Origin of the sequence: Thalassotalea sp. HSM 43 (assembly GCF_004752005.1) — a bacterium.
Classification (GTDB): Bacteria; Pseudomonadota; Gammaproteobacteria; order Enterobacterales; family Alteromonadaceae; genus Thalassotalea_A.
Genome location: NZ_CP038493.1, coordinates 115343 through 173013, shown reverse-complemented (window position 1 = coordinate 173013; position 57671 = coordinate 115343). Strand labels below are relative to the sequence as shown.

At 43.0% G+C, this 57671-nt stretch carries 52 protein-coding genes, 1 tRNA gene and 1 riboswitch (1 of these 54 cut by a window edge); of the genes, 31 read left to right on the top strand and 22 right to left on the bottom strand.

Annotation, left to right across the window (positions count from 1 at the left end):
• A protein-coding gene (locus E2K93_RS00800) for a tetratricopeptide repeat protein (RefSeq protein ID WP_135437260.1) crosses the window boundary here: on the top strand, nucleotides 1-1263 show its 3' portion. It extends 87 nt beyond the left edge of the window; 1263 of the gene's 1350 nt are visible here — the last part of the coding sequence; its start codon lies off the left edge, out of view; it ends in the stop codon at nucleotides 1261-1263.
• A 194-nt stretch (nucleotides 1264-1457) separates the two neighbouring features.
• On the opposite strand, the gene E2K93_RS00795 is transcribed toward E2K93_RS00800, so the two are convergent.
• From E2K93_RS00795 to E2K93_RS00765, 7 genes are all read right to left on the bottom strand, one after another.
• Nucleotides 1458-1730 (bottom strand): hypothetical protein, encoded by a 273-nt coding sequence (locus E2K93_RS00795; RefSeq protein WP_135437259.1) that lies wholly within the window; start codon nucleotides 1728-1730, stop codon nucleotides 1458-1460.
• A gap of 164 nt (nucleotides 1731-1894) precedes the next feature.
• Nucleotides 1895-3994 (bottom strand): winged helix-turn-helix domain-containing protein, encoded by a 2100-nt coding sequence (locus E2K93_RS00790; protein ID WP_135437258.1) that lies wholly within the window; start codon nucleotides 3992-3994, stop codon nucleotides 1895-1897.
• 608 nt (nucleotides 3995-4602) lie between these two features.
• Nucleotides 4603-5589, bottom strand: a complete 987-nt coding sequence (locus E2K93_RS00785) for a HupE/UreJ family protein (protein ID WP_135437257.1) — start codon at nucleotides 5587-5589, stop codon at nucleotides 4603-4605.
• On the bottom strand, nucleotides 5589-6359 hold the full coding sequence (locus E2K93_RS00780; protein ID WP_189637822.1) for a peptidyl-prolyl cis-trans isomerase: 771 nt from the start codon (nucleotides 6357-6359) through the stop codon (nucleotides 5589-5591). The genes E2K93_RS00785 and E2K93_RS00780 overlap by 1 nt, the downstream gene beginning before the upstream one ends.
• A gap of 118 nt (nucleotides 6360-6477) precedes the next feature.
• The gene (locus tag E2K93_RS00775) at nucleotides 6478-8379 is read right to left on the bottom strand and encodes a DUF3604 domain-containing protein (protein ID WP_135437255.1); all 1902 of its coding nucleotides are present in this window, start codon (nucleotides 8377-8379) and stop codon (nucleotides 6478-6480) included.
• A 141-nt stretch (nucleotides 8380-8520) separates the two neighbouring features.
• A complete protein-coding gene (locus E2K93_RS00770) occupies nucleotides 8521-9654 on the bottom strand; it encodes an NAD(P)/FAD-dependent oxidoreductase (protein WP_135440363.1) in 1134 nt (377 codons plus the stop codon).
• 271 nt (nucleotides 9655-9925) lie between these two features.
• On the bottom strand, nucleotides 9926-11176 hold the full coding sequence (locus E2K93_RS00765; protein ID WP_189637821.1) for a dipeptidase: 1251 nt from the start codon (nucleotides 11174-11176) through the stop codon (nucleotides 9926-9928).
• A 157-nt stretch (nucleotides 11177-11333) separates the two neighbouring features.
• On the opposite strand from E2K93_RS00765, the gene E2K93_RS00760 reads away from it, so the two are divergent.
• Entirely contained in the window at nucleotides 11334-12335 is a 1002-nt protein-coding gene (locus E2K93_RS00760) for a helix-turn-helix domain-containing protein (RefSeq protein ID WP_135437253.1), read from the top strand.
• Nucleotides 12336-12657: 322 nt separating this feature from the next.
• Here E2K93_RS00760 and E2K93_RS00755 read toward each other — a convergent pair.
• Both E2K93_RS00755 and E2K93_RS00750 read right to left on the bottom strand, forming a co-directional pair.
• A tRNA-Val gene (locus tag E2K93_RS00755) sits at nucleotides 12658-12734 on the bottom strand.
• A 139-nt stretch (nucleotides 12735-12873) separates the two neighbouring features.
• Nucleotides 12874-14250: an MATE family efflux transporter gene (locus tag E2K93_RS00750; RefSeq protein WP_135437252.1), complete on the bottom strand. Its 1377-nt coding sequence runs from the start codon at nucleotides 14248-14250 to the stop codon at nucleotides 12874-12876.
• Nucleotides 14251-14300: 50 nt separating this feature from the next.
• Here E2K93_RS00750 and E2K93_RS00745 point away from each other — a divergent pair, with 50 nt between their 5' ends.
• Nucleotides 14301-14939 carry a riboflavin synthase subunit alpha gene (locus E2K93_RS00745; RefSeq protein ID WP_135437251.1) on the top strand — a complete coding sequence of 213 codons (639 nt, stop codon included), beginning with the start codon at nucleotides 14301-14303 and terminating at the stop codon, nucleotides 14937-14939.
• A gap of 9 nt (nucleotides 14940-14948) precedes the next feature.
• Here E2K93_RS00745 and E2K93_RS00740 read toward each other — a convergent pair whose 3' ends face one another.
• From E2K93_RS00740 to E2K93_RS00730, 3 genes are all read right to left on the bottom strand, one after another.
• Nucleotides 14949-15155, bottom strand: coding sequence for a CPXCG motif-containing cysteine-rich protein (locus E2K93_RS00740; RefSeq protein WP_135437250.1), 207 nt, complete (start codon nucleotides 15153-15155; stop codon nucleotides 14949-14951).
• A gap of 112 nt (nucleotides 15156-15267) precedes the next feature.
• Complete coding sequence (locus E2K93_RS00735; protein WP_135437249.1) at nucleotides 15268-16143, bottom strand: fructosamine kinase family protein; 876 nt, start codon at nucleotides 16141-16143, stop codon at nucleotides 15268-15270.
• A gap of 150 nt (nucleotides 16144-16293) precedes the next feature.
• Nucleotides 16294-16920, bottom strand: coding sequence for a hypothetical protein (locus E2K93_RS00730; RefSeq protein WP_135437248.1), 627 nt, complete (start codon nucleotides 16918-16920; stop codon nucleotides 16294-16296).
• A gap of 363 nt (nucleotides 16921-17283) precedes the next feature.
• Here E2K93_RS00730 and thrS point away from each other — a divergent pair, with 363 nt between their 5' ends.
• The 10 genes from thrS (at nucleotide 17284) to E2K93_RS00680 (ending at nucleotide 26210) form a co-directional block, all read left to right on the top strand.
• Complete coding sequence (thrS, locus tag E2K93_RS00725) at nucleotides 17284-19194, top strand: threonine--tRNA ligase (protein WP_135437247.1); 1911 nt, start codon at nucleotides 17284-17286, stop codon at nucleotides 19192-19194.
• A 34-nt stretch (nucleotides 19195-19228) separates the two neighbouring features.
• Nucleotides 19229-19786 (top strand): translation initiation factor IF-3, encoded by a 558-nt coding sequence (gene infC / locus E2K93_RS00720; protein WP_135437246.1) that lies wholly within the window; start codon nucleotides 19229-19231, stop codon nucleotides 19784-19786.
• 183 nt (nucleotides 19787-19969) lie between these two features.
• A complete protein-coding gene (gene rpmI / locus E2K93_RS00715) occupies nucleotides 19970-20167 on the top strand; it encodes a 50S ribosomal protein L35 (RefSeq protein ID WP_135437245.1) in 198 nt (65 codons plus the stop codon).
• A 16-nt stretch (nucleotides 20168-20183) separates the two neighbouring features.
• Complete coding sequence (gene rplT, locus E2K93_RS00710; protein ID WP_135437244.1) at nucleotides 20184-20537, top strand: 50S ribosomal protein L20; 354 nt, start codon at nucleotides 20184-20186, stop codon at nucleotides 20535-20537.
• Nucleotides 20538-20671: 134 nt separating this feature from the next.
• Nucleotides 20672-21775, top strand: a complete 1104-nt coding sequence (locus E2K93_RS00705) for a phosphoribosylaminoimidazolesuccinocarboxamide synthase (protein WP_135437243.1) — start codon at nucleotides 20672-20674, stop codon at nucleotides 21773-21775.
• Between the two features lie 168 nt (nucleotides 21776-21943).
• Nucleotides 21944-22309: a hypothetical protein gene (locus tag E2K93_RS00700; protein WP_135437242.1), complete on the top strand. Its 366-nt coding sequence runs from the start codon at nucleotides 21944-21946 to the stop codon at nucleotides 22307-22309.
• A gap of 101 nt (nucleotides 22310-22410) precedes the next feature.
• Nucleotides 22411-23562, top strand: a complete 1152-nt coding sequence (locus tag E2K93_RS00695) for a tetratricopeptide repeat protein (protein ID WP_135437241.1) — start codon at nucleotides 22411-22413, stop codon at nucleotides 23560-23562.
• A 112-nt stretch (nucleotides 23563-23674) separates the two neighbouring features.
• The gene (locus E2K93_RS00690) at nucleotides 23675-25462 is read left to right on the top strand and encodes a DUF1538 domain-containing protein (RefSeq protein ID WP_135437240.1); all 1788 of its coding nucleotides are present in this window, start codon (nucleotides 23675-23677) and stop codon (nucleotides 25460-25462) included.
• The gene (locus E2K93_RS00685; protein ID WP_135437239.1) at nucleotides 25459-25821 is read left to right on the top strand and encodes a P-II family nitrogen regulator; all 363 of its coding nucleotides are present in this window, start codon (nucleotides 25459-25461) and stop codon (nucleotides 25819-25821) included. Before E2K93_RS00690 ends, E2K93_RS00685 begins: the two co-directional genes overlap by 4 nt.
• 26 nt (nucleotides 25822-25847) lie before the next feature.
• Nucleotides 25848-26210 (top strand): hypothetical protein, encoded by a 363-nt coding sequence (locus tag E2K93_RS00680; RefSeq protein ID WP_135437238.1) that lies wholly within the window; start codon nucleotides 25848-25850, stop codon nucleotides 26208-26210.
• A 146-nt stretch (nucleotides 26211-26356) separates the two neighbouring features.
• On the opposite strand, the gene E2K93_RS00675 is transcribed toward E2K93_RS00680, so the two are convergent.
• From E2K93_RS00675 to gloB, 3 genes are all read right to left on the bottom strand, one after another.
• Nucleotides 26357-27931 carry a Na+/H+ antiporter NhaC family protein gene (locus E2K93_RS00675; protein WP_135437237.1) on the bottom strand — a complete coding sequence of 525 codons (1575 nt, stop codon included), beginning with the start codon at nucleotides 27929-27931 and terminating at the stop codon, nucleotides 26357-26359.
• Between the two features lie 64 nt (nucleotides 27932-27995).
• A riboswitch (Lysine riboswitch) is annotated at nucleotides 27996-28190 on the bottom strand.
• A 305-nt stretch (nucleotides 28191-28495) separates the two neighbouring features.
• Complete coding sequence (locus E2K93_RS00670; protein WP_189637820.1) at nucleotides 28496-30097, bottom strand: LysM peptidoglycan-binding domain-containing protein; 1602 nt, start codon at nucleotides 30095-30097, stop codon at nucleotides 28496-28498.
• 64 nt (nucleotides 30098-30161) lie between these two features.
• Nucleotides 30162-30947: a hydroxyacylglutathione hydrolase gene (gene gloB / locus E2K93_RS00665; protein ID WP_135437236.1), complete on the bottom strand. Its 786-nt coding sequence runs from the start codon at nucleotides 30945-30947 to the stop codon at nucleotides 30162-30164.
• A 178-nt stretch (nucleotides 30948-31125) separates the two neighbouring features.
• Between gloB and E2K93_RS00660 the strand changes: the two genes are divergently transcribed.
• The 5 genes from E2K93_RS00660 to E2K93_RS00640 all read left to right on the top strand — a co-directional run bounded on the left by E2K93_RS00660 (nucleotide 31126) and on the right by E2K93_RS00640 (nucleotide 35635).
• Nucleotides 31126-31869 (top strand): class I SAM-dependent methyltransferase, encoded by a 744-nt coding sequence (locus tag E2K93_RS00660; protein ID WP_135440361.1) that lies wholly within the window; start codon nucleotides 31126-31128, stop codon nucleotides 31867-31869.
• On the top strand, nucleotides 31866-33455 hold the full coding sequence (locus tag E2K93_RS00655) for an FGGY family carbohydrate kinase (protein WP_135437235.1): 1590 nt from the start codon (nucleotides 31866-31868) through the stop codon (nucleotides 33453-33455). Before E2K93_RS00660 ends, E2K93_RS00655 begins: the two co-directional genes overlap by 4 nt.
• Nucleotides 33456-33559: 104 nt before the next feature.
• Nucleotides 33560-34318: a Nif3-like dinuclear metal center hexameric protein gene (locus E2K93_RS00650; RefSeq protein ID WP_135437234.1), complete on the top strand. Its 759-nt coding sequence runs from the start codon at nucleotides 33560-33562 to the stop codon at nucleotides 34316-34318.
• A gap of 172 nt (nucleotides 34319-34490) precedes the next feature.
• Nucleotides 34491-35030, top strand: a complete 540-nt coding sequence (locus E2K93_RS00645; protein ID WP_135437233.1) for a cytochrome b — start codon at nucleotides 34491-34493, stop codon at nucleotides 35028-35030.
• A gap of 44 nt (nucleotides 35031-35074) precedes the next feature.
• Nucleotides 35075-35635 (top strand): YceI family protein, encoded by a 561-nt coding sequence (locus E2K93_RS00640; RefSeq protein WP_135437232.1) that lies wholly within the window; start codon nucleotides 35075-35077, stop codon nucleotides 35633-35635.
• A gap of 215 nt (nucleotides 35636-35850) precedes the next feature.
• On the opposite strand, the gene E2K93_RS00635 is transcribed toward E2K93_RS00640, so the two are convergent.
• On the bottom strand, nucleotides 35851-37758 hold the full coding sequence (locus E2K93_RS00635) for a DUF885 domain-containing protein (RefSeq protein WP_135437231.1): 1908 nt from the start codon (nucleotides 37756-37758) through the stop codon (nucleotides 35851-35853).
• Between the two features lie 75 nt (nucleotides 37759-37833).
• On the opposite strand from E2K93_RS00635, the gene E2K93_RS00630 reads away from it, so the two are divergent.
• The 6 genes from E2K93_RS00630 to greA all read left to right on the top strand — a co-directional run bounded on the left by E2K93_RS00630 (nucleotide 37834) and on the right by greA (nucleotide 45565).
• Nucleotides 37834-38679, top strand: coding sequence for a M48 family metallopeptidase (locus E2K93_RS00630; RefSeq protein WP_135437230.1), 846 nt, complete (start codon nucleotides 37834-37836; stop codon nucleotides 38677-38679).
• 204 nt (nucleotides 38680-38883) lie between these two features.
• On the top strand, nucleotides 38884-39498 hold the full coding sequence (locus tag E2K93_RS00625; protein ID WP_135437229.1) for an FKBP-type peptidyl-prolyl cis-trans isomerase: 615 nt from the start codon (nucleotides 38884-38886) through the stop codon (nucleotides 39496-39498).
• 151 nt (nucleotides 39499-39649) lie between these two features.
• Nucleotides 39650-40450: a 4-hydroxy-tetrahydrodipicolinate reductase gene (gene dapB, locus E2K93_RS00620; RefSeq protein ID WP_135437228.1), complete on the top strand. Its 801-nt coding sequence runs from the start codon at nucleotides 39650-39652 to the stop codon at nucleotides 40448-40450.
• Nucleotides 40451-40709: 259 nt separating this feature from the next.
• Nucleotides 40710-41837: a glutamine-hydrolyzing carbamoyl-phosphate synthase small subunit gene (gene carA, locus E2K93_RS00615; protein WP_135437227.1), complete on the top strand. Its 1128-nt coding sequence runs from the start codon at nucleotides 40710-40712 to the stop codon at nucleotides 41835-41837.
• Between the two features lie 30 nt (nucleotides 41838-41867).
• Nucleotides 41868-45086, top strand: coding sequence for a carbamoyl-phosphate synthase large subunit (gene carB / locus E2K93_RS00610; RefSeq protein ID WP_135437226.1), 3219 nt, complete (start codon nucleotides 41868-41870; stop codon nucleotides 45084-45086).
• Between the two features lie 2 nt (nucleotides 45087-45088).
• Complete coding sequence (gene greA, locus E2K93_RS00605) at nucleotides 45089-45565, top strand: transcription elongation factor GreA (RefSeq protein ID WP_135437225.1); 477 nt, start codon at nucleotides 45089-45091, stop codon at nucleotides 45563-45565.
• A gap of 144 nt (nucleotides 45566-45709) precedes the next feature.
• Here greA and E2K93_RS00600 read toward each other — a convergent pair whose 3' ends face one another.
• Nucleotides 45710-46135 (bottom strand): GNAT family N-acetyltransferase, encoded by a 426-nt coding sequence (locus E2K93_RS00600; RefSeq protein ID WP_135437224.1) that lies wholly within the window; start codon nucleotides 46133-46135, stop codon nucleotides 45710-45712.
• 486 nt (nucleotides 46136-46621) lie between these two features.
• Between E2K93_RS00600 and E2K93_RS00595 the strand changes: the two genes are divergently transcribed.
• A complete protein-coding gene (locus E2K93_RS00595; protein WP_135437223.1) occupies nucleotides 46622-46831 on the top strand; it encodes a hypothetical protein in 210 nt (69 codons plus the stop codon).
• Here the strand turns inward: E2K93_RS00595 and E2K93_RS00590 are convergent.
• From E2K93_RS00590 to E2K93_RS00580, 3 genes are all read right to left on the bottom strand, one after another.
• Nucleotides 46818-47309: an ATP-binding protein gene (locus E2K93_RS00590; protein ID WP_135437222.1), complete on the bottom strand. Its 492-nt coding sequence runs from the start codon at nucleotides 47307-47309 to the stop codon at nucleotides 46818-46820. The genes E2K93_RS00595 and E2K93_RS00590 overlap by 14 nt on opposite strands.
• 84 nt (nucleotides 47310-47393) lie before the next feature.
• Nucleotides 47394-48389, bottom strand: coding sequence for a tetratricopeptide repeat protein (locus tag E2K93_RS00585; RefSeq protein ID WP_135437221.1), 996 nt, complete (start codon nucleotides 48387-48389; stop codon nucleotides 47394-47396).
• Nucleotides 48390-48475: 86 nt separating this feature from the next.
• Nucleotides 48476-49315, bottom strand: a complete 840-nt coding sequence (locus E2K93_RS00580) for a hypothetical protein (RefSeq protein ID WP_135437220.1) — start codon at nucleotides 49313-49315, stop codon at nucleotides 48476-48478.
• 228 nt (nucleotides 49316-49543) lie between these two features.
• Here E2K93_RS00580 and E2K93_RS00575 point away from each other — a divergent pair, with 228 nt between their 5' ends.
• Together E2K93_RS00575 and E2K93_RS00570 are read left to right on the top strand one after the other, a co-directional pair.
• Nucleotides 49544-50695 (top strand): sensor histidine kinase, encoded by a 1152-nt coding sequence (locus E2K93_RS00575; RefSeq protein ID WP_135437219.1) that lies wholly within the window; start codon nucleotides 49544-49546, stop codon nucleotides 50693-50695.
• A gap of 37 nt (nucleotides 50696-50732) precedes the next feature.
• Complete coding sequence (locus tag E2K93_RS00570; RefSeq protein ID WP_135437218.1) at nucleotides 50733-51377, top strand: response regulator; 645 nt, start codon at nucleotides 50733-50735, stop codon at nucleotides 51375-51377.
• Between the two features lie 93 nt (nucleotides 51378-51470).
• Here E2K93_RS00570 and E2K93_RS00565 read toward each other — a convergent pair whose 3' ends face one another.
• The gene (locus E2K93_RS00565; RefSeq protein WP_135437217.1) at nucleotides 51471-52781 is read right to left on the bottom strand and encodes a phthalyl amidase; all 1311 of its coding nucleotides are present in this window, start codon (nucleotides 52779-52781) and stop codon (nucleotides 51471-51473) included.
• Between the two features lie 501 nt (nucleotides 52782-53282).
• On the opposite strand from E2K93_RS00565, the gene E2K93_RS00560 reads away from it, so the two are divergent.
• From E2K93_RS00560 to E2K93_RS00545, 4 genes are all read left to right on the top strand, one after another.
• Nucleotides 53283-55022, top strand: a complete 1740-nt coding sequence (locus tag E2K93_RS00560; protein WP_135437216.1) for an AMP-dependent synthetase/ligase — start codon at nucleotides 53283-53285, stop codon at nucleotides 55020-55022.
• A gap of 101 nt (nucleotides 55023-55123) precedes the next feature.
• Nucleotides 55124-56263: an SDR family oxidoreductase gene (locus tag E2K93_RS00555; RefSeq protein WP_135437215.1), complete on the top strand. Its 1140-nt coding sequence runs from the start codon at nucleotides 55124-55126 to the stop codon at nucleotides 56261-56263.
• 1 nt (nucleotide 56264) lies between these two features.
• Nucleotides 56265-56882, top strand: coding sequence for a 4'-phosphopantetheinyl transferase family protein (locus tag E2K93_RS00550; protein WP_135437214.1), 618 nt, complete (start codon nucleotides 56265-56267; stop codon nucleotides 56880-56882).
• A gap of 100 nt (nucleotides 56883-56982) precedes the next feature.
• On the top strand, nucleotides 56983-57207 hold the full coding sequence (locus E2K93_RS00545; RefSeq protein ID WP_228445407.1) for an acyl carrier protein: 225 nt from the start codon (nucleotides 56983-56985) through the stop codon (nucleotides 57205-57207).
• A gap of 128 nt (nucleotides 57208-57335) precedes the next feature.
• On the opposite strand, the gene yhbY is transcribed toward E2K93_RS00545, so the two are convergent.
• Entirely contained in the window at nucleotides 57336-57632 is a 297-nt protein-coding gene (gene yhbY / locus E2K93_RS00540) for a ribosome assembly RNA-binding protein YhbY (protein WP_135437213.1), read from the bottom strand.
• Nucleotides 57633-57671: the final 39 nt, after the last annotated feature.

Genomic DNA, 57671 nt, shown 5'->3' with positions numbered 1-57671 from the left:
CAAGGTCATCTGTTTAGCACGGCTCATGCCGCACAAAGTGATCAGGCTAATAAAAAGACCAAACGCGTACCGGCGATGCGTGAGCGGGTATATAGCCAGTTGGCACGAGCACAAAATACAGCAGATGCTGGGGATGTGAAAGGGGGCTTTGCCATCCTTGATGAGGTTAAAGAGCGTCTGTCGAGCTTAAACAGTTATGAGCGTGCCATGCTGTTTAATTTCTATGGCTTTATGCATTATGGTGCCGATGAGGTTGAACTAGCGATAAATAACTTTGCAAAAGTTGTTGCCGAAAAAGACGGTATTTCTGATGCGTTGTATTTGTCGACTCAATTTTCATTAGCCCAGCTTTACATGCAACAACAGGATTACAGCAAATCCGAGCAGGCATTAATGGCATGGCAGCAAGCGAATACCAAACCGTTATCAGCTAATCAGCATATCTTGTTTGCTCAAATTTATTATCAACAAAAGAAATTTTCTAAGGCGTTAACGGCTATTGATAGTGCCATTGATGTGCAAACAGCAAAGGCAGAGCCGATAAAAGAGAACTGGTTGGTATTAAAGCGCGCCGCCCATTATGAACTTAAGCAACCTAAAATGGTTACCGAAGTTTTAGAAGATATGGTTCGCCTGTTTAACAAGCCACAATATTGGTTACAGCTTAGCGGTATGTACGGTGAAATAGGCGAAGAGAAAAAACAATTGGCGGTAATGGAAGCGGCATATCACGCAGGCTATATTGAAAAGCAAGATGATCTGATGACCCTTGCGCAATTGTACATTTATCATCAATTGCCATTTAAAGCTGCTGTACTGATGCAAAACAACATCGATGACGGCACATTGTTGGTCAATGTGCGTCGTTTAGAATTGCTATCACAAGCCTATATGTTGGCCAAAGAGGATGAAAAAGCATTACCTGTATTGGTAAAGGCCTCAGAAATATCAGACAACGGTCAATTTGATGCACAACTCGCGCAAGTATACGTTAACCTTGAAAAATGGCCTGAGGCTATAAAGGCAGCAGAAAAAGCACTAGAACGTGGCGGTTTTGATAATATCGGTGATATGCATTTAGCACTTGGTATAAGTTACTTTAACTTAAAACAGTTTGACTCATCATTACTTGCTTTTAAAAACGCACAACGTATTGAGTCATCAGCAAAAATGGCTAAACAATGGTCTAATTATGTTGAGCGAGAGAAAGGCTATCAAATGCAATTAGCAAAGATAGAAAACCATAAGGAAGTGATTAATTAGTTGGCGCTTTTTTGCTATTTAGCTGTTCTGCTCTAACCCTAGCTTGGGGCAGACAAATACCAAGTAGTCACACTATCGATTTAAGCACCGTTTGCAAAATTAATATTGCCGGCGGTGCTTATTTTTTGCGGTACAAATCAACACCAATTTAGCTTGTCGTCGTTTGTGTAGTGAACGCTATTATGTATTGTTTACTACTTATTATTTTCTTGTGATTTGGTCATAATACCTTGATAAGACTCCAAAACTTTTTTCGCTAACGAGCCGTATTCAGGGTGACGTTTGACCAACGCCATGACTTGATGGCTGTCGTGAAGAATTTGTTCTAAATATTCCAGATCACGCTCATCAAGCACACCACCGTCATCTACTTTCTTTTGCAGAGCCTGCATTTTAGGGTAGCGCTCGGTTTCAAAACGTTTTAGAAGTACCGCAATGACGCCATGATCTTTTTGATTTAGGTCCATATTTCACCCTATTAATTTTGATTTAATATTTTGAGTATAGAGTATGGACGGCAAAAAGGGCTATTTCCAATGAAGCAGCAAGGGTTATCGTCAAAATGTTACATTATGGGCGTTATCAACAGCTTATATATACTGACCGGAAATAACTGAGCGGCTATAGATTGTTAGCCGCTAAATTGGATCATATTAATATCCGCATCAGGAATATTACTTAAGGTTAATAAGTAACTGTGCTCATCTGCTGGCGATAAGCCAAAGTATTTGCGCACGCTGCCTCTTGGGAAGCGATTAATAATCGACTCCGTCGCATCTTGATTTTGTCTTATCACGTAGTCGTATTCGTTATCTCGCTTTAGATAATACAAATTGTCATCCAAGATGAAATAGCTGCCATAATCAGCTTGCGCCAAGGTATCATTTACTTGGCTTTCTGTTTGGCTTATTAGATCAATTTTCCAAACACCAACAGCAGTTTCTTTACTGACGTACAAGGATTGATTTTCAAAAAACAGGCTCTTAACTTGTTGGTCACTGACTTTGGTTAACGTGCCTGTACTAAGTTGCAAATGATAAATTCCAGGGCTATTGCCAGTAACATTGGCAAAGTAAACGTCATTATCTGTTTGTCCCCAGGTAAGGGCTGTTGGCTCCATACCAGGTAGCACAATAGGGTTGAGGGTCTTACCTTCAACATCGCCTATATATAGCGAATAGATACTTTCATGCTTTGGCTTTATCGTCGCGATAAATCGGTCACCAGATGGTGATATCTTAGGCTGTAATGTGGTGCCGAGACCTTTGGTCAAGTTCATCGACTTATTACCTGATCTTCGCCAAACGTCCCAGTTCTTATCGCGATTTGACATAAAAATGATGTCGGAACTGGCTACCGAGTATGAACCGTACATGTCTCGATAAGACGACGAAACACGGTTAATTTCTTGACCGTCGCTGATTGTACGCTGACTGATGTGTTCTTTAGTATTGTACTGGGCATAGAACAGACGGTTATTATTACTATCAAAGCTCAAATTAGCAGGCGACAGTATCTGCTTTAACACCGTATGTTCTAGACTATCGACGTTCAGTTTATATAAGTGATAACTGCCTTTCTCAAGAATGTTGGTATAAATACGTTCGCCTTTTGCGTCCCATGCTAGACCAATAATAGAATCTTTATTATCAACAACGATTCGCTCAGGCGTATTCATGGCAACATGAATAATTTGTGCCTGCTGGTAGCCTTGTCGGATAAATACAATTTCGTCACTATTTTTTGAGAAACGCGCAAGTACATCTTTTTCTGAGTTTTCTGGGAAACTCATTTGTTGCATGTGTTTGCTTTGCAGATCGAAACGAAACAGTGCTTGTGCTTCAGCCACCGCTTTGCCAAATAGCAGATAACGACCGTCTTTACTCCAGTCAAGGTTACTGCGATTGCCAGAATAAACACAGTCATCTGTGATGATGTCGCGGCGCACCGACGCTAAGTCTTGAATGACAATTTGACAGCCGTTAGTCGCGGTTTTCTCAATAAACGCGATACGCTCATTATCAGGTGACCATGCCGGTGCTATCTGATCGTTGTTTGAGTTCGACAGCAAGCGGATAGGGGTATCTCGATCGGCGAGATTTTTAATATAAATTTGGCCTGGGCGATTAAATTGGCGCCAGCTAAATGCCAGTTTTTCGCCTTTACTGTCTATCGCAGGGTGATTTTCGATACCTTGAAAGATGGTGATTTCTTTCGGTTTTTCTAATTGCGATAACTGCGTTTTTGAGTCACCTTTAGTGAGGTAGTGAATGATCAGTGTTATTGGCAGTAATAGTGCAATACAAATACCTATCAACATATACTTAGGAGTGTTAACTCCTTGATTATCATTGACTTCTTGAATAGGTTCGGCTTGTTCTCGAACCGGGTTTGCACAATCTGACTCTGGCTCTATCAGTAATACGTAACCTACTTTGCGTATGGTACGAAATACTTCTAATTTGCCATTATCTAGATCTGAAAAAGACTTTCTTAGGTGCCACATCGCATTGGTAAAGCCTCGCTTACCAACACCGATATTACCTTGCCATATGCGTTCAATCGCTTTATCGACATCAACTTGATGTGACGGCTCAGATATAAATAACTTCAGTAACTGAAATACCTTGACCGGTAGGACAACGGTTTCACCGTCGTAGGAGATCGCATTAGACTGGCAATCCACGGTAAAATGACCAAGTTTGTATTGCTTACTCTCAAGCTCAATCATGTTTGTAAACCCTTACGCAGAATAATTAGACCTATGTTCAAAAATTAAGGACATGTATAGTGCCCAATATGACAAATTTATTCAATTATTTTCGCCTAAGTTAACAACTTTATTCAAATTTTTCACAAATATATCTTATCAATTGAGCAACAATGTTCGATTAAGTCATTGTTGTTACAAACCTATGCCTTTTTTACATAATGCATATGTATGTAATTCATTAGCGAAAACTTAACAAAATCCTTACTATTCGCCGCATAATTTGAATTGAACGTCTTGTTGGCACCGCGGCATGTATTAAAAGCTGCTGATATGGATAGCAGTATTGATTGCGGGGTTGATCGAAAACGCCCTACATTGATAGAGCTGGGTTAGGTATGTCAGTTGACGGTTATAGATCGTAAATCACAGCATACGAACACTGAACACAGCGCGCTGCATTATCTAAACCAGTGTAAGCCTGTGCACAGCTCTATTAACTATATCGTTGCCACAAGCTGTAATTGCCATTTATCGGCAATTAGCAAAGAACTCTTAGGGGAGAGTAAACTCTGAGTGCCGGCCTTCGGGCTGGCCTTTTTTTTGTGTCCAATCTAATTAAGCCCGAGTTAAAACAGCATTAACCGTTCAATTAACCAAAAACTCGCCAGAGTACCAATGCCATACGCAGGTACTTGCTGACTCCATTTGGGCAATGACGACAACCACTTTTTAGCTGCCGTAATGACCACCAGCATCGCACATACGAAAGTCAATTGACCAAGCTCTACGCCAATATTAAAGGACAATAGCGCCAGTAAGACTTCATTTTGCGGTAATCCGATATCCCCCAGAGCACCCGCAAAGCCCATGCCGTGTAATAAACCAAAGGTGAATGCAACGATCCATGGATAGCGCGCGGTAATGCTGTCATTGCCGCGATAAACATAAATTAATTCTCTGGCAAGAAAGACGATAGACAGGGCGATGATCGCCTCAACTGGCGGACCAGGTAAAGTAAACCAATTAAGAGTCACCGCTGCGAGGGTAATACTGTGAGCTAGGGTGAAGAAGGTAATGGTCCAAATGAGTTTCTTCCAACCAACAACCAACAAAATCAGAGCCAATACAAACAGCAAATGATCCAAACCAATTAATATGTGTTCAAAGCCAAGTATGGTGTAACTGCTAAACACATCGAATTTGGCCATGGTCAAGGTTGTAGGCACGGCATACTGATCATTTTCGGTGTTCAATACCGTCGACAATAAGTTACCGTCAGGGGTGATGATGCGCAAGATAGCCTCGTAGTTAGAGCCTTTTAATCCTTCAATGGTTAGGGTTAATCCGCCAATGCCATGCGCTCTGCTGATTTTCCATGACTGGATATACGCAGAGCCGAGACTGCGAGTACGAATCGGTGACTGTTGTATTGTTTGATCATCGAAGATTATTGCAAACGCTGGCGCCTTGTTATTTTTAATAGGCACTTTCCAAAGCACTTCATATTGAGATTGGTCAATGGCTTGTATGGTCAACGATGCAGGGCGAAAATCATCAGCAACACTGACAAAGCTTGCCAATAAACACCAACTTGCTAGTAGATAACGCAGCATTATGAATCGCCCTGTGGTTTCTCAATATTGATTTGATATCGCTCGAGCAATTCACTTTCGTAGGCTTGTTTGAAGCTTTGTGCCATATCATATTGCCAATCGTACAAGACAGTTTCTTTCACTGCTTCATAGTCGCGCGGCGCCGCCGGTGTGTGTTCACGAACCATAACAAAGTGCTTACCGTAGCCAGAATCTATCGCCTCACTCCACGTGTTGAGTGGCAGCTGTTTTAGCTTATCGCTAAATTGTGCACCAAATTGGCGTTGTATTTGAGCACTAGAGCGTTGTTCAAATTTCTTGGTTAGCATACTTGCATCACCTTGCGGCAACAGTCCTTGGGCAATTCGTTGTTGCTGTTGTTTTAATGCGTTATTAAGCTCTTGCTCGCTGCGATCTATGGAGATATAGACTTGGCTAAAACTGTAGGTTTCTTCTGCAAGATATCGGTCACTATGCTCCTGATAATATGCTTTTAATTCTTGCTCTGATGGTGATTGCACTAACGCCATTTCTTCGAGCAAGTACTCCATCTTTTGTCTTAATCGACGGTCAATGACTCTATCGCCTTTATTCAAACCAAGTTCTCGCGCCTCTTTAAGGTATATTTCGTTCAGCGCATAGCTTTGAATGGCGATATCGAGTTCTTGTGCGACAGGTTGGCGTTGCTTGCGATCAACAATGTCATTTTTAAGTTGTTGTACACGGCCTTCGCTTACCACAATCATGTAATCATCGTTTTGTTGCTGATTACGCCACTGATAAGCCAGCAATATTGTTGCTGAAAGAAGGAGGAAATGGAGTAGGGGATCGCGAATTATTCTTTTTAACATATAGCTACCACGTATCACCATGACCAGAGTTTAAGCTGGTCATGGTGTTATTTTGTTATTATTTTGGTGAATACCAAATAGGTGATGTGTACGCACGCTCTTGGGTAAATACTTCTGACTCATCAGGGATTTCAGCGCCCAGTCGAACTTTGTCATATAGCACCCAACGCGGTGTTGGGATTTCCAGAACACGGACATAATAAAACGCCGATTCTGAGGCATCAAAATCAGGATCTGTCCACACTGTTGCCAATTGGGTATCACCAATGCTGTTGCTGTACGTCGCGGTGTCGGCATCAACGGTATTACCGACCGGCGTTTTACAACGACCATTGCTGTCAATCTTGCGACCATCTGATACGGCAACATCAAAGATGCGTTCATGTGCTTTACCGTCTTTGTCTACCCAACCTTTTATGACCTGTATACGGTCAAGGTTGCCGCTCATCGGATCTTTTAATGCGGAGATGATGAAGTTTGGTGCTTTACCATCTGCACCGAGTAAATCACCGCCCATAGGCACACCTTTGGCATAGCCTATTTCAGCAACATTGCTGGCATTGGCATCGTCTTGTGCATATTGCCAGCCACCGAAAAATCTTACTGTCATACGAGGACCGGTTGTGGCGTAGGTTTCTTTACGCTCAATGGCATCGTATATGGCTTCTCGGGTGTTATCTGAGGCCCATACTCCGGTATAACCGGACGCGGTAATCATGTAGCCTTCAATGGCACCTAATTTTGATTCAATAAATGGGTGGTTAATACGCTCTTTGCTTGGCTCTACGCTAACCGATTTGCTGAAAAAGTTATCTTCATCAGCGGTTGCTAATGATGTGTGGCTGTCTGTTGCACCACCAATACCAAACTTGTATGGATTAACACCAAATTTCTTCTCTAACAACAAGCCTTGTTTTAGGGCTTCTCGGCCATATTCGCCTTTTAACATTTCTGGTTTTTTCAACTCGGTAATATCTAAATTACCGACATCCCAGGTTTCATAATCTGCAAACTCGTCATCTGGTGACAAATAAGGGTGAGTCTCCCCATCACCTTTAATTTGGGTGATTTCATAATGCGGTTCCCATTTAGCTCGAGCGCTGACGTATTCCATGTCAACTTCGCCGCCATGATAGGTTTTCTCTGTAGGAAACATCCAACCATTTGATAGGTTACCGTTGTGGGCGAAAGCGAATGCTTTACCGCCTGTGGTGTTTTGGTAGTCTTCAAGCCACTTGTACAATGATTTTGGGTCGGTGCTACCTTTGGGTTTTTGCGTCACCGCAGGAACCACTTGCAATGCTTTGTCGGCATTGTCTCTAATAATGACATTGCGGTGCAAATTGAAACCTTTAGGCACTGATGTCCACTCAAAACCTATAAACGCTGTGAATAGACCCGGTTCGTTGTGTCTGTCGGCGGCTTCAACGATATCTTTCCATACACCGTCAAATACTTCAGAGCCAGGGCTGTAATCTTCAAGGATTTGTTCAGGTAAGGTCATTTGCGCAAAGTTAGTGATCAAATCGAACGCCGCTTTACCTGCTTCGCGGCCGCCTTTTTTAAAGCCTTCGTGCCACTCTTTGCCTTTTGGATCCGCAAGGATGTTATCGGTACCGGATTTTATATCGGTGGCTATACCCATCAAATCGGTGTGGTCAGTAACAATCAACCAATCTAAAGGTCGCGCGAGTTTTACCGGTAAGCCCGTAGATGATGTAATTTCCTCGCCTTTGGCTAAGCGGTATGCTTCGTCCAATCCCACGGTATTACCGAATAAACCGGCATCGAGCGATAAACCCGTATGCAAATGGGAATCACCCCAGTACACATTGCGTGGCATATCTGAATTGGCAGGAGGAGAGAACGACTTGGCATTTTCATCTTTGTTAGCGGCCTGCACACTTTGCGATAGACATAAAACCAGCGACGCAGCCAATAACGAGTAGTTAAAGGTCATGTTTGACTCCCTTGTTATCGATTATTTTTGTTCGACAATTGAGTAGTTAAATTTGATGTAAACACGGCTTTAGATTACAACGCTTGTTGAATAAATTAATAATAGAACGAGTTTGCTAACTTTGCTAACTGCCAAATGCATTTAATTAGCTGATAATAGTAGATTTTTACAATATTCAGCGATGGCTAAAGATGAGGTGAGCCCTGGGCTTTCTATGCCAAATAAATTAACCAGTCCAGCAAAGCCATGCTCAGTCTCGGATTGGATCATAAAATCGGTGGTGCCGGTATCGGGGCCAACAATTTTCGGGCGAATACCAGCAAAGTCAGCGTGTAATTTACTGGGGTCAAGGGCTGGATAGTAGCGCTGAATCTGTTCGATAAACATCGCTTTCCTATCCTCACTGACGTCGTAGTTTATATGGTCTACCCATTCAACATCAGGGCCAAACCTTACTCGTCCTTGAAAGTCGACTAATGAGTGAGCGCCTAACCCGGCGCTATTTGGCAGTGGATAGATCAGGTGATTGAAAGGAGATTTACCTTCCAAGGCAAAATAGTTGCCTTTGGCTAAAAATTGATTGGGGATCAAGGATTGTGGGAAATCGGTTATTGTTCGAGCTAACGATTGCGCCCCTAAACCTGCTGCATTGACCAGTTGTTGGCATTCTAATGGGTAATCCTCATAGGTATCAGATAACTCATCTTTCACTGAAATGTGCATGAGAAAACCTTGCTTGGTTTTTTCTACGCTCTCGACGCGACTATGGTAGGCAATAATGCCATCGTGACGTTCAACATCAGACAACAAATTGACCAATAAATCATGCACGTCGATAATGCCGGTCGACGGAGAGTGCAAAGCGGCGATGGCGGTGATGTTAGGTTCGAGCTCTTTGATCTGCTCAGAGCGAATGATGTTTAGATCGGTCACGCCATTGACCATACCTTGACTGGTTAATCTATCGAGTTTAACCATGTCTTGTTGATTGGTAGCAACCACTAATTTGCCAATACGTTTATGCTGGATATGGCGTTGTTGGCAATAGTCATATAATAACTGCTTACCTCTAACGCACAGTTGTGCTTTTAGACTGTTGGTCGAATAATAAAGGCCGGCGTGAATTACACCTGAATTGCGACTGGATACTTGAGTGCCAAAACTTTCCGTTTGCTCTAAAATAATCACCTGTTTGCCTGCCATGGCCAACTCGCGGGCTATGGCAATGCCTATAACACCGGCACCAACTACAACAGTGGGAAGTTCATCACTCATACGGGCTTCTTTTTTTTGTTCCTCTACTTTCACTTTAGACGCTTTTTTGCGGTTTAAAAAGGTAATAGCAGACGAAAATAGAACAGTATTAACTAGTACGAATTAAAAATATGTTTGGATTGCTGAGATATAAAACGATGGCTTTATTAAGGGGAGTGTTGTTCGAGCGGTTGCTATACTTATGCTCTTAAAAATAGCTATAAAAATAACACTGTCATTGGCACCGCATCATTACCGCCCCAATGACAAATATCATATCCGTTTTTAGAGGTTATTTACCCCAATTCGCTTTATAGACGCGCATTAGGTTTTCGCCTAAAAAGCCGCGAATTTCATCTTCTTTCCAGTTATATTTGGTTTCAAGTATGCGCGCTACACCCCAGATATCGCCGCCACCGGCGTTTTGTGCGGGTGCTCCAAAACCTTTCTCTGGTGGGTACTTGTCGACCACACCAATAAAGGCTTTTAAGAAGTCGCCATACATATGAGAGTAATCTGATGCATAACACGTATGATCACGACCGACGAGCTGGCCAACATATTGCACGTGTGTAGCAATATCTTCCATAGACGCTGTTCCGCTGACATTCAGGAAAAGCCCCAAAGCGACGGTACAAACAGCGCCGTCGGTTGCTGCAATTGCCTTTATTGCCTCATCACTTAGATTGCGTCCATGTTCATAAAGTTTGTAGACACCTGAATGGCTTGCTATAACAGGAAGTTTTGAGTGCTTTGCCATATCAATACATGTTTGATCTGAAGAATGTGAGCAATCGATAATAACTCGCTCTTTATTCATTCGTTCAATAAACTTATAGCCTAGATCAGTAACACCGTTATTTTCTGGATTTTGACCGCCTCCCGCTAAGGCATTGTCGTTGTTATAAGTAAAATTCATAACCCCAATACCTTGCTCTTTTGCCCAAGCAACTTTATCTAAATCTTCAATGACAAAATCGGCACCTTGCGAATTATACATAGCCGCCATTTTGCCATCTTTTTTCGCTTGGCGAATTTCTTTAGTGGTTGATACTTTTACAACACCTAGTTCTTTATGCACTTGATCCGAACGCTTTAGAGTATCTTCAAAAGATACGTCATTTACGCCTTCAAAAGCCCATACTGATGTTGAAATTAAAGAGACCTGGTTATCTTGGTTTTTCTTTATTGCTTCGGCATACTTTTCGTTTGGCACTCCTTGAATACCTACTCCTGAAGGCATTAACGCATTAATGACGATAGCGTCTTTATAACGTGCTTTTATTTTGTCATCTTGTTTTCTGTCTTCATCAGTTCGTCCAGCATCAAAAAATGCTGCGACATATTCCGCTCGTTTATTTATTTCTGCTTCGGATTTCCCTCTAGGATCCCAAAGAGTCGCTTTGATGTCATTGTTCGATACAAACTTAGTACCTGCGATATGGCCACCCTCAACATGTTTATGCTCCAGTCCAATGTCATGTGCTGTCGCCGAATAAGCAAAGGTGGTCAATACTGCTAAAGAAATCGCTTTAAGTTGCATAAATACTTCCATCAAAGGTTGAGATTAAACGTTGTTGTTCGCAAACTGATTAAAACAATTCTAGTATTACTTCTATTAAAAAAGCATCATTAGGCGCCACAATTAGATTTTTTACACTTTAATTACATGGTAGTAATCTAGGTAAACCAATTTTAGTATGCAAAATATTCATCTAGTAAATACGCAAGCCGTTATGCCTGTTGTGCGATTTCTGCAAGGTATAAATGCACCGGTATACCAATTATTAGAAGAGGCTAATTTTCCGGTTGAAGTTCTAGAAGGAAAACATCGAATTATCGCCACCTATTCGTGGTGGAAATTGATGCAAGTTGCTTATGATTATAGTGAAGATCAAGCGCTTGGATTTCATATATCAGAAAGTTCGAATCTTGCAGGTTTAAGCGTCTTTATCGATGACGTGTTGCCCATTGCTCAAAGTGCCCATGATGGCATATGTTTATTACTTGATTATTTAGCAACAATATCGTCGCATGCTGCATTTATGTTGACTCACCAATGGCACGGTAGTTGGTTTATCGCTCAATCGCAGTCGCACTTTATCGACGGACTGGTTCCTATGCAACAAGCTGTATTCGCCGATATGCTAAAGTTTGTACAACTATTTGTTGGCTCTAATTGGCAGCCAGAATTAATCAATGTGCAGCACAAAGATAGCCATAACGTGTTTAACCGGTATTTTCCTGAAGCCTCGATAACAGACAATTCAAAAAACCTAGGTTTCTTTATTCCAAATGAAAAGCTAGGACGTATTAGCGACGAGGTTGAACGTTATATTGATGCAAGTAAACAACAAAAAATCATCCCCCCTACATTTAAGTCAAATCTGCGCTATGCACTAATGCCGTATGGCAAAGAAAAGCTACCTCAATTGGTAGATGTGCCCACTAAAGTTGGCTTACCGGTAAGGACAATTCAGCGCTACTTAGCGAATGAGAATACGAGCTTTAAAGAGGTTATACAGCAAATGCGCTTTGATTTGGCTATAGACTCACTGTTAAATAGTGATGATAAAATTATAGATATTGCAACCATGCTTGGCTACAAAAATCCAAGTAACTTTGCTCGTGCATTTAAAGAGTGGACAGGCTTAACGCCTAAGCAATATCGAAAACACAAGGCAGCTAATTTGCAGTCATAAATTAATTATAATGATGGTTACAGCGTTTTTCTTGTTGTTAGAGTCACTTCGAACCTGATAGAGGTTGCGGCCTCGGTTCTTGCATCCTCGACAATCGTTGCTGCATTGTTCTACCTACGCGCATCCTTGCACCAGTGCTGTGTTTACTTCCTCCATCCATGGAGTCGTTCGCCGCAATGACGGTGCTATCTTATTAGCATTGCGAGTGCCTGAACTGCACTTTTTCTTTGGCTTTCTATCTTAATCTAAACCTTGTTATCACAAAAAATAGGCACAAAAAAATCAGCTCAGGGCTGATTGATGTATTCTCATTTGAAGAGAATGGTGGGTGTGACTAGATTCGAACTAGCGACCTCTACCATGTCAAGGTAGCGCTCTAACCAACTGAGCTACACTCCCACATCTTGTGGTCCGTTGTCGATGACAACGGCGGCTATGTTAACCAGTTGCATTTATTGATGCAAGGTCTTTTCTTAAGTTTTTTTGCAAATTCGATGAGTTTGCTTATTTCTTATTCAGTCGAGCTTGTAATGTTGTTTTATACGCCGCTTGCCAGTATTTGTTGGTCCACTCGTTTTTGTACAATGTTAAGTCGCCAAGCCAATAGTATGGCGGCTGTAGTCAGGCCTGAAATAAAACCTATCCAAAAGCCTGCGGCACCTAATTTTGGCATAAGTATATCGGTCATGCCGAGTACCAGGCCAAGTGTCAGGCCGACTACCCAATATGAGATAAAGGTAATGTACAAAATTGATTTGGTATCTTTGTAGCCGCGCAGGGCGCCCGCCGATATTACTTGGATGAAATCGGAAAATTGAAACATTGCCGCGAGGAACATTAACTGCGCAGCCATGACAATGACATTGTCTTCTGTGGTGTATATTCGCGCTATCGGTTCACGAAATACCACGGTAATGGTAGCGGTAAATATAGCAATCAAAAAGCCAACTATCATTGAGCTTTTACACATGTCTTTGGCATTTTGCAGCTGTTTTTCACCGACCGCAAAACCGACTTTAATCGTCACTGCCATGGCAATAGATAAGGGCACCATAAATACCAGCGATGAAAAGTTGATGGCGATTTGATGACTGGCAACGATGTCTGCGCCGAGGGGCGCCAAAATAATTGCCACCACACTAAACAAGGACACCTCAAATAGCAGTGACAAAGCGATGGGCACGCCGAGTGTTAGGATGTAATAGATCTCTCGTTTATTCGGCTTGGCAAACGCTTGGCTAAAGTTAATGCGACTGAGCTTTTTAGAAAACTTAGCGTATAGAAACATACCGGCAAACATGGCCCAGTAGACGATTGCCGTTGCAATACCGCAACCGGCACCACCAAGTTCTGGCGCACCGAACGCACCGTAAATAAAGATATAGTTGGCCGGTATATTAACGATTAAGCCAATGACGGCAATGAGCATGGTCGGTTTAGTAATGCCCATACCTTCGACATAATTTCGCAGTACGAAGTACAAACAAAAGCCCGGACCACCCCAGACAATGTAGCTTAAATACTCTAGCATTAAGCGTTTTAGTTCAGGCTCTAAACTGGCATGCTCGGCAATAACAGGCTCTACTAAATAAAACAGGACAATAACCAAGCAGGAGAGAAACAGTGTTATCCAGCCGCATTGTACTGTTGAGGAGGCAATTTTTTCATCGTTCTTCTCGCCTCTGGCTTGCGACACGATGGCGCTCAAAGCCATAGTGATGCCTTGGATAGAGATGAATATAGGTAACCAGATACTGCTTGCAACCGCGACTGCGGCCATATCGGTAGAACTGACACGACCTGCCATCACCGTATCGGCGAAGCCCATTAGAGTCTGAATAAGTTGGGCAATCAGTATTGGATACGCCAACTTAAGTAAATCTTTTGTATCGGAGAAAAATTTCGCTAATGTCATATTGGCAATGATACGATAATGCAGATCATGAATTTGAACAGAGATAATATATGTTTACAGGAATAGTGCAATCTACAGCGCAGGTAAAATCGATAAAAGAAGGTAAAAACTTTCGTCATTTTGAAATGCAAATGCCTGTTGAATTGTTAGATAACCTACAGCTTGGTGCCAGTGTTGCCAACAACGGCGTGTGTTTGACCGCTGTCGCCTTTGACGCTTTAAACGAAAGCGATGGCGTTATCGCGTTTGATGTCATCGATGAAACATTGCGCTTAACCAACCTTGGCCAACTTGAGGTGGGTAGTGAGGTCAATATTGAACGGTCGATGAAAGCAGGTGATGAAGTTGGTGGTCATCTTGTCTCTGGTCATGTGCATTGCACCGCCACGCTGGTTGAGCGAATTGATAGTGAAGATAATTGCAAGATGACGTTTTCGCTGGCTGAACAATGGCAAAAATACCTGTTTGCGAAAGGTTTTATTGCCGTAAATGGTTGCAGCCTAACCTTAGGGGAAGTAACTCCGGGGCAGTTTTCTTTACATTTGATCCCAGAGACATTGCAACGTACAAATTTGACGGCACTGCAAGTCAATGATGCGGTTAATATAGAAATTGATCAACAAACCATGACCATAGTCGAATCCATTGAACGTATCATGGCCGAAAGATTGGCGTCGACGAACGGCTAATATGTGGTTTTAAAATACCTGTTCGTCGTCTGCGTCAATGGTTAACTGGATCACTTGGTTGTAATCATCGATGTGCATGTTGAGGTGCAATTCAGCACAACAATTAGGGCAGGTATCATAGTAATTCTGATCGCCCTGAGTGGTATCTAGCTCGATGTGCATGGTGTGGGCACAGTGAGGACAGTTGATGGTTTTTCTACTAATGTCCTGCGCCATAGCGACAGCCTCCTTCATCAAAATGTCATATATACAGTATGAACATTTATCGCGAATTTGCCTGATATTTCGACGACAAAACAGGGGGATTTTTTACGACAAAAAATCACCTCTAGGTAAGCTTTTGAATTTGCTTAATAAAGGTGTGAACCTGATCAACATAGATACCACCAAACATATTGGCGTGGTTGATTATATGATAAAAGTTGTAGATGAGTTTGCGCTGCTCATAGCCCGAATCAATGGCTGACGTTGCCTGATAGCCGTCATAGAAGCTTTGTTCAAAACGACCGAATAATTCGGTCATAGCCAAATCCACTTCCCGATCACCGTAATAACATGCGGGATCAAACAAGCAAGGGTAATGGTGGGTGAATGCGACATTGCCTTGCCATAAGTCGCCATGCAGTAAAGAGGGAATCGGTTGATGATCGCCTAACACATCTTTGCACATGCGAGTGACGCCATTGACGTCTATATTTTTCACCTTGGCATCTAACAGCTGCAATTGATGCCGTATTCGGTTTTCGCTAAAAAACGTTGCCCAATTATGTTGGTAATTATTCGGTTGAGGCGTATGACCAATATAGTTATCTTCTGGCCAGCCAAATTCGGCTTGTTGATTTTCGCTGTGCATTCGTGCCAACGCGACGCCTAATTGAAAGAAATCGGAATCACTGCTTGGTAATGGTGAGGTATGCATTTCAATGTATTCGAGCACCAAATAACTGTTGGCAACGGTGGTGCCTAAGGTGATCACTTTGGGCACAACAATATCGCTACGACAATTTAAAATGTCGAGATTAAGCGCTTCCGCTTCAAAGTTGGCAAAGTTCTGTTTGTCATTGACTTTAACAAAGTACATTTTGCCATCGCTGCGAATGCGAAAGGCGCGATTGATATCGCCACCACTAAGTTCCTCGGTCTGACTCATTTGAAAATCTGTCTTGGTGGTGTTAGCGATATCTTTGCTGATAGATTGCCACATGGGTTACCCGCAAAAAGACACATTATCGAATAATTGCTAATTATAGCTAAAACTTGGTTGTTGGTTGTTTTTTAGGCGTATTTTTCAGGGCTATTTTTTAGTCCTGTTTTTAGGCCGGTTTTTAGAGGGGGGAGGACTGTTTTTAGGTATTTAAGGCCTTAAATTTTTCAAATTAAGCAAGCTCTGTTTTATCGACCGTAAGGACTGGTGATTAGACAACCAAGCGGGTAAGTTTCCTGCAGGGTTCATGGTGCCGATGTATCGCACTCTAAGCTGCTGCTCGGTCAGTTGTTGCGCCTGCCATGTTACGTCGACATGTGTGACTTGTACGTGCTCTGAATTATCGATGGGGTAACTCGGTACGTCTTCAACATGCAGAACAAAGTGTTGCTTACTCTGCTCGGTAATTTTGGTTTGGGTAATCATGTGACGACTCGCTATCAACGTAAAACCGGCAAAACGTGTATAGACCATGGCTTGGCCTTGTTCATTTACCTGCAAAAAGCGGCACTGGTCGACAGAGTCTAACCAACGACTTACCGTGCTGGCGTCGGTCAGTTGAAAGTAAAATAAGTCGATGTCTCGGTTTATAATAATTTCAGCTCGAATGGTAATGAATGGCGCGTTTTTCTCTTCTTTATATTCGATTAACAGCTGGTCTTGCTGTTCATATAATTGCCAGTCATCATCGTTGCCATCATCAGGCGATTTAGCAATACAATTCATCGTCGTAAATAGCACGATACAGAGCATCAGTGGTGGCAGTAAATTAAACATCGTTGCTTATATGATCCATGATTGAAAATGACGCTGGCAATAACCTGGTGCTCGACTACATCGAATAACCTAAGGTTATATGTTAAATATTGTCGTTTTTGCCTGTGTTTATCCCTTAACTCAAAGTTGCAAATGCGCTTAAATTACCCTAAGATTGCACGCTTTACTGCCTTTGTTGGCGTTAATGCTTGATTTAAGTGTGTTGAATTTACACATAAAAATCAATGTTTGTTGGCGCGAATCGAAAGCAACAATTAGATGCAATAAACTAAAACATCCGCTTGACCCTGTATGGTCAGGCTCAACTAACATTAGATATAACATGTGGCATTTCGTATGTGTCACCACTGTTGAGGAAATATTATGCCTATCATTACTCTTCCTGACGGCAGTCAGCGCAGTTTCGAAAACGACGTAACTATCATGCAAGTGGCTCAAGATATTGGCCCAGGTTTGGCAAAAGCCACCATTGCTGGTCGTGTCAATGGCAAGCTAAAAGATGCTTGCGAACTTATCACCGATAACAGCGAACTGCAGCTTATCACCAATAAAGACGCCGAAGGTCTAGAGATTATTCGTCACTCTTGCGCTCATTTATTAGGTCATGCAATTAAACAATTGTGGCCTGATACCAAAATGGCCATAGGCCCAACTATCGACAATGGCTTTTATTATGATGTCGATCTTGAGCACAAATTAAATGATGAAGACTTAGCCAAGCTTGAAAAGCGTATGCAAGAGCTTGCTAAGAAAAACTACGACGTTGTTAAGAAAACCGTTTCATGGCAAGAAGCACGTGAAGCCTTTGCCGCGCGTGGTGAAACGTACAAAATTGAAATTCTAGATGAGAATATTTCTCGTGATGACACGCCTGGCTTATATCATCACGAAGAGTACCTAGACATGTGTCGTGGACCACACGTACCAAACATGCGCCATTGCCATCATTTCAAATTGATGAATGTTGCCGGTGCTTATTGGCGTGGTGATTCTGACAACAAAATGTTGCAGCGTATCTACGGTACAGCGTGGACAGATAAGAAACAGCTTAAAGCCTATATTCAACGTCTTGCGGAAGCGGAAAAACGCGATCATCGTAAGATAGGTAAGTCTCTTGATTTATTCCACTGGCAAGAAGAAGCGCCGGGCATGGTGTTTTGGCACAATGACGGTTGGACTATCTATACTGAACTTGAAAAGTTTGTTCGTGAAAAACTTCATGAATATGACTACGATGAAGTAAAAGGTCCAATGATGATGGATCGCACCTTGTGGGAAAAATCAGGTCATTGGGAAAAGTACGCCGATAATATGTTCACTACCGAGTCGGAAAAACGTGAATATGCGATTAAACCGATGAACTGTCCTGGTCATGTTCAAATCTTTAACCAAGGTTTGAAATCTTATCGCGATTTACCGTTACGTATGGCGGAATTTGGTTGTTGTCACCGTAATGAACCAAGTGGTGCATTACATGGATTGATGCGCGTACGTGGTTTTACCCAAGATGATGCTCACGTATTTTGTACCGATGAACAAGTACAAGATGAAGTTAGTAAGTGTATAAAGATGGTATACGATGTATACTCATCATTCGGCTTTAGCGACATCATGGTTAAATTGTCGACACGTCCTGAAAAACGAATCGGTAGCGATGATATTTGGGATAAAGCAGAGCTTGGTTTGGCAAACGCATTAAAAGCCAATGATATTGAGTTTGAATATCAACCAGGTGAGGGCGCGTTTTACGGCCCGAAGATTGAATTTACCTTACTTGACTGTTTAGGTCGCCATTGGCAATGTGGTACTGTACAGTTAGATTTCGCACTACCAGGGCGTTTAGGCGCAACTTACGTAGGCGAAGATGGCGAACGCCATGTACCCGTTATGATTCACCGTGCCATTTTGGGCTCTATTGAACGTTTCATCGGTATTTTGATTGAAGAGTTTGAAGGCAAATTCCCAACATGGTTAGCACCAACCCAAGCTATTATGATGAATATTACCGACAAACAAGCGGAATATTGTCAACAAGTTGTAAAAAAACTGAAAGAAAATGGGTTTAGAGCTAAAGCAGACTTGCGTAATGAAAAGATTGGCTTTAAAATTCGCGAGCATACCTTAAAGCGTGTTCCTTATTTACTGGTTGCCGGTGATAAAGAAATGGAAGCGGGTGAAATCGCAATCCGTACACGCAGTGGTGAAGATTTAGGAAAATTGTCTGTTGATGATTTTATTGCAAAAATGACGGAAGAAGTTAATTCCCGTTCATAAACAATGAATTATCAATGGATTTACGTTAGTTCTTTTGGAGGAACAGACTATTAAAGGTGGTCAAAGAGGCGGTCGTAAAGAGCCGCAACACAAGTTAAATGGCGAAATTACCGCTCAGGAAATTCGTTTAATTGGCGTAGATGGCGAGGCAGCAGGTGTTGTTTCCCTTCGTGAAGCCCTTGATGCAGCTGAAACTGCAGGTGTTGATTTAGTAGAAATCAGCCCTACGGCAAAACCGCCAGTCTGCCGTGTAATGGATTACGGTAAGTTCTTATACGAAAAGTCGAAAGAACAGAAAGAACAACGTAAAAAGCAAAAACAGATTCAGGTTAAGGAAATTAAATTCCGACCTGGAACTGATGAAGGCGACTATCAGGTAAAACTACGCAACCTGAAGCGCTTCTTAGAAGGTGGTGACAAGGCTAAGGTAACATTACGTTTCCGTGGTCGTGAAATGGCCCACCAGGAGTTAGGTATCGAACTGCTAAATCGTGTTAAAGCGGATCTGCAGGATATTGCCCAGTGTGAATCTTTCCCGTCAAGGGTTGAAGGTCGCCAAATGGTAATGGTACTGGCTCCAATTAAAAGATAACTTCTGGTCTGAAAGTAAAAAGGCCATTCTCTTATGAGTCTGGCCTTTTTCACCATTGTTATCTTTTCGTTATCTGTCGTAGTTTTGCGGATAACAATTAGTCGGTAACAGAGGCTCAACAAGTAACTCTTTGAGTTCGCCCCATGTTACTTAAGTTTTGGCATAATAAATGCGGAGTTTTCCATGCCTAAAATGAAAAGCAATAAAGGTGCTGCAAAGCGCTTTAAAAAGACTGCTTCTGGCGGTTTTAAATGCAAACAAGCCGGTCTACGTCACATCTTAACTAAGAGACGTACCAAAGTTAAGCGTCACTTACGTGCTAAATCAATGGTTGCTAAATCTGATATTAAATCAGTTGTAGCAATGTTGCCTTACGCTTAATAGAGGAGAGTAGATAATGGCTAGAGTAAAACGCGGTGTAGTTGCACGTCGTTCTCATAAAAAAGTTCTTAAGCAAGCGAAAGGTTACTACGGTGCTCGTAGTCGCGTATATCGTGTTGCTTTCCAAGCTGTAACCAAAGCGGGTCAATACGCATACCGTGACCGTCGTCAACGTAAGCGTCAGTTCCGTCAACTTTGGATTGCTCGTATCAACGCAGCATCTCGTCAAAATGGTCTATCTTACAGCCGTTTCATCAACGGTCTTAAGAAAGCATCAATCGAGATCGATCGTAAGATCCTTGCTGATATCGCTGTATACGATAAAGCAGCATTCACTGTACTTGTAGAAAAAGCGCAAGCGGCTCTATAATTCAGTGCGATGACTTTTGAAAAGGACGCTTCGGCGTCCTTTTCTTATTCTAAATCTGTATTTATTGCTGAGAAATTTTGCTAAAATTTTTGCGCAATAAATATAAAAGATACCATTTTTTGCTGGGAAAAATTATGAGCATTGCCAATAAAGTTCTTGCCGTAAATAACGATTTACCTATTCGTACTAACTTACCTGTCCATAGCGGTAAAGTGCGCTCTGTATACTGGTTAACTGAAGAAGATAGCCAACGCCTGATTAAAGAAAAAGGCTATAACGTAAGCGACGATACACCGCTTGCGATTATGGTTATTTCCGATCGTATCTCAGCCTTTGACTGCATCTGGCACGGTGAAAACGATATGCGTGGTGTACCGGGTAAAGGTGCAGCATTAAATGCCATATCAAACCACTGGTTTAGATTGTTTAAAGAAAACGGTTTAGCTGACAGTCATATTCTTGATATCCCACATCCATTCGTATGGATCGTACAAAAAGCGGTACCGGTGAAAATAGAAGCGATTTGTCGCAGTTACATCACAGGCTCTATGTGGCGCGCCTATGAAAAAGGCGAACGCGAGTTCTGTGGTATCGAGATTGAAGAAGGCTTACAACGTGATCAAAAACTTAATGATCTGTTGATTACGCCATCGACCAAAGGAATTCTCGAAGGTATCCCTGGCGTTCCTGCGCAAGATGACGTCAATATTACCCGTGACAATATCGTCGATAACTTCGAGGCGTTTAACTTTAAAGCGAAAGACGACATTGCGTTATATGAAAAGCTGCTTAAAGAAGGCTTCGATGTCATCTCGAACGAGCTTGCTAACATCGATCAAATCTTTGTCGATACCAAGTTTGAGTTTGGTTACGTTAAAGATGCCCAAGGTAATGACAAACTTATCTATATGGATGAAGTTGGCACCCCTGATTCATCTCGTATTTGGGATGGTGAGCAATATCGACAAGGTAAGGTTGTTGAGAATTCGAAAGAAGGCTTCCGTCAGTTACTGTTAAACCACTTCCCTGATCCAGACATTTTACTCAATAAAGATCGTATGGATGAACGTGAAGCATTGGCTCGTGACAACGCATTGCCTGAGTCGGTATTGATGGCAGTATCCGCTACTTACACGGGTATTGCTGAGAAAATCACTGGTGAGAAAATCGTCATCAGTGACGATCCAAAAGCGCAAATCATCAACATTTTGCGAGAGCAGTACGACTTAGTCGACTAACTTGCTTGTCACTTTTAGATTTCCACCGAAGAAAAAAGCCACACTCATTGTGGCTTTTTTATTGTCTATCGATTTGCACTATAGATAACCGTCTCAATTTATAGGTAAAATTTTACTTATAGATGATTTCTATTAAGGTTAATAGTAACCACAAAAATAGGAGTTACTATGCACAAAGCAATGACCTTGTTTACCGCGATTGGATTGACTGTTGCCATGGCAGCTCAGGCATCAGATGAACGCACGGCAGAATTAGAAGCATTACTGGCGGATGATGCCAGTAAATTGATCTATCTCAGCAGAGATTGTGATATGCCAATTGATGCTGAAAAATTTAAAGATTTGGCGGCCTTAAAAGCCATGATGGAAGGCTATGGCAATACCGACAACGTGGATTGGGAAAAGGTCACTAAAATGGCGCATGAAGGCTATGGCAAAATTAAAGTCGAAGCCCCTGTTGGTGAAAAATGCCCTGAATATAAAGAGCAGTTAGGTGAAAAATACGAATGGCTAAAAGACATAAATGCCGGTTAGGTTGACGATAACTCTCTGAAAAGGTTACTGTCTTTATTCAATTAACAATAGACCTCGTTCTGGCATAGACAAATATGCTGGAAACCTGACAGGGAAGTAGTATGAAACAGATTGTCGCTTTACTGGTTTTTGTATGTTCTACATACGCATCAGCTGTTGATATCACCGAGCTAAATCAAATCGAAACGATAGAAGTGGTTCATAAAGGATTTAAAGAGCCACTCACCTATCATGTAACCCTGCCACAAAGTTACTCTACCAAATCGGATAAAACCTATTTCGTTCTCTTCGATTTACACCCAAGAAGTCAAACCTTTATCAGCGGTATGCAAGATTGGTTAAGTCATAATGGTGAATGGCCCTGGTTAGAAACCATTATTGTTAACCCTGCCGATTATCACGCTGAATTTGCAACTGTTTTTAATGATTTAGTGCAACAACCGGATAATCAAACGATTTTGGATATCTTGCAAAATGGTGTGTTAACCCAAGTCGATAAACGTTATCGCACCAATGGTTTTCGCATTTATACCGGCTTTATGGGCAACGGGGCTTTAGGCATTTATACCCTGTTAAATCGACCCAGTATGTTTGATGCCTACATCATTTCAAGCCCAAGCCTAAATGATAACTTCGCCAATGTTATGTCAGATGCTCCTGATAAATTGGCTCAGCCTTACGATGGCATTAAAACCTTGTATATGAGTATTGGCGATCACGCTTATGAAAAATCGCATGCAGATGAATTTAAACAGTTTAAAGCTTTGCTTGATGAAAAAGCGACGACACAGTTGCATTGGACTGCCGATTTCGATGAAAAGCACTACTACATGTCGCGGCCAATCATTTCGCTTGTAAACGGTATAGAAGTGTTATTTGACGACATTCATAGCAACTTACCAGCAGATTCTGATATTTCTCAACGAGGCGCCGACGCTATTATTGAATATTACCAAACCTTGTCGAGGGAAAAGTATGGCTTTGATATCTCTGCAGAAGGTTCATTAAAAAATTTAGCTAAAACAAAAGAGCCAAAACAAGCATTAGCGATATACCAAAAAACTGCCGAATTATACCCTGATTCTGCGTATGCTCATGCGTCTCTGGCAAAAGCCTATGCCGACATGGGCAACATTAAAAAAGCCATAGAAGTTCAAACTGTGGCGTTGGAAAAGTCGCGCATTATGGTGCAATGGCATCAAAATCAGCACCAGAAATACTTAGATGAGTTTAAAGCTATGTTAGATGAGTGAGCCTTGTAAATTATGTAAAGCTACCTCTTACTGTCCATTCTTATCGTGCGCCTAACTTTCGTTATTGAAAATAATGTACTAGGCTGAAAAAAAACGAATTATTGAGTCTGGAATGCCAGAAATCCCATACGCTAACTATACGCGTGCACAACGCTCGGTAAAAAACGAGTACAGTGCAAATCGTCTTATATCAACGCCTAATTTTGATAGTGACGGCAATCTGATTGCTATTCCTGTGGTGCCCACTAAATTCACGCCGATGGAAGTGCTCAGCTTGATCCAGTCCTATATGTCTCCCCGGTTGATGGAACAAGTCAGGGCAGTGGTGCCGCTTGCACTCTATTTAGCACTGTTTCAATTATTGATTCTTAATCAGGTGGTTGAAGACTCGCTTGTTATTACAGGAGGTCTGATTGCTGTTATTGTCGGTCTGATGATCTTTATGGAAGGACTGGCTAAAGGCCTGATGCCGTTCGGTGAGATCATCGGCAGTACCTTGCCTCGTAAATCGCCATTACCGCTGGTTTTATTCATTACGCTGCTTCTAGGGATTGGCGTTACTTTTGCCGAGCCCGCAATTGGTGCTCTGCAGGCGGCAGGTCAAAACATCTCTGTTGAGCGTGCCCCGTATCTGTATGCGTTGCTCACTGAATGGGCCGATACATTGGTCTTGGTTGTGGGGGTAAGTGTTGGTATGGCTGCCGTACTTGGTACCGTTCGTTTTCTTTATGGTTGGAGCCTGAAACCGCTGATCTATTGTGCGCTCGTGCCCATGTTAGCGCTGACAGTCTATTGTTCTATGGACCTGGATCTGCGCAATACGCTTGGGCTTGCGTGGGATGCTGGCGCGGTGACGACAGGACCTGTAACGGTTCCGTTGGTGCTGTCTCTTGGCATTGGTATCGCTAGCGCTGCGGGTAAAAGCGAATCCGGGTTATCCGGCTTTGGCATTGTCACACTTGCCTCGCTGTTTCCGGTTCTTGGCGTAATGCTACTAGCCATTTATGTTTCAAGTACCGTAACAACGGCTGAGATCATTGAGGCAGCGACGCTAACAGCCAGCGCCGCTCAACAGGCGCCGTTGTCCTGGTTTGAGCAGAGCCCTGGCGTGGAGATCATTTCCGGCGTGCGTGCCATAGCGCCGTTGGTGGTTTTTCTTTTTTTGGTGCTTATCGTCGTCTTGCGTGAGCGGCTGGCTCATCCAGGCGAGATATTCTACGGCATTGCGCTCACCATTATCGGCATGTGCATTTTTAATATCGGTTTGACGTATGGATTATCGAAGCTGGGTGGCAATGCTGGTGGTCTGGTTCCAGGGGCATTCATGGAAATAAACAGTATTGCCAATTCACCAATCTACGTTTACGGGGTCGGGCTGGTCATTTCGTTGGCATTTGCATGGATGCTCGGTTTTGGCGCAACGGTTGCTGAGCCTGCTTTGAATGCGCTAGGCGTCACGGCAGAGACGCTGACAGAAGGCGTATTTAAAAAGAAAACCTTGATCACTGCCGTATCTGTGGGGGTTGCCTTTGGTATTGCCCTTGGCCTTGCTAAGTTGATATTTAATTGGCCGTTGGTATGGCTGATCGTTCCCGGGTATTTGCTCGCTATTGTACTGACCATGTTATCGAGCGAAACCTTCGTTAATGTCGCCTGGGACTCAGCGGGCGTGACAACTGGGCCTATAACAGTACCATTGGTTCTGGCAATGGGGATTGGATTTGGTAACGCCACCGATGCGGTGGAAGGTTTTGGTATTCTTTGCCTGGCGTCGATTGGCCCAATCATCACCGTGATGATTACAGGGCTTTGGGCGCGCTACAAGGTGAATGTTGAGATACGTGCAGCAAAAGAAGCGAAAATGGTTTCAAAAGAACAAGAGGCGCAAACAATCATATGAGTGAAATAATCTACCTAACCGATGTAGCCCTTATCACCTGCGTGTTAGATAAAAAACGTACAGAGTCTGTGTTACTCGCGGCTCGTAATGTAGGAGCCCGCGTTGCCAGTGTTCACGCGGTGCACGGCTGGGGCGTTCGAGAACGATTTGGAGCCTTAGGTGTTGCTGTAGAATCTGAGAAAGACGTGATTGTGTTTATGGTGTCTTCGGATCAGCAAGATTTAATGTTTGAGGCAATTTATAAAGCCGCTGAACTGAATGTGCCCGGTATTGGCTATATGTTCGTCAGCCCAGTGGAAAGAGTGGCGACCTATGTACCTGAGGCCGTTCGCAAAGAATTGGGCGTGAACCCAGAATGAGTCTCTCAGCCGATTTAGCTGCGCACATGGCGAACTTTCCGGTTTGTAAGGCCATTTACTGTTATTTGCCGGACGATGGCACGGACAAACGCCTGCTGGCAGAACTGCGTGAAAAGTTTGGTGTCACCAGCGCTGGCAGCTCGGCTTGCCGAGGCATCGGTGCTCTTGCTGAAGTTAAAACCAAGCAAGGGAAATTACCTGAGTCGGAACTGGTCAAAATTTTATTTATAACGTGCGCAGAAGAGCAGGCAAAGGATATCTTCGATTTTATATTCTGGTTCGCCGAAGTGGACAAGCCGGGTCGCGGGGTGGTTTGGCAACAGAGAATAACAAGCTGTACTCCCTACGAATTACCGACCGATGTTGCGGACGAGGAGACCGGTGCTTAAGAGTTTCTTTTTGTTGAGGTGATTGTTTTTACTGACAAGAGAGACAGTCTGATATTCGCACATGACTGACTTAACGTGTTATAGACAAAATAAAAGCCCAGTGGCGATAGCGACTGGGCTTTTATTTTACTGTGCGCTTGTTTTACTTAAGCTAGGGCGGTACTGCGTGACTGCTCAATACAAATCATTCGCAACAAACCAATAAGGCCGATAAAGAATAGGCTGGTTACCAGCAACGCCAAACTGCTTGAACCGGTAAAGCCAATAATGATAAAGCCAATCGCTGATATTGCCGCAATCGACAAAGAATACGGTAGTTGTGTAGCCACATGATCGATGTGATTACAGCGTGCACCGGTGGACGACAGTATGGTGGTATCTGAAATCGGTGAACAATGATCACCAAATACTGACCCCGCTAAGACTGCTGATAGCATAGGCAACATAAGCGCTATATCACTCGCTGCCGCCATATCACCAGCGATAGGTAACATGATACCAAATGTACCCCAAGATGTGCCTGTGGCGAACGCCATAAAGCCTGACAGTAAAAATAACAACACAGGAAACCAAGCAATGTCGATATTACCTGTGGCTAACGTCGATAGATAACTACCGGTTTTCATATCGCCAATCACCGTGCCTATGGTCCAAGCGAACAGCAATATTAAAATCGCGCCAAGCATTGATTTTGCACCATTGATTGCCGCTTTTGAGATGTCAGCAAAGCCTATGCCACGTTTAATTACAGTAAATAGCGTCATCGCCAAGCCGACTAAACCACCATAAACCAGCGACATACCTACATCGGTATTTTCAAATGCGGCAAAGATATTAAATGCTTTATTATCGGCACTAAGCGCTTGTCCACCGGTATAAACCATAAAGCTTATGGTGGCGATAATTAAAACGACAATGGGCGTGATAAGGTCGCGTGCTTTTGCTTGAACGCCTTCAATGGCCATCGGTAATTCATGGCTTTCTTGTTTGCTCTGATCGTCGCCGTCACTGGCTTGTTGTTCATGGCGAGTCATGGCACCGACATTTAGATCGAAGTAGATCACCGCAAACACCATTAGTAAGGCAAATAACGCGTAAAAGTTCATTGGGATCGACGCAACATAAGCTGCAAGCGGGGTGTATTCACTGATGCCATGGCTTGCTAATATACCTGCCATCAAGGCCATGATGTATGCGCCCCAACTAGATATTGGCATTAACACACACATAGGTGCTGCGGTAGAGTCTAAGATATAGGCCAATTTGGCACGAGATACTTTATATCGATCGGTTACCGGTCTTGAAACGGTACCAACGGCTAAGGAATTAAAGTAGTCATCGATAAAAATAAAGACCCCTAAAAATGCCGCTAACAGCTGTGAGCCTCGGCGATTTTTAACTTTACCCATAGCCCAATTAGCAAAGGCTAAGGTGGCACCGCTGACACTTAACAAAGCGGTGATCACGCCAAGTAAAATTAAAAATGCCACAATCGACATATTCCAGCTGTTTATGCCACCGTCTTCAATAAACACACCGCTCACCGAGGCGCCAACATAAGCAAGCGTACCGGTAATCGACATGTCATTAAGTAAGACGGCACCAAGCAAGATACCAACCCCAAGCGACAATAAAACGCGGCGAGTCAATATTGCCAGTGTCAAGGCGATGACAGCGGGTAATAAAGAAACAAAGGATGATGAAAAATCAATTAAATTCATGTGTAACTACTTCAGTTTTATAAAGCACTACTTAAAATGAATATGCTGTATCGAAGGGACAGAACTTCATGGTAGCGCTCCATAGTTATTTGTTACCAGCGTAACTGGTTTGACTATGGCAGTGTTATCTCTTTCGACAATAACACCAGCAAGATGAAGCGATCTTCAATCTTACTTCGGCAATTAATCCTTTCTCGTTTTGTCTTCGGCATCACCCTGATAAAACGATACTGATATTAATCGCACCTCTACTTTTGGCCTGTTTTAGACTGCTGGCGGCAGATAATGTCTTGCCAGCTTATGACAAGAATTGATTCAGTATGACCATTAAGGTTAGGGCAGAGCCAAGCATGACTAAAGAGCTAGCATATAACTCAGAAAAGCTGCGATGGTGTCGAATTACAAACATAAACGCCTTATTTTTAAGCAAAATAGATTGCTGAAGGTCAGCTGAATTTTAAAGGGCGTATTATAAGGATTCGGCAAAAGTATGCCGTTACTCAAGTGTAAAATATGAATAGAGATGTGTTACGGGCAACGGTAGGACCGTTGCCCGCATAAACACTAGATAGAGGTGATATTAACGGACAGTTTTAAAATTTGACCTGGTTGCAGGTATTTACTGCGATTTAGGTTGTTCCACTTTTCAATATCGGCAATTTTAACTTTAAACTTGCTGGCAATGCGTGCCAGTGAGTCGCCTGATTTCACTTTATATTGAATATTGCGCATAACGGTATTACCAGAGCCTGATGCGGCACTGTCGTTTGCGGTCCAAATCGTTAACTTTTGACCCAGTCTAAGCATGTCTTTCGGGGCAAAGCCATTCCATTTGGCAATGTCCTTACCACTCACTTTGTACGTTCTGCCGATATCCCACAGGTTATCGCCATTTTTGACAACATGAATGACTTTATTACCGGTACCTTTTTTGCTTAGCTTGCTTTGGCGCACTTGCTCATAGGTTGCGTAGCGATCAAGGCTTTGTGTGGCGGTAGGGATCAACAGGTAATTACCGGCAACAATAACACTGTTGTTTAGATCGTTGGTTTCTCTAATAACCGACACTGTGGTATTAAAGCGTTTGGCAATCACCGATAAGCTATCGCCGCTTTTAATTTTATAGCGTTGCCAACTTAAGCGATCTTTTTCATCTAATGACGAAAGACTTTTCTTAAATTGTTCTATTTTGCTATTTGGCAGCAACAGTTGGTGCGGTCCATTTGGCGGAGTTGCCCAACGATTGAAACCAGGGGTAAGTGCGTGCAATTCATCCACGGTTAAGCCGGATAATTTTGCTGCCAAAGATAAATCCAATTGTGAGCCAATATCAACATGGCTGATCACCGGCTCATTATTTATCGCATATAAGGTCACACCATATTTTTCAGGTTCTTTAACTAGTGCGGCCAAGCCCAGTAGTTTAGGCACGTAATCACGAGTTTCTTTTGGCAGTTTCAAGTTCCAAAAATCGGTAGGGCGACCTTTACGAGCATTGGCTTTCATTGCTCTGGCGACGCGACCTTCACCTGAGTTATAGGCGGCAAGTGCCAGTAACCAATCGCCATCAAAGCGCTTGTGTAAATATTTTAGGAATTTGATTGCTGCTTGAGTCGAGGCGGCAACATCGCGTCTGCCGTCGTACCACCAATCTTGTTTTAAACCAAATTGCTTTCCGGTGCCCGACAAAAATTGCCACATGCCTGAGGCACTGCCGTGCGAGTAGGCAAACGGATCGTAAGCACTTTCGACAACAGGCAACAGCACCAATTCCATTGGCATGTTGTGTTTTTCCAGTTCTTCGGTGATATGGAAAAGAAAAGGCTCGGAGCGTTTAGCAACACGATCTAAATAGCGTTGATGCTTGGCGTACCAATCACGATGGGCTCTAACTTTGCTGTTGTCTGGAATATCAAATTCAAGTTGCGATTGGATACGTACCCAGATGTTATCGATGACTTGAATGTCATCTTGCTCAGTTAACGGTATTTCCACATCTTCCTTAGGGTGGATAACAGCTACGGATTCGTCTGCATGTAGTGCTTCAAAAACATCGTTGTTTGACGCAGTAACTATGTTCGCACTTTGTTGTTCTTGCTCTGGCTGATTTAGGTTTTGGCATCCCACCAAAACGGTCAGCGACAGGGGAAATAAAATTTTCTTCATGAATAAACAGTTAGCAGTTTTAGGGTTATTATAATTCAAGATAAAACAGTTATATTTTATCCTGCTAAAAATTGTCTTTTAGTTCGCGAACAGCTGCAAACACATCGACAGTATTGTCTAATTCTAGACCACTTTGTTGTTGTGCGCCCACTCTTACTGAATCTAAGTGACTGCGTAGAAACGGGTTTATTTGCTTTTCCAAACCTATGGTACTGGGGATGGTCGCGATATTACTGGCGCGAAGCTCCGTTGCTTTATTTAAATAATCTTTTAATTGACCATTATTTGGTTCAATAGTTCGAGCAAATTTTAAGTTTGCCAGCGTATACTCGTGAGCACAAAATACTTTTGTTTGCTCATTAAGCGTGCTCAATTTTTGCAATGAGTTGAGCATTTGTTGCGCACTGCCTTCAAATAGGCGACCACAACCACCAGAAAACAGTGTATCACCACAAAACAACCATTGATCATTATGAAAAGCGATATGGCCTAAAGTATGGCCGGGTAACTCAATGACACTAAAATGAATCTGATTGGTCAATATTTGTACAGCCTCGCCTTCAACAACATGCACATCAGAAAATTGTTGTGCTTCTTGCGTTGGGCCATAAACCGTCACTGGCCAGTCTTGCTCGTGTGCAAATTGCTTTAACTTGTTAATACCACCGGTATGGTCTTTGTGGTGATGAGTGACTAAAATGTCACTAAGGATCAAGTTATTTTTCTTTATAAATTCAATACATACATCGCCATCGCCTGGGTCAACCAAAGCACACTTGGCACTTGCACTGTCGGTTATACACCATATATAGTTATCGTTAAATGCGGCAATCGCGTGCACTTGAAACATTCAAGTCTCCTTAGACTTTATCGGTAATCTTGCCGATTTAAGCGGCAAAATGCAGTATACCTTGTGTCAAAGGTGAACTAAAGATTGGCCGGCGATTAATTAACGAAAATCCGTTGTGGCGGTACATAAATAAGTACACGGGCAGGGCAATCACTTTGGTAAAAGCAAACACACTATGATGAAACCGGCATTAGCATTTGATAATCCGAAAAAGCCCATGCGTTGGCATGATATGGCTTGCGGTGAATTGATTGCTGAACAAATAAACCAACATTTGGCCAATTGGTGGCCGAGAATGTTTGGTTATCATTTATTAAAGCTAGGTGATTTAAGTGGTGAAATTGATTGCAGTGCGTCAAAAATCTCTCACCAAGTGAGCGTTAATGAAGATAAAAACAGTGCCAATGTGATTGCTGAGATAGACGATTTACCGTTTTTAGATAGCAGCGTTGATGCCTGCTTACTGACCCAACAGTTAGAATTTGCGGTCGATCCACATCATATCTTGCGTGAAGCCGATAGAGTATTGATCCCCAATGGCTATTTAATTATTTCCGGCTTTAACCCAATTTCATTGGCAGGCTTAAACCAAATCATTCCCTATCGTCGACAGGTACTGCCATGGCAAGGGCGCTTCTTTACACCAATGCGTGTTAAAGATTGGCTTAACTTGCTCGGTTATGAAGTGTTGGATGACAAACGTATGTTGTTTTCGTCATTACATCCGAAGATAAATGCGGATGGCTGGTGGTTTAAAATGTGCCAACGTTTTGCTGGAAAATATTTAAGCTCGATTGGCTCGGTTTACGTTATTGTCGCTAAAAAACGGGTTCACCCATTAACGCCTATTCGCCCTAAGTGGCAAATACGTCCCAAATTTCGACCCATTAAAGTTTCAACATTAGGGCAAAATCGTTCTTGAGCAATTCTGTATCAACCTCGTCTTTACCGCATTATTTAGTGTTAGATTTTGGTAGCCAGTCACTTCGCGCATTGATCATTAATAACCTCGGTCAGACTGTGAGCAAAGTGGTCGTCGATCAATTTCACTATAAGCGCACCGAGCAAGGCGTTGTCAGCCAACAACCCGAGTGGTTTTTTCAACAATGTATGCACGCATTGTCGCCGCTTATCGCCGATTACAGGCAGCAAGGGTTTCAAACCACTGATATTGCCTGTATGGGCATCACCAGCATGCGAAATACGCTTATTGCCCTTGATGACAAACACCAAGCTGTTGTTGACGCCATCGTCTGGCAAGATCGAAAAGACGCTGAGTGCGTGCCTGCATTGAATCTCTTTTACCGCTTGGCGTTTGCTATTGCCGATTGGTTTGTGCCACTAAAAAAAGACATCGCCGAATTACAGCAACAGGCAGCTATCAATAAAATTCGGCAAAGACATCAACAGCAATACCGCAACATCGCCCATGTATGTTATCTGACAGGCTATTTACATTACCGATTTACCGGCATCGATATCGATAGCCGTGCCAACCTTATTGGTCATCTGCCGTTTAATTTTAAACACGGAAAATGGCAGCCCAAATGGCATTGGTATCATCAAGCGTTTGCCACTAAACCACAGTGGCTGCCATCGATATGCGATGTCGGTGATGTCATTGCCAATGTGAAACCTGAACTTAGCCAGTCTATCGGTTTTAAACAAACAATGCCTTTAGTGGCGCTTGCCAGTGACAAGGTCAGCGAGCTTATAGGCAGTGGCTGTTATCGCGCGGGACATTTACATATAAGCCTTGGTACAGCCATCAGTGTATCCATGCTGACCCGGCGCTTTAAAGGTCCTAAACCATTTTATCCAGCATTTCCATTTGTTGAGTCTGGTCTGTACGTCTGTGAATTGATGCTTGCCATAGGTATGCAATTAATCAGCGACTTTATCGAACAATTCGCTGATTGTTTACCAGCGAATTTACGGCAAGATGATTCAAACTGTGATGTAAGCCGTGACGAGTTGCTGGCGAGATTGGACCAACAACTCATGTTGTTGGATGAATCTCAAGCACCTGAGACTCGGTTTGATATCGACGCCTATTGCCAACACTATCGCTGGCAAGACGGTTTTAATGTTGCTCTCGATGACTTTGCAGGTAAAGGTTTTGATGCGGCAGGTTTTGAAGGCGAAGGTTTTGATGCGGAAGGCTCTAATGACCTGGCTATTGGCATCGCCCATTATCGCGCACTACTGGATGCCATTGCCGATAGCATTGTCATGACGGTTTCGCGATTAACGACTCGATTAAATCGTGACGTGCAGCAAGTGTATGTGAGTGGTGGTGGCAGCAACAGCCGTTATTTGTGCCATCAAATAAAGCGGCGCTTGGCGAAACCGCTGTTTGTCAGTCAATCCAAACAAGCCGGTGCTTTAGGGGCGGCAATTTGTTTGGCGTACTTTCAAGGACATTACCCGAGTTTAGAATCTGCGGTCACCAATATGTGCCAATTACCCATTGAGGTAGATTCAGCAACAGACGACGCTGTTGAATAAAAGGTGTTTTCAATGCGTGGGCAAGGTAATATGCTACACATATTATAGCGGTAACTGATTGTCTCAGTCCGTTGGTTTTTCATTTAAATTAATAGAACTTCATTATGCAAAGACTTGAATTTTTACATCTCCTTAATGGTATTTTACAACCTGAGCGTATCAAAGATTACTGCCCTAATGGCTTACAAGTACAAGGTGCAGAAAAGGTTGAAAAAATCGTTACCGGTGTTACTGCCAGTCAAGCATTGATTGATGCCGCTATCGCTGCCGGTGCGGATACCATCATTGTCCATCACGGCTATTTTTGGAAAAATGAATCCTATGCCATTACTGGCATGAAATATAATCGAATCAAAGCGTTGCTCGATCACAACATTAATTTGTTTGCCTATCATTTACCGTTAGATATTCATGAAACCTTAGGCAACAATGCGCAATTAGCTAAGCTGTTGGATATCCACGAGGTAGAACCACTAGAGCTGGGCAATCCACTATCGGTAAGCATGAAAGGGCAGTTGAGTGCAGCGACACCGGCTGAAAAAGTTGCGAATAAAATCAGTGCTCGGCTAAATCGCCAATGCTTGCATATCGCTGCACCGTCAAACAAACCTATTAAAACAGTCGCTTGGTGCACTGGCGGAGGTCAGGGGTATGTTGAAATGGCTGCAGAGCAGGGCATTGATGCGTTTATAACCGGTGAGGTTTCTGAGCAAACGACGCATATAGCCAGAGAAATGGATATCCATTTTTTTGCAGCGGGTCATCATGCAACAGAGCGTTATGGTGCCAAAGCACTCGGCGAATACCTAGAGCAGCAGTATCAGCTCGATGTGCGCTTTATCGATATAGACAACCCAGTTTAAATTAAAGCCTGATATGAGCATTAGCCGATAAAACCATTAAAGGCGATAACGCATTATCGCCTTCGTTCTGTTTTTTAGAATGATATGTGTCGTTTTTCGTTATTTTAATTCTGTTTATATTCACTACAATAGCCTTTCCCTAACATTTATACGAACAACAGTTACTTTTAAAATGAACACAAAGCAATCACAACAAGCGTATCCAACAGTCGCGAAACTCATGCATTGGCTAACCGCAGTCGTGGTCTTCGCCTTGTTTGGTGTTGGCCTATGGATGGTTGAGCTCGATTACTATTCAAGTTGGTATCGTACGGCTCCGACTTATCATAAAAGTGTTGGCATATTATTGGCTTTGTTGATTGTACTGCGTATGGTCTATAAATATCTTAAGCCTGCAGTTCAACCGATTGAAAGTCACAGCAAAATTGTGAAAATATCAGCTAAAGCGACACATTTTATTTTGTATGTTTTATTGCTGACGTTATTTACTTCGGGCTATTTAATATCTACCGCTGACGGCCGTGGTATTGAAGTCTTTGATTGGTTTGTCATTCCATCTTTGGGTGAATTATTTAGCAATCAAGAAGATATTGCTGGGACTGTTCATGAGTATGTTGCGTATAGCTTGATAGGATTGGTGGTATTGCATGCTGCTGCAGCGATAAAACACCATGTTATTGATAAAGACGAAACGTTAAAACGCATGTTATAAACCGTAAACCTAATACTATTAGCGCTTAAACAGAGAGAGTTAAAATGAAAAAATTATTGCTATCGAGCTTGTTGCTGGCATCAACAGCGATGACATCAGCACACGCTGCGGATTATCAAATTGATTATCAAGGTGCACATGCCTCGATTAACTTTAAAGTTAAACACCTTGGTTATAGTTGGTTAACAGGCCGCTTTAATAAATTTGACGGTCAATTCAGCTATGATGAAAAAAACATCGAAGCATCACAAATTACGGTCAATATTGACACCGCCAGCGTTGATTCAAATCACGCTGAACGAGACAAACACTTACGCGACACCGACTTTTTGGATGTAAGCAAGTTTGCAAATGCCAAATTTGTCAGTAAAAAAGTGATGGATATGGGCGATGGTAAATTAAAAATCATCGGCGATATTACGTTGCAGGGCATCACCAAAGAATTAATCATTGATGCCGAAAAAATTGGTGAAGGTGACGATCCTTGGGGTGGTTATCGTGCCGGTTTCGCGGGTACAACATCTATAGCGATGAAAGACTTTGGCTATAAAATGGACTTTGGCGAGATCATATTTGACCTGCACATTGAAGGCATCCGTAAATAAGCAGGTTTTAAGCTAGACAATTTAGGTGACAGCTTAGGCAAAAACTTAGGCAAAAGCTTAGATAAAAGCTTAAGTTAAACGCTAAGTAAAAGCTTAAGTTAAACGCTAAGTAAACGCTTAGTCGAAGCGGAAACAATCAATCTGGGTCAGAATGCATGAGTTAATTTCATGGTTCTGACCTTTGTTTATCTGCTGCGTTTAAAATCGCTTGTTGATTATTTCGAGGCTATCCAGTCATTTACATTTTGCTCGAGCATGTCTAATGGCAGAGCACCAGAGAGCAACACCACATCATGAAACTCAGCAATATCAAAATTCGGGCCTAGCAATTTCTGTGCTTGCTTGCGCAGCTCAACGATTTTCATCATACCTAATTTATAGCCAAGCGCTTGACCAGGCCACGCCATATAACGTTCAACTTCGGCAGTGGCTTCCGATTCGGCACTACCCGCATGTTCCATCATGTAGGTAATGGCTTTTTCTCTTGTCCAGCGTTTGGCATGAATACCGGTATCAACAACTAGCCGTACCGAGCGGAATAACTCTTGTTTTAAACGACCTAAATTTCCATATGCATCATCGTCATACATGCCCATCTCATAGGCCACCAATTCGCTATAAAGCGCCCAACCTTCAACGTAAGAGTTGTATGGTGCTAATGAACGCAGCGCTGGTATATTGGCTATATCCATATTTAGTGACGCTTGCCAGTGATGCCCTGGGTTGGTTTCATGATAGGTTAAACTTGGCAAATCAAATTTTGCAATAGAAGGGATGTCGCGTAAATTGACTAAAAATACTCCAGGTTTACTGCCATCAGGAAACGGCGGGTAATATTGCCCACCTGAGGCGGTGTCTTCTATTTCTTTGGCGAACGGTTTGACGATAACATCGTATTTTATCGGGGTTTTAAATTGCTCCGGCATACGCTTGTTAATTTTTTCAATGTAGCCTGTTAAATCGGCGATGATTTTCTCTCGACCTTTGTCGTTATTCTCATAACTAAAGCGCGATTCGTGAGCCAAGGCCGCCATACGCTCAGATATGGTGCCGTATTTGTAGCCAAGTTGCGATAAAATCGAATCCATATCGGCACTGATGCGTGCCACTTCATCCAAACCTATTTTATGAATTTCGTCAGCACTAAAGTCACTATCAGCCTGATCCTTTATAGCAAATGTATAAAAAGTCTTGCCACCAGGTTGCGCCCATATCCCATCGCCTGGTGCGGCTTGCGGTAAGTATTCGGTCATGGTGTCAATGACTTTTTGATAGGCAGGGAATACATGTTCGTTTAATGTGTCTGCGGTTTGCTGCAGGAGGCGCTTTTGTTCGGCCTTATCTATGTTTGATTGCGCCATTAACTGTTTTAATCGGCGATAAACGATATGGTCTTTAGGCTCGACTAGACTGAAGCCTTGGAGAAAATTAATCGACGACACCATCAGCGATTTTGGTGGTACCCAGCCGGATTTTGCGTCTCTAATGAATTTCGCTTTTATTTGTTGTACCTGCGCAGGCACCTCTTTTAATAAGCTTAAGTAGCTTTTAACGTCAGCGCTTGAGTTAATTTCAAATGCGTCGCTAAAGCGATAGATAATATCAACCAAAGGACCATTGATTTGATTAATAATATAAGGTTGATGACCAAAGTATCCCTCGATAAAGCCTTGTTTATGTTTTTCAGAGCCCGCCAAATGCAAGAAGATATTGGCCATGATCAGTCTTGAACTTTCGGCTTTTTTGTCAGCAAATGGCTCATGTTTTAATAATAATACCGCTTGTTCACGCATATATTGGCGATAATCATCGTTAACGTCTGGTGCGAAGTTGTCGAGTTTATCTTGTGTGACGACTAAGGTTTGGCTACTTTTTAAACCAGACAATGCCGCATACTGCGGGCGCATTTGGAAAAAGGCTTTGGTGCCGTTATTCATTAACGTCTCGACACTGGGGAGTTGCGGTTGTTGATTAACACCAAGGACATCTAACTTAGGCTTTTGTTTGGTCTCAACTTTAATGGTGACTGTTTCTTCGTCAGAACAAGCCCCTAGGTTGAGTAATGCTGTTACGGCCAGAGCAATAGGCAGTAATTTGCAGCCAAATGGCGACCTTGTTGTCATAAATAATCCTTAACCACACGCTAACTTATTGATATATTATCAGTATATATATCGAATTTTGAAAAGGAAGTCGTGATGAACAAACAACTTAAAACTATCGCGATTGCCACAACTGTCTTTGTGACGTTAGTGGCTTGTACAACATCACCTACAGGGCGCTCGCAGGTTTTGCTACGCTCAAGTGCCGAACTCGATAAAATGGGCGCGACTTCTTTTGAAGAAATGAAAAAAGAAGTGCCAATCTCGACAGATAAAGCGGTGAATGAATTTGTTCATTGCGTTGCCGATTTTATTACACCTAATGTTAGCAGCAAGACCTTCGAAGGTGAGTGGGAAGTCGTCGTATTCGATTCTGAACAGGTTAACGCTTTTGCCTTACCAGGCGGTAAAATTGGTGTCTATACGGGTATATTGAATGTCACCGATGATGCGGACCAACTGGCGGCTATTATTGGTCATGAGGTAGGGCATGTTATTGCTCAACATTCTAATGAGCGCTTGTCCAATAATACCATTAGCACCGGTGTCATTATTGCTGCGGGTGCTGCAGCGTCAAAAGATCAGCGTGTCGTAGCCGTTGCTGCCGCTGCCGCGGCCACACAATTGTTTTTCCAATTGCCCTATAGCCGTACTCATGAAAGTGAAGCGGATATCATCGGTCAGGAGCTGATGGCGCAATCTGGGTTTGACCCTCGGGCTAGTGTTAAACTGTGGCAAAATATGGCGAAGTTATCCGATGGCGCGCCGCCTGAGTTTTTGTCGACGCACCCATCACACACAACGCGAATTAATAAATTAAGCGAACATTTAACGGTGTCTGAGCCGATGTACGCGCAACGCAATGTTAACCCTAATTGCCCAAAGCCTGTGATCCCCGAACCGAAAAAACAGGAAAAGCCAAAGCAATCTGAGAAAGGTTAATGGTTACGGCAACGAAAGGGCGCTAACGGCGCCTTTTTTGTATAGCCTAGCTATAGCAAGTGATCGGGTTTCGTTTGAACACAATATGCTGCAAAGTCGAACATTATTTTTTTGAAATATCACTGGCTTTTCAGTATTAGGTCTTAAAGCCTGAGCCATTGTATGGTAAACTTTCGCGCGATTTTTATAAGGATAATTCAAAACATGTCTGAATTTACTTCAATTGAACAACGCGTCAGTTACGGCGTGGGTCGCCAATTAGGTGACCAATTACGTAACAACCCATTTAAAGAATTCGATGTAGCTGCTGTACAAGCAGGTATTGCTGATGCTCTAGCGGATGCTGCTAGCCAGGTTTCTCAAGAAGACCTACAAGAAGCATTCACTGTCGTTTCTCAAAAACTTCAAGAGCAAGAAGCCGCAGCAGCAAAAGAAGCTGCAGCTGAAGGTGAAGCATACTTGGCCGACAACGCTAAGCGTGACGAAGTTACAGTTACTGAATCTGGTCTTCAATTTGAAGTATTAGTCGAAGGTGACGGTGAGAAGCCAACTGCAGAAAGCAACGTTCGTACACACTACCACGGTACGTTCATTGACGGTAAAGTATTTGACTCGTCATACGATCGCGGTCAACCAGCTGAATTCCCAGTACAAGGCGTTATCGCTGGCTGGACTGAAGCGCTACAAATGATGTCAGTAGGCTCTAAATGGCGTTTACACGTGCCATACGGCTTGGCATACGGTGAGCGTGGTTCGCAAGGTGCTATTCCTCCTTACGCGACCTTAGTTTTCGACGTAGAGTTGTTAGCTATCATCTAGTATTAAGAAACGGGGTTTTTAACCCCGTTTTTTTTGATCTAAGTAAATAACCCATAGATTATTTTGGCGGATAATTTACAACCTTATTATCGACGTTAGATGATGTGCCAAAGTAAGTTTAAAAACGACAATATTGAGTAAGAGAATAACAATGACAAAAGTCGCTATTTTAGGATGTGGTGGCCGCATGGGCCGAAACTTGTTGCAAGCTGCGATTGAGCACCAATCAATTGAACTGATTGGTGGTACCGTTCGTGCTTCTTCAACCTTAAAAGGTATTGATGCTGGAGAGTTGTGCGGACTGGGCCTGCAACATGCGCCTATAACCGACAACATCGAGGATTTATTAGCGGCTGATGTGTTTATCGACTTTACTTCTATTGAAGCGACCAAACAGCACGTTGCTTGGTGTAACGCCAATAATAAAGCCATTGTTATCGGCACCACCGGTTTTAGTGATGATGAAGTCGCACAATTGCAGCAGATAGGTAAAGATACCGCCGTGGTATTGGCGCCAAACACCAGTGTTGGTGTTAACTTGCTGTTTAAGTTGTTGGAAATGACCGCACAAATTATTGGTAATGAAACCGATATTGAGATTTTTGAAGCACATCATCGCTTTAAAAAAGATGCGCCATCAGGCACCGCAGTAAAAATGGGCCAGGTCATCGCTGATACACTCGGACGCGATTTAAATAAAGTTGCGGTTTATGGCCGAGAAGGCATTACCGGTGAACGTGATAAAGACACGATAGGTTTTGCCACGGTTCGCGCCGGCGACATCATTGGTGAACATACGGCGTTTTTTGCGGATTTGGGTGAACGCCTTGAAATCACCCATAAAGCCACATCGCGTATGACCTTTGCGTTAGGTGCTATGCGCGCCGCGTCATGGCTAGTCAACGCTGAGCCTGGTTTTTATGATATGCAAGACGTGTTAGGGCTTAAATAGTTTTACTGTAATAGATTCGTGATATCGACGCTTTATAGCCATATGAAATGTGTGCTTTCTCGGGTTTAACACCGGAATGAAAATTAAAGCGTTAAAATGTATAAAATTGTTATAGACGCAAGGCCGTTAAATGCGTAAAATGCGCGGAATTTGCCAAAATTTCGTAAACGGCTTATTTTCGGATTAAAAATAGCCACTGTCTGCTCAGGTTTTAGACAGTTGCTTATTAATACTACATTTCTTCATTATGGAGGTTAAATTGACTAAATCTGCCATTTTGGTGCTCGAAGACGGCACCGTATTTAAAGGGACAGCCATCGGCGCTGAAGGTACTTCAGTGGGTGAGGTGGTTTTTAATACCGCTATGACCGGTTACCAGGAAATCCTAACTGACCCTTCTTATGCAGAACAGATAGTCACTTTGACATACCCGCATATTGGTAACGTCGGTGCTAACTCTGAAGACGAAGAGTCTGGTGACATCGTTGCAAAAGGGTTGGTTATTCGTGATCTACCATTGCTGACCAGCAACTTCCGTTCAGAGCAATCGCTCACGGAATACTTGGTTGCCAATAATATTTTGGGTATTGCAGACATCGATACACGCAAACTAACTCGCATCTTGCGTGAAAAGGGTGCTCAAAACGGTTGTATTATCGCCGGTGACGCCATCGATGAAAACAAAGCATTAGAACTTGCTAAAGACTTCCCAGGACTTAAGGGTATGGATTTAGCAAAAGTTGTAAGCACCAAAGAGGTCTATGAATGGACCGAAGGTAGCTGGCAGCTTGGTAAAGGCCATGTCACACCAGAGCAATTCAAGTATCACGTTGTCGCCTATGATTTTGGCGCCAAGCGTAACATCCTGCGCATGTTGGTTGACCGCGGCTGTAAACTTACCGTTGTTCCAGCACAAACGCCTGCAGAAGAGGTGTTAGCTATGAATCCAGATGGTATTTTCTTATCTAATGGCCCAGGTGACCCAGAGCCATGTGACTACGCAATCAGCGCCATTAAGTCATTCCTTGAAACCGACATTCCAGTATTTGGTATTTGTTTAGGCCACCAATTACTTGGTTTGGCAAGTGGTGCAAACACAGTGAAAATGAAGTTTGGTCATCACGGTGCGAACCATCCAGTTAAAGATATGGACAGAGATGTCGTTATGATTACCTCTCAAAACCATGGCTTTGCGGTAGACGAAGACACGTTACCAGCGACATTGAGAGCAACGCATAAATCATTGTTTGACGGTTCCTTACAAGGTATCCACCGTACAGACAAGCCGGCGTTTAGCTTCCAAGGACATCCTGAAGCAAGCCCTGGTCCGCACGATGCGGCACCACTGTTCGATCATTTCATCGAACTAATTGAACAACGCAAATAAGCTAAACCACTGAATAGATAGAGTAATAAAATGCCAAAACGTACTGACATAAAAAGTATTCTTATTTTAGGCGCCGGCCCGATCGTTATTGGTCAGGCTTGTGAATTTGACTATTCAGGCGCGCAAGCGTGTAAAGCGCTACGTGAAGAAGGTTATCGAGTTATCTTGGTTAACTCGAATCCTGCGACGATCATGACTGACCCTGAAATGGCAGATGCCACCTACATTGAACCAATTCATTGGGAAGTTGTGCGTAAGATCATCGAAAAAGAGCGTCCTGATGCGGTACTACCTACCATGGGTGGTCAAACCGCATTGAACTGTGCACTCGAGCTTGAAAGCAAAGGTGTGCTAGCGGAATTCGACGTTGAGATGATTGGTGCGACAGCTGATGCCATTGATAAAGCGGAAGATCGTTCGCGCTTTGATAAAGCGATGAAGAGTATTGGTCTTGAAACACCACGTGCTGAGATTGTTCACTCTATGGATGAAGCCATAGCAACCAGTGAACGCATCGGTTTCCCATGTATTATTCGTCCATCATTTACTATGGGTGGTACCGGTGGTGGTATCGCTTATAACCGTGAAGAATTTGAAACCATTTGTACACGTGGTTTAGACCTTTCACCAACTAACGAGTTGTTGATTGATGAGTCTTTGATTGGTTGGAAAGAATACGAAATGGAAGTTGTTCGTGACAAAAACGACAACTGTATCATTATCTGTTCAATTGAAAACTTTGACCCTATGGGTATCCATACCGGTGACTCGATTACCGTTGCGCCGGCACAAACCTTGACCGATAAAGAATACCAAATCATGCGTAACGCATCGCTTGCAGTTCTGCGTGAGATTGGTGTTGAAACCGGTGGTTCAAATGTGCAATTTGGTGTGTGTCCTGATACCGGTCGTATGGTTATCATCGAAATGAACCCGCGTGTATCTCGTTCTTCGGCGCTAGCGTCAAAAGCAACCGGCTTCCCGATTGCAAAAATCGCTGCCAAACTTGCCGTTGGTTACACCTTAGATGAGTTAAGCAACGACATCACTGGCGGCGCAACGCCAGCATCGTTCGAGCCAACCATTGATTACGTTGTGACTAAGATCCCTCGTTTTAACTTTGAGAAGTTTGCCGGTTCAGAAGATCGCTTAACCACACAGATGAAATCTGTTGGTGAAGTTATGGCCATCGGTCGTAACCAACAAGAATCAATGCAAAAAGCATTGCGTGGTCTTGAAGTCGGTATGAACGGTTTCGACCCTATGGTTGACGTTGCCAAGCCAGGCGCGAAAACCAAAATCATGCACGAGTTGCAAGAAGCAGGCTCTGATCGCATCTGGTACGTTGCCGACGGCTTCCGCCTAGGTCTAACGGTTGACGATATTTTCCGTCTAACCAAAATCGATCGTTGGTTCCTTGTACAGATTGAAGACATTGTACTAGAAGAGAAAAAAGTATTTGAAGGCGGTTTATCGTCTCTAACACCTGACGTATTGCGTCGTCTTAAGCGTAAAGGTTTCTCTGATAAGCGCTTAGCGGACATCATCGGTGTTGCTGAGACTGAAATTCGTCGTAAGCGTGTTGCTGGTGAAATCTTCCCAGTGTACAAGCGCGTTGATACGTGTGCTGCAGAATTCAGTTCAGATACTGCCTACATGTATTCAACTTACGATGAAGAATGTGAAGCAAACCCGTCTGATCGTGAAAAAATCATGATCATTGGTGGTGGTCCTAACCGCATCGGTCAAGGTATCGAGTTCGATTATTGTTGTGTACACGCGGCATTAGCGTTACGTGAAGACGGCTACGAGACCATCATGGTTAACTGTAACCCTGAAACGGTTTCTACCGATTACGATACATCTGATCGTTTGTACTTCGAACCGATTACACTTGAAGACGTATTGGAAATTGTTCGTGTTGAGAAGCCAAAAGGCGTTATCGTGCAATACGGTGGTCAAACACCACTGAAACTAGCCCGTGCATTAGAAGCTGCAGGTGTGCCAATTATTGGTACGTCTCCAGACGCTATCGACCGTGCAGAAGACCGTGAGCGATTCCAAGCAGCGGTTGACCGTTTAGGTTTACTACAACCAGAAAATGCCACGGTTACCTCGCAAGAAGAAGCGGTAGCCCGTTCGAAAGAAATTGGCTTCCCATTGGTTGTTCGTCCATCGTATGTATTGGGTGGTCGTGCGATGGAAATCGTTTATGATGAAGACGATTTACGTCGCTACATGAACGAAGCCGTAAGCGTATCAAATGAAGCACCAGTATTGCTTGACCGTTTCCTTGATGACGCGATTGAATTTGATATCGATGTTATTTGTGACGGTGAGCAAGTTGTGTTTGGTGGTGTTATGCAGCACATCGAACAAGCCGGTGTTCACTCTGGTGATTCAGCCTGTTCATTGCCGCCGTATAGCATCAGCGATGAAATTCAACAAGTAATGCGTGATCAAGTGGAAGCATTAGCGTTTGAACTTGGTGTTATCGGTTTGATGAATACGCAAATGGCGGTTAAAGGCGATAAGGTTTACTTAATCGAAGTTAACCCTCGCGCAGCTCGTACAGTACCATTTGTATCGAAAGCGACCAGTGTTCCGTTAGCAAAAGTTGCGGCTCGAGTAATGGCGGGTAAGTCATTGAAAGAGCAAGGCGTTGAACGTGAAATTATCCCGGATTACTTCTCTGTTAAAGAGGTTGTTATTCCGTTTAATAAGTTCCACGGTGCTGACCCGCTTATTGGTCCAGAAATGCGTTCAACGGGTGAAGTTATGGGTACCGGTGATACCTTTGAAGAAGCTTACGCAAAAGCAAACTTAGGTGCTGGTGAAATACTTCCTAAAACAGGCCGAGCGTTAATTTCAGTGCGTAATTCAGACAAAGAGCGTGTTGTTGACTTAGCTCGTCAATTAATTGATTTGGGCTTTAGTTTGGATGCGACTCACGGTACTGCAGTTATTTTAGGCGAAGCTGACATTCCAGTGCGTTTAGTTAACAAAGTACACGAAGGTCGACCGCATATTGTTGATAGAATTAAAAATGGCGAGTACAGTTATATTATTAACACCACAGAAGGTCGCAAGGCGATCGAAGACTCGAAAGAGATCCGTGGTAGCGCACTTCGCTATAAAGTAACCTATACAACAACACTTAATGCGGCATTTGCAGCTTGTATGGCTCATGCGGCAGATGATAGAAACTCTGTGAATTCTATCCAGGAATTACATAAAAGGTGTAAATAAGAATGAGTCACATACCAATGACCGTTCAGGGCGCGGAAGCTCTGAAAGAAGAATTAAATCATTTGAAAACCGTTAAGCGTCCAGCGATTGTGCAATCAATCGCGGAAGCTCGTGAACATGGCGATTTGAAAGAAAATGCTGAGTATCACGCCGCTCGCGAAGAGCAAGGGTTTTGTGAAGGTCGTATTCAAGAAATAGAGGGTAAACTGGGTAATGCGCAAGTAATTGACATTACTAAGATCCCAAATAATCACAAAGTGATTTTTGGTGTCACAGTGACTTTATTGAATGTCGATACGGATGACGAAGTGACTTATAAAATCGTTGGTGATGATGAAGCTGACATCAAAAACAATCGTATTAGCATCAACTCACCGATCGCTCGTGCCATTATTGGTAAAGAAGTGGACACCGAAGTGGAAGTTAACACCCCAGGTGGCCGAGTAGAGTATGAAGTCATCGCGGTTGAACACAAGTAATGTGTGATTGACGTCTGTTAAATGACTGTTGAATAAAAACGTGGCCTTGGCCACGTTTTTTTATAGCCAAAGCAAACCCGCGGCACGCTGCCATGCTTAGCCCTTAGCCCTTAGCCCTTAGCACTTAGCCCTTAGCACTTAGCCCTAGAGCTTTTTCAGCAAACAATAGGTCGTATGACCCATGGGGCAGTCGACTAGCTCTCCATATACCTGATATCCCAGCTTTTCATAAAACGGCTTGGCTTGAAAGTCCACTGTTTCGGTACGTACGTAGGCAAAGCCTTGTTGTTTAGCGAATTGGTGTGCTTGCTTCATAAGCTTACTGCCCACACCTTGGCCGCGCGCTTGGTCGCTGAGCCAAAGCAACTCAATAATGCAATAGTTCCAAAACGCATTGGCACGGATCCCGCCAATAATTTGGCCGTCGCTGTCTTTAGCAAAAACCGCAAACTTACTGTCTGGTTCATAAACAACGTCTTTGGCAAGATGCTGCTCGTTGAATGATTGAATGCCTAAGCTGATGGTTTTTAACTCTTCAGGTTTAGGACTGGTTGTTAAATAGATTTCCATGTGTCGTTACTATATTGCCTACCTACGACGTATATTAACGTTAAATTAGGCTATTTAACACGGCATATTTAAGCTGAGGAAACAGCGTATTAACACATGTTTGCACTTTGTAATCATCTCTATTTTTCTCGCTAATTGTAATTTAATGTAACCACACCATTTAATTGTTTTGTCAAATAGCTGTCTGGGGAGGATAACGATATGACGATTTTTATCGGACTATTGGCGTTAGTGATAGGCGTTGTTTGTTGCAATGAAATCAAATGGTTTAGGAAATAGAAAATTTCCGGACTCTGACGCTAATGTTTCGAGCACTTCGGTGCTCGTTTTTTTTGCGTTAAGCGTTGAGCGTTGAGAGATGAGAATTGCGCCACTAAGTCAGCCTTGGTTAGCGCGAAGTGAATAGTGGCAATTAGCAAAACAAACTGAACTAACTTGACCACTTATTCACTGAGCGAGTCAGCCCCGTTCTTTGAGGGAGATTACATGAAAGAAAAACAAGTCATAACGGCACCTAAAAATGCGCAGATGTTCGACCTTGTCAAACTGATACTGCTGGCATTGCCGATCACCCTTATTTGCTTGTTTGATATCATTCGCACTTTATTTACCGGACGCTCGAAAAGCTTTCCAAAAAGTAATATCTATCGACACCATAAAACACCGACTAACAAGACACACTCTAAACCGAAATAATATCGCTAAATCCTTCCGCTTTTGTCGGTGCTTGATAACGTCTTAACATATCATCGAGTACCGTGTCAGGAATAAACTTTTGTTCTGCCTGCTGCCTATTGTGATTAACCTCTCGCAGGTAAGCTGGATTGTCACTGTTTTTGAAACATATCGCGATATATTGGGCGCCGGGGTAATAGCCAATCGCGCGTTGTCGATCTGAGCGAGTTAAATTGGTTAAATCCCACACCACTAAATCATGGTGTTTTGACTGGGCAATACGTTTTTGAAACAAGTGCTGATGGCGAATGCGTATCGGGTGGTTCGTCGCAAGCTCAAAAAACTGGCGGTAGTTAATATGGTGCTGTCTGCAGAGCCTCTCGACAATGGTGTCTGAGGAGATGTGAAAGCCATGCAGCTTTTTCGCAAAGGTCGATTTACCACAACCAGGTGGACCAATAAGCAAGGTTATTTGTTGTTGATTGTGCTCACTACTCATTGTCTTTAGGCTGCCATACTTGCGTCATCAAACTTGTTATTCCTCATACTCCTTGTGCTGTTCAATTGTACACCATAGCTTTGATCATAAGCTGATGTTTAATTTTTTAGCTTCTTGTTTTAATCGCTTTTCAAGCGCCTTGTCGTCACTATTGCGCAATTTTGATTGACGCAGATGTGCTTGCGCGCGATGTGTTTGATCCGTTAACGCCAACACTTGTGCTAAGCGATAATGCGCCCAAGCAGCACTGGGTAACTCAATTGATAAATCGCTCGTCACTGGCGACTCAGGCTGTTTTAAATAGGATTGCAATGCTTGTTGTCCAGCACTCAAGTTTTGTCCTGATAACACCGCCGTTTTGCCTAATTGGTATAAAGCGGATAGGGCATAGCTGCTCTCTTGGCTTTGATTATATTGCGCACTTGCTTGGCTAAAATAGTCGAATGCTAAGCGATAGTCTTGGCGCTGTTGGTAAATAAAACCTGCTTTGGTTAGCACTCTGGCGTTGTTCGGGTGTTGTTGTAGCGTGTGCGCCAATGTTGTCGTAAGTGCTTGTTCATTGTCATCATGCTCATAGATGTTAAGCAATGCCATGCTGCCTTCTATTTGGTCAACATTTTGCAGTCGTCGCGCATATTGCTCCGCTTTATCGACAGAGCCGCCGGCTATCCCAGGGACATGCAGATAAAATCGAATAAGACCTTTTAAACTGCCTTGGTGTTTAGGGTTGATATGCAGTGATTCTTCAAAATGTTGTTTGGCAGTGCGCGCATACCCTGGTGCCGAAAATATTGATGCATTAGCGGCTTGGCTCAGTGACACTTTGGCAAGCCAATAGTGTTGTTCTGCATTGGCGTTGTCATTATCAACAACTTGTTGAAAATATTGCTCAGCTTTATCTAAATCTTTTTCAAAATAGGCTATCTGACCAAGATAAAATAGCTTATCGAGGCTATCAGGCTGCTGCAGCAACAATGTCTTGGCTTTGTCATATTGCTTTAAATGCAATGCATCAATGGCTTCGGTTGCAATCGCAGAGCTTGCTAAAATCAGGGTGAGTCCAATGGTTGTTCTTAACATCTTAAATCCTTAATTCGTTACTTTAATTGCTTATCAACGCTCATTTGACGTTATTAGTTTGACGTAATTAGTGTTACTTGCTTTTGTTAGGAGCTTTTCTGCGGTAGTGGTTGATTGGAAATGACCGCCGTGTCTTTTTTACTGACTCGTTGTTGTGCACTAGGTAGTGTTTGGTTTTGTGTTTGTGTTTGCGGTTTTGACTGCTGATAACGTTTCGTCAATCTACGAGTCACGGCGATACCGATAACCGCGGGTAATATCCATGGCACGAGCATCCATAGACCAGGCAATAGTTGGCTTAAAAACTGACGTGCACCGAAAGCGAAGAATGCGGTATAGATGCCGATACCGGTACCAATAAGATTGTTAAGATGACAAATCAGCCAATCTTTTGACTGGTGTTGGCGTTGCATGACAAACCTTATCATGCCAATACCATTGCCTAAGCCAACCACAGCAAATATTAAGAAAAGCGGTTGCATCGTCAATATGCCGATATACATTAGCGCGGCCGACACTAAAGGCAAACTGATGATGAGGGCGACATGAGTTGGCGTACGCAACTGGGTTAAATCAGATTTGTATTTCACGCTTAAGTAGCCTTGACGGGCGTTACTTAGCACCAAAATGGATAGGGTGAGCAAGAATAAAGCCACCATACGTTGCTGCTCTATAAAGGACAGAGCTTGTTCGCCACTCGATTGCGGCACCTGTTGACGAATCGCCATGGGATCAACGAGAACCATTAACGACATCACTACCCCAGAAATGGAAAGCAAATACATGATGGCAAGATATATACGACCGATTTTTTTATGTTGTTTGCTACCTTTGCGATTTAAGGCTGGTAGCCAAAACACGATCAAGGCAATACTGCCAGCAATAATATGGGTGTAAAGTAACACTTGATGTAAACCACTTAACATAGGATGTCTCCAATCCATCTTTATCATTGTGGTTATGTTAAAAAATTGTAAGTGATTTGCCTTGTGCCAAAAGTCATTAATTGAAACCATGACTTTTGGCCTATTTTTAAACGATGCGAATTAGGTCATACTATTTACATTACTTTGGCAGTGCTTTTACATTGTTTTTACATTGCGTGTCGATTGTTAAGTCAGTTTACGTATAGAAAATGTTAGCGAGGTTTACGTTTGAAAAAGCTAGTGACATGGTTAGGTGCACATCATGGCGTGATGGCTGGTGTAAGCACGGTGTTGGTTATCGCTGGTATTAGTTTGTATTGGCTCAATGATGCGCCAATTGAATATAAAGCCAGCAGCTACTGGGTGATGCTCGCCTTTACCGTATATTTAGCCTGTTTCATTGCTATTCATAAAAGTGCCGACGCAACGCAAAATGAACCCGCACAGATAGGCCTGTTATTGTTGATGCTCGCGGCAGCGTTTGCGGTGTTATTGCTGATCCCACTTAACTTCACATCGATTTTAACCATCATATGGGTGGCAAAGCTGTCCTATTTTCTTTCGTTAGCACGAACCATGTTAGTCACCACCGTGGTGATTGTCTGTTGGTTTGGCTTGTCGAGTTATTATTGGAACGAAAGCAATGTGGTGATCCAAGCCATGTTGTTTGGTTGCTTTCATTTGTTTTCAATTTTAATGAGTTACCAGACACAAAAAGCGGAGCGTAATTCTTTGCAATTGCAACGAGTTAACAATGAATTGCTGTCGACACAGCGCCTGTTAGCCAGTACCAGTCGTTTGAATGAACGCAGTCGTATTGCTCGTGACTTACACGACCTGTTAGGCCATCACTTAACGGCGCTAAGCATTAATTTGCAGGTAGCTGAGCTTACCTGTGAAGGCGATGCGAAACAGCGGGTTGCTCAGTGTCGACACTTAGCGAAATTATTATTGAGTGATGTCCGTGAAGCGGTAAGTTCGCTTAAAGAAAACCAGCAACTGGACTTTAATGAGATGCTCGACAGCATAGTTGCTGGCTTGCCTGGATTACAGGTTGAGAAATCCATCGAAACAGACTTTCATATTGAAGAAGTGGCGTTAGCTCGTGACGTGCTGCATTGCATCATTGAAGCGATGACCAATACCTTAAGGCACAGCGGAGCTTCACATTTCTATCTTAAGGTATGGCGTCAAGATGACGGCTTGCATGTCGATATGGCTGATAATGGCAAAGTACGTAAAAAATTGAACTTTGGTAATGGTCTGAACGGCATCAAAGAGCGTGTTGATAACGCCCATGGTCAAGTGCAGTTTAATATGGATAAAGGTCTAAAGATTGCAATGACGTTTCCCAGTTTATTTGTCAAAGCAGAGGCCTAAACATGTTGCTTGATACTACTCGTAAAGGAGTCCAACTTTGACTATCGGTGTCTTGCTTGTAGATGATCAAGCCTTGGTTCGCGCGGGTATTAAAAGTTTACTCGATTTGAGCGAGGAGGTGTCTGTTATTGCTGAAGCCAGTGACGGCAGTCAGATCATCGGCGCCCTAGAAAGTCACGAAATCGATGTAATTTTATTGGATATATCGATGCCAGTGATGAATGGTATAGAGGCGTTAGCGCTGTTAAAGCAACAGAACATAGCCACACCGGTCATTATTTTAACCACGTTTGATGATCACGACTTGATATTAAAAGGTATTGCTAACGGCGCAAAAGGGTATCTTTTAAAAGATGTGTCGTTAGATACCTTGATTGATGCGATTAAGTCTGTGCATGCGGGGCAACGATTAGTGCAACCCGCCATAACCGAACGTTTATTGTCTGGTATGCAACACATCCGCTCAGACTTTGAAAAGCCCGATATGATTGAGCCGTTGTCTATTCGCGAAAAAGAAGTACTATCTTTGATGGCCAGCGGTTGCTCGAATAAGGAAATTGCTGACATGTTGTGCAAATCACAAGGCACCATCAAAAATCATGTATCAAACGTCTTATCAAAACTCGGTGTGCGGGATCGTACCAGAGCAGTGTTATTGGCCATAGAGAAAGGCTTGATATAGCCTAGTACAGATTCCCTTATTATTATATTGCAGCGCCTAATTGCGGTAATCGTACTAGACTATTGGCTCAAAGCTTTTTTTAGCAAAGGATTGCTAAGGGCAAGGCGTGCCAAGCAAGTGATACCCGTCGGTAAACTGACAACCAAAATCGTTGGCCGCGACGTTAGCCTGGTCAAGTAAATCATCTCCTACTGGTTTATTACCGGTTTCGACCCATTCGACAAGATCTAAAAATGAGCGCACCATTTCTTGAGCGGTAAAGTCACAATGCAACACACCGCGATACGCTCGAGTGACCAATAAATCACTTTTGCCGTGAGACTGTACCCGTTTGGCATAATCAATTTGGCTTTTAAACGGTACGTATAGGTCGCCCAAATTATGCATGGTAAGTACCGGGATTTTAATGTCGCCGTTAACCACAGGAACTTGGGATAAACCGTTTTCAGTATGGGTTTGTGGCGCTAATGTGAGGCGATAGATGGCGTCATTAAAAGCTTGTTCTTCTGCCGTTAATGTTGGATCCGCGTCTAGTTGATAAATCACATCGTCGTTGGAGGCGACTATGCCGGGATTTCTTGGCAGAACACCATTGCTTAAGCCAAGATCAAAAACAAAGTTACCAGGTCCCGTGCCAATGTCGGGAAAGCTATTCCAAAAAATAAAGCCTTCAATAAAATTTGGACGAACGCCACCAGATTGCATCATCACCAAGTTACGGAACTTTTCACCTTGTTGATTTAACAATACCGGCCAACCACCAGGTTGTGATTGTAGGTTTTGCTTGATACTAGGTACGGTTTGAGTGACGTATGTTTCAGGCTGTACCGGAAAGATAGAACTACCTAATGCTAATTGCTGTGCACCAAGGTTGAAATCCAAAATAAAGTCAAAGTTTTCATAGTCATTTAATGCCCCGCAGACAGGCATAGCACCGGCAAACATCTGAGGAAATTGTTCAATCATGATGGCGCTCACATGGCCCCCCATAGACAGTCCCGTCATGTAGGCTTTACTGGGTTTTCCCACCAATCCATTAAACCGCTTCATCAATGCCAAAGTGTCTTGCACAGCGGTGCTGACATCGTAGTCGTTGCGGCTATATGATGAGGCCGCCCAGGCATAACCTTGAGAAATCAAAAAGGCACGCATTGGGTGGTTGTCGACCGTTAATTCCAGGGTTCCCATACGGCGAAACCCATGTGCCCACATTACCAGTTCGCCATTCCAATCATCAGGAACTTCGATGCGGTAACCAGCTTTATTAAAAACACCATAATAAGCTTTGGCATTGTCTAGTGCCGTGAAGGGCAGTTTTTCTTGGTTAACATAAAATTCTTGGTAGTTGGCCCAAGTGGTTAGTGATACCAGCACACTGAGCATAAAAGAGATTAAGCGTTTCATAGTATTAACTCCTGTTCAGATTAAAAGCAGTCAATTGTGGTCTGCTTCATGGCTCATTAAGCCACGTAATCACTAGAGCAAAGGCTGTTCCAAATCATTGGTTTTATGCGCAAGCTTTTGTTTTTATGCGTTTTATTTCCTCAAGTCGACAATGCCTGCAATGATCGCGCATAGGCGTTTAAATACAAAAATGTGCGAGCATGCCTACATTTATGTATGCATTTATCAATAGGATGTCGCTATTAATACCTGTTTTGAGTTTCTGTATCTTTGCAGTGTGTTTTTTGCGTATTTGCTTAAAAAATATTGGCGCTATAGGCATAACGGTAGCAACAGCAATGTACATATATGCTGGAAGTCATTGGCATATCTGTACATTTACATTGCTAAAACCCATCTAGCTTCTGAAAAATAACTATGTAAATCAATTGTTAATAGAAAGACCTTGTTTGGCATGAAAGATGCAACGTTATTTTACCAGGATAATGTGGAGATCCTTTTATGGACACAGCAAGGGTATTTGCAAAAATGGCACGTGATGGTCAGCAGGATATCGCGTTAGACTTTGCCGCTATATTGACCAACAAAGGACGTCGTTATTGTCACCAGATTGCGCTGACTAAACACAATCAAGGTGGTCAGCAGGACATGGATGAAACATTGACATATCGTCAGCTTGTCGAGCAAACAAAAAAGTTCGCCAATTTGTTGCAGTACAACGGCATCAAAGCGGGAGACAAAGTTGCTATTTTAACTGAAGCAAGGCCGTATTGGGCGTTGTGTTTTTTTGCTGTTTTGGCGGTAGGCGCGATTGTCGTACCGGTTGATCCTAAGTTAACGGAAGTTGAATTGTTACTGGTTATCAATGATGCTAACCCAGCCTTGTTATTGGCCTCAGAGCAAACAATTTCAGTTGCCGATAAAGTGGCTAAGCAAAGTGCCAATAGTCTAACTGTTTTTAATATAGATGCGCATTTGCCCTTGCAACTGCAAGCAATTTCTAGTCAGTTTGCTAGTAACTCGATGACCTTAAATTCGACCGCACTAATCTGTTATACCTCAGGTACTACGGGTAAGTTTAAAGGGGTAGAAATCAGCTATAAAAACCTTTTTGGACAAGTTGAAAACCTAAATAAACTGATGCAAACCGATGGCCATGAAGTCTGTGTATCGATTTTACCATTGCATCATTTATTCGAATTGTCGGCCGGCTTACTGGGGGTGTTATGGGGCGGGGGACAGGTCTGTTATTTAGGCAGCCTTATTCCTGACGATTTATTAGCGACAATGCGCAACCAAAAGGCGACGTTTTTATTGGTCGTCCCTCTTTTTCTGAGTTTGTTAAAAAAATCCATTGTTGCCAAAGTTGCTGCCAAAGGGTATCGAGCAAGGGGCCTGTTTAACCTTATGTACGGCTGCGCAAAATGGTTGCCCTTATCAATGCGTAAGCGTTTGTTTGCGCCACTGCACCGCCAATTCGGTGCTAACTTCAAACATTTTTCCTGCGGTGGAGCACCGTTGGATATTCGCACCTTAAAGTTTTTTAGTCGACTTGGTTTTACGATTTATCAGGGCTATGGATTAACCGAGACTAGCCCTGTCATTGCTACCAATACACCAAACAGCAATCGTTTTGGTTCGGTTGGTAAACCGATCCCTGGCTGTGAGGTTAAAATCATTCCACAAGACCCTATTGCCGGCGACAAGGTTGGTGAAATCGCTACCCGAGGTCATCATGTTATGCGCGGATATCATCAGGATGAGCGATTGACGGAGCAAACAATCGATACCGACAATTGGTTGCACACCGGCGATTTAGGTTATATCGACCGGGACGGGTTTTTATACATTACTGGTCGTAAGAAAAATACCATTGTGCTTGGCGATGGGCAAAATATTCAACCTGAGCAAATAGAGCCAGTGTTACTGCATCATAAATATATTCAAGAGGGGTGTGTGGTTGCCATCATCGGCGGCCAAGGCATGCAAAAAGGGAAACCGTTAGTCTGTGCAGTCGCCGTCGCAAAAGAAGATATTCAAAACTTATCTGACATTGAATATCAAGCCAAAAAGAATCAAATCATTGAAGCGATCAGCCAAAACGCTCAGCAATTATCAGCATTTAAACGACCACACAAAATAGTGGTGCTCAAACAGCCTTTGCCGCGCTCGACAACACGAAAAATTAAACGCCCAAAAGTCGCGCAATTGTTAAATCAGATGGAAATCTACAATGCCTAAGCTTATTAACATTGGCAAGGTATCCAAAACCTCTATTGGTGATAGGACGAGCCAATGATGTATCTCATCACACACAGCAAAAATAAACGCAGGAGTAGCATATGACGGAACTGCACAAAGACAAGCATAAGCGTCCACAGGGTGGCGTGTTAATAACCGGCGCTGACGGTTACTTAGGTCAGGCCATTGTCGAACAGCTGATAGCCCATTCAAATAGTCCCCTATATTTGTGGATGCGGGCAACAAGCCAGATTGAAATAGCGACTAAGAAACGCAAGATGGCGAAGTTTTTGAATAACAATCGATGTAAGTTTTACTTTGGTGACCTTAATGAGGAACAACCATTTAAAGACATAAACAAACTTGGTATTTTCGCGATCATACATACCGCAGCGGTGACTAACTTTGCGGTTGATGCCAATACAGCGCATCAGGTTAATGTGATAGGGACAAAAAAATTACTACAGTTTGCGGAGCAATGCACTGAACTGCAGAAAATTAGCGTATTAAGTACTATTTATGTCAGCGGCACACAGACAACCTTGCTTAAAGAACAACCTTTGCGTCCAGCGAACACCTTCGCTAATCAATACGATCGTTCAAAATACATGATGGAGTCGATGATCACCGCAGAGTTTAATCACTTGCCGTGGCAAATATTGCGAGTCGCGACCATTGCCGCGGATGACGCCAGTGGTCGCGTAAGTCAGCATAACGTTTTTCATCACACCTTAAGACTATTCTATTACGGTTTGCTGGCGGTTATGCCTGGCGATGCGGACACGCCGATTTATCTGACAACTAGGCAGCAAACAGCGCATTTGGTTTTCACGGCGTTTCGTCATGGCAGCGATGGTTTTTATAATTTGAGTGCGGATCAACGTCATACCTTCACGCTTGCGCAATTAATCAAAGGTCTTTATAGCGAATTTTCGAAAATGCTGCCATTTAGGGAACGCCAAATATTGCAACCTAGATTGGTTGATTTTCAGGCATTTCAAAAATTGCGACATGGCACTAAGGAACTGGGTTCCGTATTATCTCAGGCTATCGATATCATGGCACCGTTTGCGGCACAGCTCTATGTGGTTAAGCAGGTTGAAAATAGGCGTACATTGCAATTGATAGGCCAGCATGATGATCTTGATATTCGAGGTGTCCTACCGAATATTTGCAAGCAATTGGTGCAATCCAATTGGCGTAGCCGACTTAGCAAAGATAAAAGCGTAAAAGGAGGCTAATATGCAAGGGGAATACTCAACAGCCTGTAATCTCGCCGAGATTGTCAGCGAAACAAGGCCGGTATTAGTTTCCGATTTATACCCTGGTGAAATAGCACAATTACAACAAAAATCGACCGCTGCAGCGCGGCATCAATGGTGTGTGTCACGACGCGCTCTCAAACAAGTTATGACCAAGATGAGCGGTATACACAACCCTGACACATCCAGTTTAGTGTTCCCCAATAGCATCTTTTCATTAAGCCACAGTAGCAAAATGTCAGTGGCCTGTTGTGCTTTAGACGCAAAGGGCGTGGGTATTGATTTCGAGCCTTGGCACTCGGTCTCGCAGAATTCTTGGCGCTGGTTCTTAACGGCAAACGAAGTCAAGCAAATGCAATCTCTTTGCATACCCAAACAATGGCGTCAAAGCATCAGATTGTGGAGCATTAAGGAAGCGCTATACAAAGCAACCCCAAGTCGATATCAGACAGCCTTTATTGATTATTTGCTGCGCCCTGCATGTAACCATACGGGTGTCGCAATTCACAAAAAGTGGCAAACATTACAATTTCAGTATCGCCATTATGATTTGCAAGATGGAGCACTCGCCTTGGCTGTGTGTCATTGCAAACAATAATACAAGGCTATTCGGCAGCGTCTTGTCGTTTGTATCGAGGCGTAAACGAGATAAGCATTAAACTCATGGTAAACGGATCAAATTTATTAGGAGAGAGAACATGATCAGTCATCACGTATTTTTAAACGATATGGCAAGTATTTTAAGTTGTGAAACTCAGGATATTGCGTTGGATGCGAAGTTAACTGAACTTGTCGATAACTCATTTACATTGGTGGAGTTAATAATAGAGCTACAAGAAGTTTACGGTATTCGCTTTGGCCAAGCAGATATGAAAGGCATACAAACAGTCGATGAGTTGCTAAATGTATTTAATGTGCAGTAGCAAAATGGTTCGTTGATAGCTATCGGGCTATTAGAATAACCGACTAACGATAGCGGATAGTCATTAACTTAATGGTTTAACATGGTAAGGAAGATTTGCTGACAGCGTTGCGCTGTCAGCGAGTCGTATTAGATACGTGGGATCTCAATCTTTTTCTCGTCACTTTGACGATAGATAATTAAGGTTTTACCTATGGTTTGGATCTTTACTGCGTTAGTTTCGCGCACGATAGCGTCAATTATCAATTGCTTTACTTCACGGTCGTCTGTCGGGATTTTCACCTTAATTAACTCATGGTGATTTAATGCGCCGTCAATCTCGGCAACCACACCTTCGGTTAAACCGTTAGTGCCTAATAAAACAACAGGTTTAAGGCTGTGCGCCAAACCTTTTAAATAATTAACTTGTTTTTTTGAAAGATTCATTAAAATATTCGTTTAACTGACTTGAATTACAGACATTTT

Bases quoted from the DNA above. Each gene is read 5' to 3' on its own strand.
- E2K93_RS00795 (WP_135437259.1), bottom strand. From the start codon at position 1,730: ATGGACCTAAATCAAAAAGATCATGGCGTCATTGCGGTACTTCTAAAA.
- E2K93_RS00790 (WP_135437258.1), bottom strand. From the start codon at position 3,994: ATGATTGAGCTTGAGAGTAAGCAATACAAACTTGGTCATTTTACCGTG.
- E2K93_RS00785 (WP_135437257.1), bottom strand. From the start codon at position 5,589: ATGCTGCGTTATCTACTAGCAAGTTGGTGTTTATTGGCAAGCTTTGTC.
- E2K93_RS00775 (WP_135437255.1), bottom strand. From the start codon at position 8,379: ATGACCTTTAACTACTCGTTATTGGCTGCGTCGCTGGTTTTATGTCTA.
- E2K93_RS00770 (WP_135440363.1), bottom strand. From the start codon at position 9,654: ATGAGTGATGAACTTCCCACTGTTGTAGTTGGTGCCGGTGTTATAGGC.
- E2K93_RS00765 (WP_189637821.1), bottom strand. From the start codon at position 11,176: ATGCAACTTAAAGCGATTTCTTTAGCAGTATTGACCACCTTTGCTTAT.
- E2K93_RS00760 (WP_135437253.1), top strand. From the start codon at position 11,334: ATGCAAAATATTCATCTAGTAAATACGCAAGCCGTTATGCCTGTTGTG.
- E2K93_RS00750 (WP_135437252.1), bottom strand. From the start codon at position 14,250: ATGACATTAGCGAAATTTTTCTCCGATACAAAAGATTTACTTAAGTTG.
- E2K93_RS00745 (WP_135437251.1), top strand. From the start codon at position 14,301: ATGTTTACAGGAATAGTGCAATCTACAGCGCAGGTAAAATCGATAAAA.
- E2K93_RS00740 (WP_135437250.1), bottom strand. From the start codon at position 15,155: ATGGCGCAGGACATTAGTAGAAAAACCATCAACTGTCCTCACTGTGCC.
- E2K93_RS00735 (WP_135437249.1), bottom strand. From the start codon at position 16,143: ATGTGGCAATCTATCAGCAAAGATATCGCTAACACCACCAAGACAGAT.
- E2K93_RS00730 (WP_135437248.1), bottom strand. From the start codon at position 16,920: ATGTTTAATTTACTGCCACCACTGATGCTCTGTATCGTGCTATTTACG.
- thrS (WP_135437247.1), top strand. From the start codon at position 17,284: ATGCCTATCATTACTCTTCCTGACGGCAGTCAGCGCAGTTTCGAAAAC.
- rpmI (WP_135437245.1), top strand. From the start codon at position 19,970: ATGCCTAAAATGAAAAGCAATAAAGGTGCTGCAAAGCGCTTTAAAAAG.
- rplT (WP_135437244.1), top strand. From the start codon at position 20,184: ATGGCTAGAGTAAAACGCGGTGTAGTTGCACGTCGTTCTCATAAAAAA.
- E2K93_RS00705 (WP_135437243.1), top strand. From the start codon at position 20,672: ATGAGCATTGCCAATAAAGTTCTTGCCGTAAATAACGATTTACCTATT.
- E2K93_RS00700 (WP_135437242.1), top strand. From the start codon at position 21,944: ATGCACAAAGCAATGACCTTGTTTACCGCGATTGGATTGACTGTTGCC.
- E2K93_RS00695 (WP_135437241.1), top strand. From the start codon at position 22,411: ATGAAACAGATTGTCGCTTTACTGGTTTTTGTATGTTCTACATACGCA.
- E2K93_RS00690 (WP_135437240.1), top strand. From the start codon at position 23,675: ATGCCAGAAATCCCATACGCTAACTATACGCGTGCACAACGCTCGGTA.
- E2K93_RS00685 (WP_135437239.1), top strand. From the start codon at position 25,459: ATGAGTGAAATAATCTACCTAACCGATGTAGCCCTTATCACCTGCGTG.
- E2K93_RS00680 (WP_135437238.1), top strand. From the start codon at position 25,848: ATGGCGAACTTTCCGGTTTGTAAGGCCATTTACTGTTATTTGCCGGAC.
- E2K93_RS00675 (WP_135437237.1), bottom strand. From the start codon at position 27,931: ATGAATTTAATTGATTTTTCATCATCCTTTGTTTCTTTATTACCCGCT.
- E2K93_RS00670 (WP_189637820.1), bottom strand. From the start codon at position 30,097: ATGAAGAAAATTTTATTTCCCCTGTCGCTGACCGTTTTGGTGGGATGC.
- gloB (WP_135437236.1), bottom strand. From the start codon at position 30,947: ATGTTTCAAGTGCACGCGATTGCCGCATTTAACGATAACTATATATGG.
- E2K93_RS00660 (WP_135440361.1), top strand. From the start codon at position 31,126: ATGAAACCGGCATTAGCATTTGATAATCCGAAAAAGCCCATGCGTTGG.
- E2K93_RS00650 (WP_135437234.1), top strand. From the start codon at position 33,560: ATGCAAAGACTTGAATTTTTACATCTCCTTAATGGTATTTTACAACCT.
- E2K93_RS00645 (WP_135437233.1), top strand. From the start codon at position 34,491: ATGAACACAAAGCAATCACAACAAGCGTATCCAACAGTCGCGAAACTC.
- E2K93_RS00640 (WP_135437232.1), top strand. From the start codon at position 35,075: ATGAAAAAATTATTGCTATCGAGCTTGTTGCTGGCATCAACAGCGATG.
- E2K93_RS00635 (WP_135437231.1), bottom strand. From the start codon at position 37,758: ATGACAACAAGGTCGCCATTTGGCTGCAAATTACTGCCTATTGCTCTG.
- E2K93_RS00630 (WP_135437230.1), top strand. From the start codon at position 37,834: ATGAACAAACAACTTAAAACTATCGCGATTGCCACAACTGTCTTTGTG.
- E2K93_RS00625 (WP_135437229.1), top strand. From the start codon at position 38,884: ATGTCTGAATTTACTTCAATTGAACAACGCGTCAGTTACGGCGTGGGT.
- dapB (WP_135437228.1), top strand. From the start codon at position 39,650: ATGACAAAAGTCGCTATTTTAGGATGTGGTGGCCGCATGGGCCGAAAC.
- carB (WP_135437226.1), top strand. From the start codon at position 41,868: ATGCCAAAACGTACTGACATAAAAAGTATTCTTATTTTAGGCGCCGGC.
- greA (WP_135437225.1), top strand. From the start codon at position 45,089: ATGAGTCACATACCAATGACCGTTCAGGGCGCGGAAGCTCTGAAAGAA.
- E2K93_RS00600 (WP_135437224.1), bottom strand. From the start codon at position 46,135: ATGGAAATCTATTTAACAACCAGTCCTAAACCTGAAGAGTTAAAAACC.
- E2K93_RS00595 (WP_135437223.1), top strand. From the start codon at position 46,622: ATGAAAGAAAAACAAGTCATAACGGCACCTAAAAATGCGCAGATGTTC.
- E2K93_RS00590 (WP_135437222.1), bottom strand. From the start codon at position 47,309: ATGAGTAGTGAGCACAATCAACAACAAATAACCTTGCTTATTGGTCCA.
- E2K93_RS00585 (WP_135437221.1), bottom strand. From the start codon at position 48,389: ATGTTAAGAACAACCATTGGACTCACCCTGATTTTAGCAAGCTCTGCG.
- E2K93_RS00580 (WP_135437220.1), bottom strand. From the start codon at position 49,315: ATGTTAAGTGGTTTACATCAAGTGTTACTTTACACCCATATTATTGCT.
- E2K93_RS00565 (WP_135437217.1), bottom strand. From the start codon at position 52,781: ATGAAACGCTTAATCTCTTTTATGCTCAGTGTGCTGGTATCACTAACC.
- E2K93_RS00560 (WP_135437216.1), top strand. From the start codon at position 53,283: ATGGACACAGCAAGGGTATTTGCAAAAATGGCACGTGATGGTCAGCAG.
- E2K93_RS00555 (WP_135437215.1), top strand. From the start codon at position 55,124: ATGACGGAACTGCACAAAGACAAGCATAAGCGTCCACAGGGTGGCGTG.
- E2K93_RS00550 (WP_135437214.1), top strand. From the start codon at position 56,265: ATGCAAGGGGAATACTCAACAGCCTGTAATCTCGCCGAGATTGTCAGC.
- E2K93_RS00545 (WP_228445407.1), top strand. From the start codon at position 56,983: ATGATCAGTCATCACGTATTTTTAAACGATATGGCAAGTATTTTAAGT.
- yhbY (WP_135437213.1), bottom strand. From the start codon at position 57,632: ATGAATCTTTCAAAAAAACAAGTTAATTATTTAAAAGGTTTGGCGCAC.